Annotated in this window: 30 protein-coding genes and 1 pseudogene; 6 read left to right on the top strand and 25 right to left on the bottom strand. The window is 73.1% G+C overall.

What is annotated here, in order from left to right; genetic code table 11:
* Window positions 1-301: 301 nt before the first annotated feature.
* The 9 genes from ACZ47G_RS38465 to eccD all read right to left on the bottom strand — a co-directional run bounded on the left by ACZ47G_RS38465 (window position 302) and on the right by eccD (window position 11,357).
* Window positions 302-1,987 (bottom strand): ribonuclease J, encoded by a 1,686-nt coding sequence (locus ACZ47G_RS38465; protein WP_380460456.1) that lies wholly within the window; start codon window positions 1,985-1,987, stop codon window positions 302-304.
* Between the two features lie 171 nt (window positions 1,988-2,158).
* The gene (gene dapA / locus ACZ47G_RS38460) at window positions 2,159-3,058 is read right to left on the bottom strand and encodes a 4-hydroxy-tetrahydrodipicolinate synthase (protein ID WP_380460458.1); all 900 of its coding nucleotides are present in this window, start codon (window positions 3,056-3,058) and stop codon (window positions 2,159-2,161) included.
* A 214-nt stretch (window positions 3,059-3,272) separates the two neighbouring features.
* Window positions 3,273-4,004, bottom strand: coding sequence for an FAD-dependent thymidylate synthase (gene thyX / locus ACZ47G_RS38455; protein ID WP_465750972.1), 732 nt, complete (start codon window positions 4,002-4,004; stop codon window positions 3,273-3,275).
* Window positions 4,001-4,459: a tetratricopeptide repeat protein gene (locus tag ACZ47G_RS38450; protein ID WP_465750970.1), complete on the bottom strand. Its 459-nt coding sequence runs from the start codon at window positions 4,457-4,459 to the stop codon at window positions 4,001-4,003. Before ACZ47G_RS38450 ends, thyX begins: the two co-directional genes overlap by 4 nt.
* 25 nt (window positions 4,460-4,484) lie before the next feature.
* Complete coding sequence (gene dapB, locus ACZ47G_RS38445; protein ID WP_465750968.1) at window positions 4,485-5,252, bottom strand: 4-hydroxy-tetrahydrodipicolinate reductase; 768 nt, start codon at window positions 5,250-5,252, stop codon at window positions 4,485-4,487.
* Window positions 5,253-5,280: 28 nt separating this feature from the next.
* Window positions 5,281-6,633, bottom strand: a complete 1,353-nt coding sequence (locus tag ACZ47G_RS38440) for a M16 family metallopeptidase (RefSeq protein WP_465750966.1) — start codon at window positions 6,631-6,633, stop codon at window positions 5,281-5,283.
* Between the two features lie 118 nt (window positions 6,634-6,751).
* Window positions 6,752-8,959: a polyribonucleotide nucleotidyltransferase gene (locus ACZ47G_RS38435; protein WP_380460468.1), complete on the bottom strand. Its 2,208-nt coding sequence runs from the start codon at window positions 8,957-8,959 to the stop codon at window positions 6,752-6,754.
* 455 nt (window positions 8,960-9,414) lie between these two features.
* Complete coding sequence (gene rpsO / locus ACZ47G_RS38430; RefSeq protein WP_188302791.1) at window positions 9,415-9,705, bottom strand: 30S ribosomal protein S15; 291 nt, start codon at window positions 9,703-9,705, stop codon at window positions 9,415-9,417.
* A gap of 191 nt (window positions 9,706-9,896) precedes the next feature.
* Window positions 9,897-11,357, bottom strand: a complete 1,461-nt coding sequence (eccD, locus tag ACZ47G_RS38425; protein ID WP_465750963.1) for a type VII secretion integral membrane protein EccD — start codon at window positions 11,355-11,357, stop codon at window positions 9,897-9,899.
* A 432-nt stretch (window positions 11,358-11,789) separates the two neighbouring features.
* Here eccD and eccCa point away from each other — a divergent pair, with 432 nt between their 5' ends.
* The gene (gene eccCa / locus ACZ47G_RS38420) at window positions 11,790-15,734 is read left to right on the top strand and encodes a type VII secretion protein EccCa (RefSeq protein WP_465750961.1); all 3,945 of its coding nucleotides are present in this window, start codon (window positions 11,790-11,792) and stop codon (window positions 15,732-15,734) included.
* A gap of 515 nt (window positions 15,735-16,249) precedes the next feature.
* Window positions 16,250-17,653 (top strand): APC family permease, encoded by a 1,404-nt coding sequence (locus tag ACZ47G_RS38415; protein WP_465750959.1) that lies wholly within the window; start codon window positions 16,250-16,252, stop codon window positions 17,651-17,653.
* 87 nt (window positions 17,654-17,740) lie between these two features.
* Here the strand turns inward: ACZ47G_RS38415 and ACZ47G_RS38410 are convergent, their stop codons facing one another.
* From ACZ47G_RS38410 to ACZ47G_RS38385, 6 genes are all read right to left on the bottom strand, one after another.
* Window positions 17,741-19,075, bottom strand: a complete 1,335-nt coding sequence (locus ACZ47G_RS38410; RefSeq protein ID WP_465750957.1) for a hypothetical protein — start codon at window positions 19,073-19,075, stop codon at window positions 17,741-17,743.
* 65 nt (window positions 19,076-19,140) lie between these two features.
* Window positions 19,141-19,683 (bottom strand): SigE family RNA polymerase sigma factor, encoded by a 543-nt coding sequence (locus ACZ47G_RS38405; RefSeq protein ID WP_465750955.1) that lies wholly within the window; start codon window positions 19,681-19,683, stop codon window positions 19,141-19,143.
* Window positions 19,684-19,760: 77 nt separating this feature from the next.
* Window positions 19,761-20,993, bottom strand: coding sequence for a type VII secretion-associated serine protease mycosin (gene mycP / locus ACZ47G_RS38400; RefSeq protein ID WP_465750954.1), 1,233 nt, complete (start codon window positions 20,991-20,993; stop codon window positions 19,761-19,763).
* Between the two features lie 115 nt (window positions 20,994-21,108).
* Window positions 21,109-21,402, bottom strand: coding sequence for a WXG100 family type VII secretion target (locus ACZ47G_RS38395; RefSeq protein ID WP_465750952.1), 294 nt, complete (start codon window positions 21,400-21,402; stop codon window positions 21,109-21,111).
* A 102-nt stretch (window positions 21,403-21,504) separates the two neighbouring features.
* Complete coding sequence (locus ACZ47G_RS38390; protein WP_465750950.1) at window positions 21,505-21,807, bottom strand: WXG100 family type VII secretion target; 303 nt, start codon at window positions 21,805-21,807, stop codon at window positions 21,505-21,507.
* Between the two features lie 181 nt (window positions 21,808-21,988).
* Window positions 21,989-23,710, bottom strand: coding sequence for a type VII secretion protein EccB (locus tag ACZ47G_RS38385; RefSeq protein WP_465750947.1), 1,722 nt, complete (start codon window positions 23,708-23,710; stop codon window positions 21,989-21,991).
* Window positions 23,711-24,058: 348 nt separating this feature from the next.
* Between ACZ47G_RS38385 and eccE the strand changes: the two genes are divergently transcribed.
* The 3 genes and pseudogenes from eccE to ACZ47G_RS38370 all read left to right on the top strand — a co-directional run.
* Window positions 24,059-25,318, top strand: a complete 1,260-nt coding sequence (gene eccE / locus ACZ47G_RS38380; protein WP_465750945.1) for a type VII secretion protein EccE — start codon at window positions 24,059-24,061, stop codon at window positions 25,316-25,318.
* Window positions 25,318-26,085: a hypothetical protein gene (locus tag ACZ47G_RS38375; protein ID WP_465750943.1), complete on the top strand. Its 768-nt coding sequence runs from the start codon at window positions 25,318-25,320 to the stop codon at window positions 26,083-26,085. Before eccE ends, ACZ47G_RS38375 begins: the two co-directional genes overlap by 1 nt.
* A 583-nt stretch (window positions 26,086-26,668) precedes the next feature.
* Window positions 26,669-28,357 (top strand): annotated as a pseudogene (locus ACZ47G_RS38370) (MinD/ParA family ATP-binding protein); the annotation flags it as partial.
* A gap of 66 nt (window positions 28,358-28,423) precedes the next feature.
* On the opposite strand, the gene ACZ47G_RS38365 reads toward ACZ47G_RS38370, so the two are convergent.
* From ACZ47G_RS38365 to rimP, 10 genes are all read right to left on the bottom strand, one after another.
* The gene (locus ACZ47G_RS38365; protein ID WP_465750941.1) at window positions 28,424-29,365 is read right to left on the bottom strand and encodes a bifunctional riboflavin kinase/FAD synthetase; all 942 of its coding nucleotides are present in this window, start codon (window positions 29,363-29,365) and stop codon (window positions 28,424-28,426) included.
* A gap of 64 nt (window positions 29,366-29,429) precedes the next feature.
* Entirely contained in the window at window positions 29,430-33,050 is a 3,621-nt protein-coding gene (locus tag ACZ47G_RS38360; protein WP_465750939.1) for a serine protease, read from the bottom strand.
* 317 nt (window positions 33,051-33,367) lie between these two features.
* Window positions 33,368-34,297, bottom strand: a complete 930-nt coding sequence (truB, locus tag ACZ47G_RS38355; protein WP_465750937.1) for a tRNA pseudouridine(55) synthase TruB — start codon at window positions 34,295-34,297, stop codon at window positions 33,368-33,370.
* 98 nt (window positions 34,298-34,395) lie between these two features.
* Window positions 34,396-35,499: a DHH family phosphoesterase gene (locus ACZ47G_RS38350; RefSeq protein ID WP_465750935.1), complete on the bottom strand. Its 1,104-nt coding sequence runs from the start codon at window positions 35,497-35,499 to the stop codon at window positions 34,396-34,398.
* A gap of 2 nt (window positions 35,500-35,501) precedes the next feature.
* The gene (gene rbfA / locus ACZ47G_RS38345) at window positions 35,502-35,942 is read right to left on the bottom strand and encodes a 30S ribosome-binding factor RbfA (protein ID WP_380460502.1); all 441 of its coding nucleotides are present in this window, start codon (window positions 35,940-35,942) and stop codon (window positions 35,502-35,504) included.
* A gap of 153 nt (window positions 35,943-36,095) precedes the next feature.
* Window positions 36,096-36,392, bottom strand: a complete 297-nt coding sequence (locus ACZ47G_RS38340) for a DUF503 domain-containing protein (RefSeq protein ID WP_030311386.1) — start codon at window positions 36,390-36,392, stop codon at window positions 36,096-36,098.
* A 136-nt stretch (window positions 36,393-36,528) separates the two neighbouring features.
* Window positions 36,529-39,690 (bottom strand): translation initiation factor IF-2, encoded by a 3,162-nt coding sequence (infB, locus tag ACZ47G_RS38335; RefSeq protein WP_465750933.1) that lies wholly within the window; start codon window positions 39,688-39,690, stop codon window positions 36,529-36,531.
* A 230-nt stretch (window positions 39,691-39,920) separates the two neighbouring features.
* Window positions 39,921-40,214, bottom strand: a complete 294-nt coding sequence (locus tag ACZ47G_RS38330) for a YlxR family protein (protein WP_465750931.1) — start codon at window positions 40,212-40,214, stop codon at window positions 39,921-39,923.
* A gap of 103 nt (window positions 40,215-40,317) precedes the next feature.
* Window positions 40,318-41,310 carry a transcription termination factor NusA gene (gene nusA / locus ACZ47G_RS38325; protein ID WP_380460506.1) on the bottom strand — a complete coding sequence of 331 codons (993 nt, stop codon included), beginning with the start codon at window positions 41,308-41,310 and terminating at the stop codon, window positions 40,318-40,320.
* Between the two features lie 55 nt (window positions 41,311-41,365).
* The gene (gene rimP, locus ACZ47G_RS38320; protein ID WP_380460507.1) at window positions 41,366-41,905 is read right to left on the bottom strand and encodes a ribosome maturation factor RimP; all 540 of its coding nucleotides are present in this window, start codon (window positions 41,903-41,905) and stop codon (window positions 41,366-41,368) included.
* A gap of 302 nt (window positions 41,906-42,207) precedes the next feature.
* On the opposite strand from rimP, the gene ACZ47G_RS38315 reads away from it, so the two are divergent.
* A complete protein-coding gene (locus ACZ47G_RS38315; protein WP_465750928.1) occupies window positions 42,208-43,155 on the top strand; it encodes a ferritin-like domain-containing protein in 948 nt (315 codons plus the stop codon).
* Window positions 43,156-43,364: the final 209 nt, after the last annotated feature.

Genomic DNA, 43,364 nt, shown 5'->3' with positions numbered 1-43,364 from the left:
CCTTCCAGCGGGCCCTCCGGGCGCTTCGTTCTTTCGTGTTTCCAGCTTATCAGATGTTTTCCGCTCCGTTTTCCGGAGTTTCATTCATCCGATTTGGCTTTCGCCTTTCGGCGCTCCCGAACTCTACCAGAGTTTCTCGGTCCGTTTTCCCGGCCGTTCTCGAATTCGCATTCGTATTCGAGGACTACCTTGGGGCTCGTCCCGTGGGGCAACCCGGAGAACATTACGCACCGGGTCGCCCCACGTCAAACCAGCCTCAGCAGGTCAGGACGGGCCTCGGCGACGAGGCTCAGGGCCGAACTCAGACCTCGACGACGACCGGCAGGATCATCGGCCGGCGGCGGTAGTTGTCCGCGACCCACTTGCCGATGGTCCGACGGACGAGCTGCTGCACCTGGCGGGGCTCCAGCACGCCGTCGCTCGCCGAGCGGTCCAGGGCCTCCTGGAGCTTGGCGACGACCGGCACGAAGGCGTTGTCGTCGATGCCGGAGCCGCGGGCCTGGATGGTCGGGCGCCCGACGATCTTGCCGTTGGTCGAGTCGACCGCGACGAAGACCGAGATGAAGCCCTCCTCGCCGAGGATCTTGCGGTCCTTGAGCGAGGCCTCGGTGATGTCGCCGACCGAGGCGCCGTCCACGTAGACGTAACCGGCCTGCACCTTGCCGACGATCCGGGCGACGCCCTTCTCCAGGTCGACGCAGACGCCGTCCTCGGCGATGACCACGCGGTTGCGCGGAATGCCGGTCGCGATGCCGAGCTCGGCGGCTGCCCGCAGGTGGCGCCACTCGCCGTGGACCGGCATCAGGTTGCGCGGCTTGCAGATGTTGAAGAAGTACAGCAGCTCACCGGCCGAGGCGTGGCCGGAGACGTGCACCTTGGCGTTGCCCTTGTGCACGACCTTGGCGCCCCAGCGGGTCAGGCCGTTGATGACGCGGTAGACGGCGTTCTCGTTGCCCGGGATGAGCGAGGACGCCAGGACGACGGTGTCGCCCTCGACGATGCGGATCTGGTGGTCGCGGTTGGCCATCCGGGACAGTGCCGCCATCGGCTCGCCCTGGGAGCCGGTGCAGATCAGCACGACCTCCTTGTCCGGCAGGTCGTCGAGCTGCTTGACGTCGACGACCATGTTGCCGGGGACCTTCAGGTAGCCCAGGTCGCGGGCGATGCCCATGTTGCGGACCATCGAGCGGCCGACGAAGGCGACCTTGCGCTTGTACTCGTGCGCGGCGTCCAGCACCTGCTGGATGCGGTGCACGTGGCTGGCGAAGGAGGCGACGATGATGCGCTTGTCGGCGTTCGCGAAAACGTTTCGCAGCGCGGCTGAGATGTCCCGCTCGTGCGGGATGAAGCCGGGGACCTCGGCGTTGGTGGAGTCCACCAGCAGCAGGTCCATGCCCTCCTCGGCCAGCTTGGCGAAGGTGGGCAGGTCGGTGAGGCGGCCGTCCAGCGGCAGCTGGTCCATCTTGAAGTCACCGGTGGCCACGACCATGCCGGCGGGCGTGCGGACGGCCACGGCGAGGGCGTCCGGGATGGAGTGGTTGACCGCGATGAACTCGCAGTCGAAGGGGCCGATGCGCTCGCGCTCGCCCTCCTTCACCTCCAGCACGTACGGCCGGATGCGGTGCTCGGCGAGCTTCGCCTCGATCAGGGCGAGGGTCAGCTTCGAACCGATCAGCGGGATGTCCGGGTTCTCCCGCAGGAGGAAGGGGACGGCGCCGATGTGGTCCTCGTGCCCGTGGGTGAGGACGATGCCGTCGACCTTGTCGAGGCGGTCCCGGATGTAGCTGAAGTCCGGGAGGATCAGGTCGACGCCGGGCTGCTCGTCCTCGGGGAAGAGGACACCGCAGTCGATGATCAGGATGCGGCCGCCGTACTCGAGGACCGTCATGTTGCGGCCGATCTCACCGAGACCGCCGAGCGGAGTGATGCGGAGGGCGCCCTCCTTCAGGGCCGGGGGTGCGCCGAGTTCGGGATGCGGGTGGCTCAAAAGACTCTCCTCACGACGCACGCCATATGCCTGGGGTCCTCCCCCTGGAGACATATGGCGTGCGTACTCAGTGTCGTTTTCCTACTGGGTCTGTGCTCTCGCGCCTTCGGTCCGGTCCAGCGGCGGACCCGGGTGGGTCCGGCGAGCCGGGGCGCGCACGTCTGTGTCTGCCTACAGGTGTACCCCGCCGGCGGCGAGATCCTGCTTCAATCGGTCGATCTCCTCGGGCGTCGCGCCGACCAGCGGCAGTCGCAGCGGACCGGCCGGCAGGCCCCGGAGGTCCAGCGCGGCCTTGGTGAGGATCACGCCCTGGGTGCGGAACATACCGGTGAACACCGGCAGCAGGCCCTGGTGGATCGCGGTGGCCTTGGCCACATCGCCGCTCAGGTAGGCCTCGATCATCGACTTCAGCTCACCGGCCACCACGTGCCCGACGACGCTGACCACGCCGACGGCTCCGACGGACAGCAGCGGCAGGTTGAGGATGTCGTCGCCGGAGTACCAGGCGAGGTCGGAGCGGGCGATCGCCCAGGCCGCGGCGCCGAGGTCGCCCTTGGCGTCCTTGTTGGCCACGATCCGCGGGTGCTCGCCGAGCCGGACCAGGGTCTCGTGACTCAGCGCGACCCCGCTGCGGCCCGGGATGTCGTACGCCATGACCGGCAGGCCGGTGGCGTCGGCGACCTGCGTGAAGTGCCGGTACAGGCCCTCCTGCGGGGGCTTGTTGTAGTACGGCGTGACGACCAGCAGGCCGTGCGCCCCGGCGGCCTCCGCCTGCCGGGCCAGCTCGACGCTGTGGTGGGTGTCGTTGGTGCCGACCCCGGCCACCACGTGGGCCCGGTCCCCGACCGCCTCCACCACGGCGCGGACGAGCTGGGCCTTCTCGGCGTCGCTGGTGGTCGGGGACTCACCGGTGGTGCCGTTGACGACGAGGCCGTCGTTCCCGGAGTCGACGAGGTGCGTGGCGAGGCGCTGGGCGCCGTCGATGTCGAGTGCGCCGTCGGCGGTGAACGGGGTGACCATCGCGGTCAGCACCCGGCCGAACGGCGTCTGGGGGGTGGAGGTCGGAGCCATGCGTCCAAAGCTACTCGTAGGCGGTGGGGCGGTACCCATGCCGGTCCATGGTTCGGACAGGTGGAGCAGGTCGGGGCGGGGAGATGGGATTCCGGTGCTGCCCGCTCGGGGGTTCGGGCAGCACCGGAATCCGTGGTCACGAATGTAGGGAGCGGCTAGAAAAGCCGCAATCCAGACATGCCAGACACTCTGCCCATATGCCTGTCGTCCCAGGTCAGGGGGCGACTCGGCCGTGCTTCTCGAAAGCCGCATGGGTGAGTGGCATGAGCCGGGCCCACTGCTCCTCCATCTGCTCCGCGACCATCTCGATCTCGCGCTGCGGGAACGACGGCACCGCCGAGTTCTCCCGCCGGGTGCGCAGCGAGAGGAAGTGCATCAGCGAGCGCGCGTTGCAGGTCGCGTACATCGAGGAGAACAGGCCGACCGGCAGCACCGCGCGGGCGACCTCGCGGGCCACGCCGGCCGCCAGCATCTCCTGGTAGCGGGCGTAGGACTCGCGGTACGAGGCCTCCATGGCCGCGGTCGTGGTCCCGTGCTGCTCCGGGGTGCCCTGGTGGAACTCGTACTTGCCGGGGCGGCCCTGCTGGACCAGCTTGCGGTCCTCGGCCGGGACGTAGAAGACCGGCTCCAGCTCGCGGTAGCGGCCGGACTCCTCGTTGTACGACCAGCCGCTGCGGTGCCGGTGGAACTCGCGGAACACGAAGATCGGCGCGCTGATGAAGAAGGTCATCGAGTTGTGCTCGAAGGGCGTGCCGTGCCGGTCGCGCATCAGGAAGTTGATCAGGCCCTTGGACTTCTCCGGGTCCTGCTGGAGCGCCTCCAGGGACTGCTCGCCCGCAGTCGACACCCGGGCCGCCCAGATGACGTCCGAGTCCGCGGCGGCGCTGCGGACCAGCTCCACCGTCACGTCGCTGCGGAAGCTGGGGGCCGTCGGTTCGTCGCTCACGCGTTACTCCTTGCGGGTTCGGTGCTGTGCAGCTTGATGGCGTGCTGCATGGTCTTGCGGGCGCGCGGGGTGTCGCCGGCGTCGGCGTAGGCCACGGCGAGGCGGAACCACACCCGCCAGTCGCCCGGTTCGGCCTCCGCCTCGGCCTGGCGGCGGGCGAACACCGCGTCGGCCGAGGCCCGGTCGATCCGCCCGCCGACGGTGCGCTTCAGCTCGTCCACCGGCAGGCCGCCCTCGGCCTCCAGTTCGCGGGCAAGCTCCTCGCTGGCCCGGCCGAAGCGGACGGTCTGGCGCAGGAACCAGACGCCGATCACCGGGATCACGAAGGCGCACAGGCCGATGCCGATGCCGAGCGGCTTTCCGGTGGCGACCAGCTGGACGCCCTCCCCCACGCAGACGAGGGCGACCAGCAGCAGCACGCCGGACAGGACGAAGAAACCGGTACGGGAGGTCATTTCGCGCTCCTGGAATTCAACGGAGTCACAGGTCCAGGAAGTGTTCGAGGCCGAAGGTCAGCCCCGGCGTCTCGACGACCTTGCGCACGCCCAGCAGGATGCCCGGCATGAAGCTGCTGTGGTGCAGCGAGTCGTGCCGGATGGTGAGCGTCTCGCCGGTGTCGCCGAACATCACCTGCTGGTGGGCCAGCAGGCCGCGCAGCCGTACGGCGTGCACCGGCACCCCGTCCACGTCGGCGCCGCGCGCGCCGGGCAGGCTGTGGGTGGTCGGGTCCTGCTGCTTCGGGCGGCCGGCCTCGGCGCGGGCCGCGGCGATCAGCTGGGCGGTGCGGGTGGCGGTGCCGCTGGGGGCGTCGGCCTTGCGGTCGTGGTGCAGTTCGACCACCTCGACCGACTCGAAGTACTTCGCCGCCATCTGGGAGAACTTCATGCCGAGGATGGCGCCGATGGAGAAGTTGGGCGCGATCAGGACGCCGACGGGCAGCGGCGGACGGCCGGTGGCCTCGGCCGGGACGAGCCAGCCCTCCAGCTCGGCCAGCCGCTGGTCGTCCCAGCCGGTCGTACCGGTGACCACGTGGATGCCGTGGTGGACGCAGTAGTCGAGGTTGCCCATCACCGAGTCCGGGTGGGTGAGTTCGACGGCCACCTGGGCCCCGGCCTCGGTGAGCTCCGCCAGCTTCGAGCCGCGGCCGAGCGTGGCCACCAGCTCCAGGTCCGGCGCGGCCTCGACGGCCTTGACCGCCTCCGAGCCGATCCGTCCGTTGGCACCGATCACGGCGACACGCAGCGTCATAGCGACATTCCTCTCCGGGAAGGCAATCTCAGGCCAGCAGATCGGCGAGCCGGGCGGCCCGCTTGTCGTTGACCGGACCGATCAGCGCCAGCGACGGCCGGTACGCGCCCAGCACATCACGGGCCACCGCGTGCACGTCCTCCAGGGTCACCGCCGCGATCCGCTCCAGCATGTCGTCCACCGACAGGTGGTGCCCGTAGCTGAGTTCGGCCTTGCCGATCCGGTTCATCAGCGAGCCGGTGTCCTCCATGCCGAGCACGGTGGAGCCGGAGATCTGCCCGATCGCGCGCTGCAGCTCCTCCTCGGTGATGCCCTCGGCGACCACCTTGGCCAGCTCGTCGCGGCAGATCCGCAACACCTCCTCGACCCGCTTGGGCTGGCAGCCGGCGTAGATGCCGAACAGGCCGCTGTCCGCGTAGGAGGAGGAGTACGAGTAGACCGAGTACGCCAGGCCGCGCTTCTCCCGGACCTCCTGGAACAGCCGGGAGCTCATCCCGCCGCCCAGGGCCGCGTTGAGCACGCCCATCGCCCAACGGCGCTCGTCGTGCCGGGGCACCCCGGGCACGCCCAGCACCAGGTGGGCCTGCTCGGTGGAGCGGTTGAGCACCTCGACCTTGCCGGTGGTGCGCAGCGCCTTGACGCCGCGGCGGGCCTCGGCGGGCGCCGCGGTGGAGCGGGCCAGCACCGGGGCGAAGGCCTCCTGCACCTGCTTGACGACCTTGCGGTGGTCCAGGTTGCCGGCCGCGGCGACGACCAGGTTCTCCGGGCGGTAGCGGCGGTGGTAGAAGCCCGCGATCTGCTCCCGGGTGAGCGCCTTGATGGTCTCCTGGGTGCCGAGGATCGGACGGCCGAGCGGGCCGCTGCCGAAGATCACCTTGGCGAACAGGTCGTGGACGACGTCACCCGGGTCGTCCTCGGCCATCGCCATCTCCTCGAGGATGACGCCGCGTTCGGCGTCGACGTCCTCGGAGCGGATCAGCGAGCCGGTCAGCATGTCGCAGACCACGTCGATGGCCAGCGGCAGGTCGGTGTCCAGGACCCGGGCGTAGTAGCAGGTGTTCTCCTTCGCGGTGAAGGCGTTCATCTCGCCGCCGACCGCGTCCAGGGCCGCCGAGATGTCCAGCGCGCTGCGCCGCTCGGTGCCCTTGAAGAGCAGGTGCTCCAGGTAGTGGGTGGCGCCGTTGAGCTGCGGGGTCTCGTCCCGCGAGCCGACGCCGACCCAGATGCCGAAGGTCGCGGAGCGCACCGTCGGCAGGGTCTCGGTGACGACCCGCAGGCCGCCGGGCAGGACGGAGCGGCGCACCGTGCCGGCGCCGTCGACGCCCTTGAGCAGGGTCCGGGTGGTGCCGGGACGCTGCTTTACCGCCGGGGCCTGGGCCACGGTGGGTACCTCCAGAGGAAACGCACGTGGAATGGCACGTACGGACGAACGCGTGGACAACAGGGTGCGGCCCGCACGCCGGGAGGCGTACGGGCCGCAAGGGTCAGCTAGCGGCGCTTCACTCGGAAGCGGCCTCGCCGCCTTCCTCGCCCTCGATGACCGGGATCAGCGAGAGCTTGCCGCGCGGGTCGATCTCGGCGATCTCGACCTGCACCTTGGCGCCGACGCCGAGGACGTCCTCGACGTTCTCCACGCGCTTGCCGCCGGCCAGCTTGCGGATCTGCGAGATGTGCAGCAGGCCGTCCTTGCCCGGCATGAGCGAGACGAACGCGCCGAACGTCGTGGTCTTGACCACGGTGCCCAGGTAGCGCTCGCCGACCTCCGGCATGGTCGGGTTGGCGATCTGGTTGATCGTGGTGCGGGCGGCCTCGGCGGCCGGGCCGTCGGAGGCACCGATGTAGATGGTGCCGTCGTCCTCGATCGTGATCTCGGCGCCGGTGTCCTCCTGGATCTGGTTGATCATCTTGCCCTTGGGGCCGATGACCTCGCCGATCTTGTCCACCGGGATCTTGATGGTGATGATGCGCGGCGCGTTCGGGGACATCTCGTCGGGCGAGTCGATGGCCTCGTTCATCACGTCGAGGATGTGCAGGCGCGCGTCCTTGGCCTGCTTCAGCGCGGCGGCCAGCACGGAGGCCGGGATGCCGTTCAGCTTGGTGTCGAGCTGCAGCGCGGTGATGAAGTTGCGGGTACCGGCGACCTTGAAGTCCATGTCGCCGTACGCGTCCTCGGCGCCCAGGATGTCGGTCAGCGCGACGTAGTGGGTCTCACCGTCGATCTCCTGCGAGATCAGGCCCATGGCGATGCCGGCGACGGCGGCCTTCAGCGGCACACCGGCGTTCAGCAGCGACATGGTCGAGGCGCAGACCGAGCCCATCGAGGTGGAGCCGTTGGAGCCGAGCGCCTCGGAGACCTGGCGGATGGCGTACGGGAACTCCTCGCGGGTCGGCAGGACCGGGAGGATGGCGCGCTCGGCCAGGGCGCCGTGGCCGATCTCGCGGCGCTTGGGGGCGCCCACGCGGCCGGTCTCGCCGACCGAGTACGGCGGGAAGTTGTAGTTGTGCATGTAGCGGCGACGCGTCTCCGGGGAGAGCGTGTCGAGCTGCTGCTCCATCCGGAGCATGTTCAGCGTGGTGACGCCCAGGATCTGGGTCTCGCCGCGCTCGAACAGGGCCGAGCCGTGGACGCGCGGGATGGCCTCGACCTCGGCGGCCAGGGTGCGGATGTCGGTGACACCGCGGCCGTCCATGCGGACCTTGTCCTTGATGACGCGCTCGCGGACGATCTTCTTGGTCAGCGCGTTGTAGGCGGCGCTGATCTCCTTCTCGCGCCCCTCGAACTCGGGGAGCAGCTTCTCGGCCGCGACGGCCTTGACGCGGTCCAGCTCGGTGTTGCGCTCCTGCTTGCCCGGGATGGTGAGGGCCTGGGCCAGCTCGTCCTTGACCGCGCTGGTCAGCGCGGCGAGGACGTCGTCCTGGTAGTCCAGGAAGACCGGGAACTCGGCGGTCGGCTTGGCGGCCTGGGCGGCCAGCTGCGCCTGCGCGGCGCACAGCACCTTGATGAAGGGCTTGGAGGCGTCGAGACCGGCGGCCACGACCTCCTCGGTCGGCGCCTCGGCGCCGCCCTCGACCAGCTTGATGGTCTTGTCGGTGGCCTCGGCCTCGACCATCATGATCGCGACGTCGCCGTCCGGCAGGACGCGACCGGCGACGACCATGTCGAAGACGGCCGACTCCAGCTCGCTGTGGGTCGGGAAGGCGACCCACTGGCCGTTGATCAGCGCGACGCGGACGCCACCGATCGGGCCGGAGAACGGCAGGCCCGCCAGCTGGGTGGAGGCGGAGGCGGCGTTGATCGCGACCACGTCGTACAGGTGGTCGGGGTTGAGCGCCATGACGGTGCAGACGACCTGGACCTCGTTGCGCAGGCCCTTGACGAAGGACGGGCGCAGCGGGCGGTCGATCAGGCGGCAGGTGAGGATCGCGTCCTCGGAGGGCCGGCCCTCACGACGGAAGAACGAGCCGGGGATGCGGCCCGCGGCGTACATCCGCTCCTCGACGTCCACCGTCAGCGGGAAGAAGTCGAAGTGCTCCTTCGGCTGCTTGGAGGCGCTGGTGGCCGACAGCACCATGGTGTCGTCGTCCAGGTAGGCCACGGCGGAGCCGGCGGCCTGACGGGCCAGGCGGCCGGTCTCGAAGCGGATGGTACGGGTGCCGAAGGAACCGTTGTCGATCACGGCCTCGGCGTAGAACACGTTCTCTTCCACCTGGAAGATCTCCTCTTTCGTACGTCTCCGGGAAAGCGTCCCCGCGCAGTGCCTCGTGTTGGCTCCGGGGCCCTCTTGCCAGGGAGGGCGGCAGTCGGGCCGGTCTTCGATCGAAGCCTCCGGGGTGCCCCGCTCGGCTGCGGGGGTTCCGGGGGCCACTACCGAGGACCGGCGCCTCACGACTGCCGGGCCGGGACGGGCGGTCCGCGTCTGGACGCTCTCTCGGATGCGGGCGGCTTCCGTTTGAAGCCTTCGTCCCGCGGGGGGTTCGGGCTGTCTGCCCGGGTGGCGCGCTGCTGCGCCATCACCCGGCATGCCCACAACCCTACGGTGCAATCCTCGGCCACCTGGGGAGGTGCGCGCGAGTTGTTATGTCACGGTGCCGCGGTCGAACCGCCGCGGCATACGCGCGAGGGGCGGCTCCCCGGTGTGGGGAGCCGCCCCGAGCGGCGGTCTTAGCGGGCGCCACCGGCGGCACCGCGGCGGATGCCCAGACGGTCGACGAGCGTACGGAAGCGCTCGATGTCCTTCTTGGCCAGGTACTGCAGGAGGCGGCGGCGCTGGCCGACCAGGATCAGCAGGCCACGACGCGAGTGGTGGTCGTGCTTGTGGAACTTGAGGTGCTCGGTCAGGTCCGAGATGCGGCGGGAGAGCATGGCCACCTGGACCTCGGGGGAACCGGTGTCGCCCTCCTTCTGGCCGAACTCGGCGAAGATCTGCTTCTTGACGTCAGAGGCGAGAGCCACTGCAACTCCTTCAAGGTCTACCGAGCGGTCCTGGTCGACTGCACAGGACTCTGTGAGAACTCGGTGTCGTGAGCGCGTCCTGCGGTCTGCTACCCGTGAGGGGCGGACACACTGCCGCACTCGGAGGCCAAGCGTACCAGTGCCGCCCCACCCGTCCGGGCGACGGGTGGGGCGGCACTGGTCGGCGGCGGTCAGCCGGTGGCGCCGCGGACCAACCGGTAGACGTTCAGGACGGCGAGCGCCAGCGGGACCAGTGAGATCAGGGTGAGGCTGTCCACCAGGTCCAGGATGCGGCCCCAGAACGGGGAGACGCCGAGCCGGGGCACCACCAGCGCGATCGCGGTGAGCAGCGCGGCGCCGAAGGCGATGGAGGTGGCCAGCCAGATCGTGCGCAGGTCCAGCTCGGTGCCGGAGCCGGCCGCCCGCAGGATGAACGCCGGGGTGTGCAGGGACAGCCCGACGATCAGCAGGCACAGGCCGAGCAGCCCGGCGACGGTGAGGCTGAGGACCTGGGCGGTGTAGCGGAACAGCCGGGCGCGCAGCATGGTCGCGATGCCCAGGGTGAGCGCCAGCAGCTCCGGGAAGGTCCGGTCGGTGAAGGAGAGGACGGCGCAGGCGCCGACCACGACCGCGGCGCAGCCGCCGACCAGGCCGACCAGCACCTCGTGGCCGCGGCGGGCCTGGTGGGCGATCCGCTCGTACTCGACGGCCTCGGCGCGCTCGGCCTCCTCGTCGTAGTCGCGGCTGCGGGTGCGGGTCTGGCCGGGGGCGCTGAAGCCGACCGGCAGCCGGGCGAAGCGGGCGGAGAGGCCGGGCAGGAAGCCGACCGCGGCGACCGCGGCGACGCCGGTGACGGCGGCGATGTTCCCGGCCGGGGTGTCGGGCATCAGTACGGCGGTGAAGGTGGCGAGCGAGCCGGCGGTGGCGACGAAGGCGGCGGCGACGAACACCGCGTCCTTCTCCGGCAGCAGTCCGGCCAGCAGCACGGCGATCACCAGGACGGTGACGCAGCCGGTCAGGAACTGCAGCCGGCCGGGGCCGTCCCACGGATGGGCGACGGCGATGACGCCGCTGCCGGCGATCATGGCGTGCGGCAGGGCGCCGAGGCCGAGCGCGACCGCGGCGTGGGGGTCCTGGTAGACCCGGGCGCGCACCCCGGCGAGCGCGGTGAGCACGACGGCGGCGACGCCGGCCAGCACGCCGGGCAGGCTGTGCATGTCGTGGCGCAGGTCGGAGAACCAGAGCGCGAAGCCGAGCAGGGTGAGCAGCACCCCGGCGCCGATCAGGCCGAAGCCGCGCATCAGGTCGACGGTCCAGAACCGGCGGTCGGCCTCGACGGCGCTGGCGATGGCGTCGGCGACGTCGTCGTAGACGGCCGGCGGCAGCGACTCGGCGAAGGGGCGCAGCGCCAGCAGGTCGCCGTCGCGGACCTGCTGGGCGGCCAGCGACAGGCTGCTGTCGAGCACGGTGCCGTCGCGGCGGACCAGGTGGAAGCCGGTGGGGGTGCCGTCGGGCTGGCTCTGCTTGGCCAGGCGCAGCACCTCGGGGTAGACGTCGGCGAGGGCGACGTCCTCGGGCAGGGCGACATCGATCCGGCGGTCCGGGGCGACGACGGTCACCCGGCAGTAGCCCGTGGCGGCGGTCGCGCTCATGCGGCCACCTCGCCGCGCTCGGCAGGGGCACTCGCCCACACGCACCTTTCGGTGGTGAGCTCGCTCCGCTCACTCACGACGACACCTCGATCCTTCGACGCACTGGGCGCTCCCCCTGTATTGACGGTGCCGCGGCACGGCGGCGCGCGGTGTGGCTGTGGAACCGGCCCGGCCGGGCCGCGAGTTGGCGCGGCGTTACCCTACCCGCTCGGTTCGTGCCCTCCGTCGCCGCGGGCGGGGCCCGGTGCCGACGCGGGGCGGGGCCGGGCGGGCGGTGCGGGGGCCGACCGTTAGTATCGGGCGCCTGCGCACGGTGGTACGGGGGCTGCGCTGGGTGGGGCGTCCTCAGCCACGGGAATCCGTACCGGACCGGCGCAGTCGCGTGAGGGCTGATGCCGAAGTGATCGATCGACGCCGCGGGGTGGATGGCACATGGGTGTGATCATGGTCAAGCGACCGGCCAGGGCCTACCCGCCGACCGTGCCGGACGAGCCGGTGGAGCTGATCAGCCCGCCCGAGCTGCCCCGACACGGCGGCGAGGACTGGCTGATGAGCGTCCTGCCGATGCTCGGCATGGGCGGCTCGGCGGTGTTCTTCTTCTCGCCCGGTGCGGCCGCCCCGATGAAGATCATGGGCGGTCTGATGATCGCCTCGACGGTCGGCATGGTGCTGGCCCAGATCGTGCGGGCCCGCAAGGGCGGCTCGACCGCGATGGCGGACGAGCGCCGCGACTACCTCAAGTACCTGCAGCAGACCCGCCGCCAGGTGCGCCGCACGGCGGAGAGCCAGCGCGGCGCGCTGCTGTTCCTGAACCCGGCGCCGGACCAGCTGTGGTCGATCGTCGAGGACGGCCGGCGGCTGTGGGAACGGCGTACGGCCGACGGCGACTTCGCGCAGATCCGGGTGGGCCTCGGGCCGGTGCAGCTGTCCACCCCGCTGGTGGCACCGCAGACCGCGCCGATGGACGAGCTGGAGCCGCTGTCGGCGGCCGCGATGCACTCTTTCCTGAAGGCCCACGGCACCCTGCAGGACCTGCCGCTGGCGGTCTCGCTGCGGGCCTTCTACCACATCACGGTGTGCGGGGACCCCGACTCGGTGTACGGCAACGTGCGCGCGATGATCGCCCAACTGACCACCCTGCACTCGCCGGACGATCTGCTGGTCGCGGTCGCCGCGGCGCCCGGCGCGGCCGAGGAGTGGGACTGGACCAAGTGGCTCCCGCACAACCAGCACCGCAAGGAGAGCGACGGCGCGGGCTCGCGCCGGCTGAACGCCACCGACCTGGGCGACCTGGAGTTCCTGCTCCAGGACGAGCTGTCCGGCCGCCAGCGCTTCGTCCGGGACGCGGCGCCCGCCGCGGACCAGCCGCACCTGGTGGTGATCATGGACGGCGCCGGGGTGCCGCACGACTCGGTGCTGGCGAGCCCCGAGGGCGTGCAGGGGGTGACCGTGATCGAGGTCGTCCCGGGCGAGGTGGACGAGCCGAGCGGACACCTGATGGTGACGGTCAACCCGCAGGAGCTGGTGCTGCGTTCGGCCTCCGGGGCGACCTACAGCGGCAAGCCGGACCTGCTCTCGCAGTGGCAGTCCGAGGCGCTGGCGCGGCAGCTGGCGCCGTACCGGGCCTCGGCCGGCGGTGACGACGAGCCGCTGCTGTCCAACCTGGACTTCACCGACATGATGAACTCCGGCGACCCGGGCTCCTTCGACGTGGCCCGCAGCTGGCGCCCGCGCGCCCAGCACGAGCGGATGCGGGTGCCGATCGGCGTCGGCGCCAACGGCGAGCACGTCTACCTGGACATCAAGGAGGCCGCGCTGGAGGGCATGGGCCCGCACGGCCTGTGCGTGGGCGCGACCGGCTCCGGCAAGTCGGAGCTGCTGCGCACGCTGGTGCTCGCGCTGGCGATGACCCACTCCTCGGAGACGCTGAACTTCGTGCTCGCCGACTTCAAGGGCGGCGCGACCTTCCTGGGCATGGCGGACATGCCGCACACCTCCGCGGTGATCACCAACCTGGAGGGCGAGCTCACCCTGGTCGACCGCATGCGCGACGCGATCGAGGGCGAGCTGCACCGCCGCCAGGAGCTGCTGCACCGCTCCGGCAACTACGCCAACATCCACGAGTACGAGCGGGCCCGGGCGGCCGGCGCGGCGCTGGACCCGCTGCCCTCACTGGTGCTGATCATCGACGAGTTCTCCGAACTCCTCACCGCCAAGCCCGACTTCATCGAGATGTTCATCCAGATCGGCCGGATCGGCCGCTCCCTGGGCGTGCACCTGCTGCTGGCCTCGCAGCGCCTGGAGGAGGGCAAGCTGCGCGGCCTGGACACCTACCTCTCGTACCGGATCGGTCTGCGCACCTTCTCGGCCGCCGAGTCGCGGGCCGCGATCGGCGTGCCGGACGCGTACCACCTGCCGCCGGTGCCGGGCGTGGGCTACCTGAAGTTCGGCGAGGACGTGATGGACCGGTTCAAGGCCGCGTACGTCTCGGGGCCGTACCGGGCGCCGGGGCAGCAGCGCTCGACCGGCGGCCGGCGGGTGAACGCCCGGCCGGTGGAGTTCACCTCGGCCTTCGTGGACCTGCCGCCGGAGCCGGTGGAGGAGGAGGCGCCGCAGGCCCCGGAACAGGACGACGCGCTGGTGGACACCGTGCTGGACGTCTTCGTCCAGCGGATGACCGGCCAGGGCCCGGCCGCGCACCAGGTGTGGCTGCCGCCGCTGGACGAGGCGCCGAGCATCGACCACCTGCTGCCGCCGCTGCAGGTCGTCCCGGAGCGCGGGCTGACCGCACCGGGCTACCCGGGCGGCCGGCTGCGGGCGCCGATCGGCATCGTGGACAAGCCGCGCGAGCAGAAGACCGACATCCTGGAGGTCGACTTCTCCGGGGCGGCCGGCCACGGCCTGGTGGTGGGCGGCCCGCGCTCGGGCAAGTCCACCGTGCTGCGCACCATGACGGCCGCCTTCGGCCTCACCCACACCCCGCGCGAGGTGCAGTTCTACCTGCTGGACTTCGGCGCGGGCAGCTTCCAGTCACTGACCGGGCTGCCGCACGTCGGCGGGGTGGCCGGGCGCCTGGACGTGGACAAGGTGCGCCGGATGGTCTCCGAGGTGCACTCGGTGATGAACCGGCGCGAGGAGCTGTTCCGGACGGCCGGGATCGACACCATCACCACCTACCGGGCCCGCCGGGCGGCCGGGCAACTGCCCGACGAGGCCTTCGGCGACGTCTTCCTGATGATCGACGGCTGGAACACCTTCAAGCAGGAGTTCGAGGGCCTGGAGCCGGTGGTCGGCGACATCGCCCAGCGCGGCCTCGGCTACGGCGTCCACCTGGTGATCACCGCGGCCCGCTACGCGGAGGTGCGCCCCGCGCTGAAGGACCTGCTGCAGAACCGCATCGAGCTGAAGCTCGGTGACGCGATGGAGTCCGAGGTGGACCGCCGGGTGGCGCAGAACGTCCCGCCGCTGGCCGGGCGCGGCATCACCGCGGAGCGGCTGCACTTCCTGGGCGGACTGCCCCGACTGGACGGCTCCTCCTCGGTGGAGGACCTCCAGGACGGCGTCGCCGCGCTGGTCGGCGCGGTCGACGGGGCCTGGACCGGCCCGCGCGCCCCGCAGGTGCGGATGCTGCCGGCCGTCCTGGACGGCCACTCGCTGCCGAAGGGCTTCGAGCACCCGGAGCGCGGCGTGTCCTTCGGCGTGGACGAGGCCGAGCTGGCACCGGTGTTCGTCAACTTCGAGACCGACCCGCTGTTCATCGTCTTCGGTGACACCGAGTCCGGGAAGTCGGCGGTGCTGCGGATGCTGATCAAGCAGATCACCGAGCGCTACACCCCGGACCAGGCGGGCATCGTGGTCGGCGACTACCGGCGCGCCCTGCTGGGCACCGTCCCGCCGGAGTTCCTGGTGGAGTACGCGGCCGCACAGCCGGCCATGACGGCGATCGTCGACATGCTGCGCGGGGCCTGCGCCCGGCGCCTGCCCGGCCCGGACGTGACCGCCGAGCAGCTGCGCAACCGCAGCTGGTACAGCGGCAAGGACATGTTCGTGATCGTCGACGACTACGAGCTGGTCGCGACCAGCTCGGGCAACCCGCTGGCGCCGCTGGCCGAGTTCCTGCCGTTCGCCCGGGACATCGGCCTGCGGGTGATCGTGGCCCGCAGCGCGGGCGGCGCCGGGCGCTCGCTGTACGAGCCGGTGATGCAGCGGATGCGCGAGCTCGGCGGGCAGGGCGTCATCCTGTCCGGCAACCGGGACGAGGGCGCGCTGCTGGGGACGGTCAAGCCGCAGGCGCTGCCGCCGGGCCGCGGGGTCTACGTGTCCCGCCGCGCGACCAACGGGCAGATGGTCCAGACGGGCTGGCTGCCGGCGCAGTGACCGGGCGCAGATGGGCCGCTGGCCACGGGCGGGCCGCTCGCCAGGGACGGGCCACTCGCTACGGACGGTGATCGAAAGGGGTCGGACTCGGCGGAGTCCGACCCTTCGTCGTCCCAGGTGCTGAAACGTTACCTAGATCTTTCCGGCGTGGGGCTGCGGTTCCCGCACCCACCTCGGAAGTTGCCCTGCGACTCAGGGGCACCTGGGCGTATCGCCATCCCATCGAGGCATCGCCTTGGAAAGGTGGCGTGCAATGTGCAGTTCACCTTTGATTCATGCTTGATGTGGCCAAAGTAACAAGTCGGACAACCAGCGTGATGACCGTAAGTGATCATCGGATCGCATGTTTATGTCGTTCGCCGCAACGGATTCCGAAGCAGTTCCGGCGTTGACGCAATCAATACGCCCAAGGTTCCATTGCGGCCTTGGGAGCGACCGAACAGGACCCGAGCAACCAGCCAGCGGAGGCGATACCGCTCCCATCCCAGGACCGCACAGAGCCGATCGGAAGCCACATGACCGACACGCTTCGCCCGCCACAGAACGTCACCGCCACGGCGGACGGAACAGCAGCGCCCCAGCAGCTCAAGCGCTCGATCGGCGTCGTGGGCGGCACCCTGCTCACGCTGTCCTGCGTCACCCCCGCGTCGACGCTCTTCGTGATCGTGCCGGAGCTGTTCTCCAGCATCGGCAGCGCCACCGCCCTGGCCATCGCCATCGGCTCGGTGCTCTGCGTCGCGGTCGCGTTCTGCTACTCCGAGCTCGGCACCCTGATCCCCAGCGCCGGCGGCGAGTACGCGATGGTCGGCACCCTGGCCGGGCGCCTCGCGGGCTGGCTGGTCTTCATCCAGTCGCTGATCGTGGTGATGATCGTCCCCTCGGTCATCGCCCTCGGCACCGCCGACTACCTGGCGCCCGTCCTGCACGTCGACAAGCCGATCGCCGGCGCCGCCGTGATGCTCGCCGCCACCCTGGCCGGTCTGCTCGACCTGCGCGCCAACGCCTGGATCACCGGCATCTTCCTGGTCCTGGAGGTCATCGCGGCCGGCGTGGTCTCCGTGCTCGGCTTCACCCACGCCAACTCCGCGCACCCCAGTCTGCTGCACGGCCTGGTCTCCACGGACGGCGGCGCCGCCAGCCCGGTCGGCATCGGCGCCATCATCGGCGCCCTGGGCATCGCCCTGTTCGCCACCCAGGGCTTCTCCACCGCCGTCTACCTCTCCGAGGAGCTGGAGAACCCCCGCCGCACCGTCTCCCGCACCGTGCTGTGGACCCTCGGCCTGTCCAGCGCGATCATCCTGATCCCGGTCGCCGCCATCACCGTGGGCGCCCCCGACCTGCAGACCCTGACCTCCGGCGACATCTCCGGCATGGTCACCGCCTGGAGCAACTCCGCGGTCGGCACCTTCATCAGCCTCTGCATCGCGCTGGCCATCATCAACGCCGGCATCGTCATGGTCATCCAGAACTCCCGGGTGCTGTTCGCCTCCGCCCGCGACAAGGCCTGGCCCGAGCCCGTCAACAAGGCCTTCGGCACCCTCGGCCGCTTCGGCTCCCCGTGGATCGCCACCCTCGCGGTCGGCCTGCCCGGCGCCGCGCTCTGCTTCGTCAAGGGCGAGCTGCTCAGCAACATCACCGGCGTCGCGGTGACCGCGATGTACCTGCTGGTCGCCATCGCCTCGCTGCTCTCCCGCCGCGGCCACCACAAGCACGCCGCCGCCTGGCGGATGCCGCTGTGGCCGGCCGTCCCCGCGCTGCTGATCGTCGTCCTGGTCTACGTCATGACCCAGCTCGACGCCGAACCCCTGCTGTGGACCGGCGGCATCACCGCCGCCGCCACCCTCTACTGGCTGCTCTACCTGCGCCCCCGGCAGGACACCCGCTGGGTGATCAGCCTCCCCGAGGACCAGCGGGGCTGACCCCCGATCCCCCACCCCACCCCCACACGGCGGTGCCCCGGGCCTTCCCCCCAGCCCGGGGCACCGCCGCATCCGTACGTCCGCCCGCTACTTCTTCAGCTTCCAGACCGGGGCGGCCGCGATCGCCTGCATCTGGTCGTTGGTCAGCACCGGCGTCTTGCGGGTCGCCGGGGCCTGCTGGGTGCCGCTGTTGAACGAGCTGATCACCACCCGCAGGCCGTCCGGGTGCAGGGTGTCGACGGTCCACATGCCCACGCCCGGCTTGTCGCTCCCGTTGCGGATCACCATCTTGGTGCCGTCCGGCAGCGTCCGGGCGCCGGCGAACAGCTCCGCCTTGGTCTGGTCGTCGCGGCTCCAGTCCTGGACGTTGAGCTGCACCAGGGACTTGCCCCGGCCGTCGTCGAGCACGAAGTTGGCGTAGCCGAAGCCGTCGGCCTGGGAGGTCGACTCGGTCAGCCCGCCCGGCAGCAGCTTGGCGGTGAGGTCCAGGATCTCCTGGGCGCTGTACTCCTTCGAGGTGTCCGGCAGCTTGACCGGCTTCGGCTCCGGGATGGCCGCGACGACCGCGTCCCAGGACTTGTCGGTGACGATCGCCTTGAGCTGCTCCGGCGACAGCGGCGGGTTCGGGCGGCTGTCCGGCGAGTCCTTCTCGGCCGCGGAGTTCCACTCCGACAGCTCGATCTGGCGGCCGTCCTGGCCGATCAGCTTGGCGTTCCACCACTTGGTGGTGGCCCGCTTGTCCGGGTACTCGTAGCCCTGGAGAACGGTCAGCGAGCCGCCGCCCGGCAGGCTGGTGGCGGTGCAGGCGTCGTACGGGACGGTGTTCTTGCTCGGGCAGGCGTTCTGCGCCCGGTTGGGGTCGTTCAGGGCCAGGCGGCCGACCGAGACGCCCATCGCGGCCTTGCCCTGGCCGTCGTCGAAGACCAGCGAGGCGGTCGCGGCGATGCCGCCGCCCCACGGCTTGCCGGGCTGCTGGGCGGTGCCGGACCCCTTGCCGTCGGTGGTCCGGCCCTGGGGCAGCAGGGCCTGGAAGGTGGCCAGCATCTCGCCGTCCGTGATCGGCTTGGCGGACGGCGTGGCGTCGGCGGCCGGGGTCGTCGCGGCCCCGGAGCCCCCGGCCCCGAAGCCCCCGGCGGCGGAACCCGCGGGTGCGGCGGCCGGCCCGGCGGCGGTCACCGTGCCCGTGCCGTCACCGGAGGAGGAGGCCGAGCCGGTCAGGTAGACCGCCCCGGTGCCCACCAGCGCCAGCGCGGCGGCGCCGCCCACCACCGCGGCGGTGGACCGGCGGCGCCAGCGGCTGCGGCCGCGCTGGTAGCCGCCCGCGACCAGCCCGGCCTGGTCGGCCTGCTCGGGGCGGAAGCCCTCACCGGTGCGGGTGATGGCGAAGAGAAGATCGTCTTCGAACTTGTCCGGTTCGGACATGGCGGATCACCGTCTCCTTGCGTCGCGGAAGTGCCAGTAGTGGTCAGCGGTGGTGCGCGGGGCGTTCAGCGGGCGGCGAGCTCGGCCAGCGAATCGCCGAGCAGGGTGCGCAGCCGGGCCAGCGCCCGGCTCGTCCTGGTCCGGACCGCGCCGGAGGACAGCCGCAGCACGTCCGCGGTCTCCTCGACGCTGCGGTCCTCCCAGTAGCGCAGCACCAGCACCGCCCGGTCCTTGGCCGGCATCCGCCCGAGCGCGTCGAGCAGGGTCAGCCGCAGACTGTTGTCCGCGTCGTGCCCCTCCCGCTCCGGCAGGGCCTCGGTCGGGCGCTCGCCGCTGGAGCGGCGGCGCTGCTGGGCGAGGAAGGTGCGCACCATCACGGTGTGGGCGTAGGCCGCCGGGTTGTCGATCCTGTTCCGGCCGCCGGTGAAGGCGCTGCGCCGCCAGAGCACGTACATCCGGCTGAGGGCCTCCTGCACGAGGTCCTCGGCGTAGTGGGTGTCGCCGCTGGTGAGCAGGCAGGCCGAGCGGTAGAGGTGGCCGGTGCGACTGGAGACCAGTTCCAGGAACTCAGCGTCCTTGGCCTCGCGGCCCCCACCGATCCATCTCATCGCCCGTCGCTCCCCCGCGTCCGTGTGCCCCTGACACCTGATGGATGCGGTGAACCGGCCGTGGTGTTACAGGCGGCTCACGGGTTCTTCCCGCGGCGCCGGTCGCGGAGCACCACGCCGCCGCCGATCAGCAGGGCCACCACCAGGGCGCCGACACCGACCACGTAGGTGGCGGTGCGGCCGTCGCGGTCGGCCTGGGTCTCGCCGATGCCGACCGGCTGCGGCACGATCGGGGCGGCGGCCAGCTGCACCGGGGCGTCCGGGGCGGGGGCGGACGGCGGGTTCTCGGGCGCCTTGGTGACGGCCTTGACCGGATCCACCACGCCCCAGCCGATGAACTGGTTCGGGCCGGCCTCGGTGCGCTGGGCGGACTGCTCGATCCACGCCCGCACCTGGGCCGGCGTCCAGAGGGGGTGCGCGCCGATCAGCAGCGCGGCGAGCCCGGAGACGTACGGGGCGGCGAAGCTGGTGCCGTTGTCGACGCACTGGCCGCCGCCGGGCACGGTGGAGAGCATGTCGACGCCGGGCGCGGCGACCTTCACGAAGGAGCCGTACTGGGAGAACGGGGCGCGCTCGTTGTTGCGGTCGGAGGCGCCGACGGCGAGCACGGTCGGGAAGGCGCCCGGGTAGGTGTCGCCCTCCTTGCCGTCGTTGCCGCTGGAGGCGACCACCACGACCTTGCTCTGCTCGGCCCGGTCGATGGCGGCCTTGAGGTCCGCGTAGCCGCCGAACTGGGCGTCCCCCGCTCCGCGCACGTCCTGCGAGATGTTGATGACCTTGACGTGGTGGTCGATCGCGTCGTTGATGGCCTTGGTGAGGCTGGAGACGTCGCCGTTGCCCTCACTGTCGTTCTGCCGGATCGCGTAGATCCTGGCGTCGGGGGCCAGCCCGACGAAGCCGGTCCTGTCGCTGCGGCCCGCGGCGATGATGCCGGCCACCTTGGTGCCGTGGCCGACCGTGTCGTTCTTGGAGGTGCCGTCGACCGGCTTGTTGTTCTGCTTGTCGAACAGCAGGCTGTTGCCCGCGTCGACCTTGCCGGCCAGCTGGGGGTTGGTGTCGTCCACCCCGGTGTCGATGACGGCGACCGTCACCCCGCCGCCGGTGGTCTTCCCGCCCTGCCAGAGCTCGTCCAGCAGTATCCGCTGCAGCGACCACGGCACGGTCGGCACGTCGGGCGCGGGCTTGGGGCAGTCGCCGGCGGCGGCCAGTCCGGGCCCGCCGTCCGCGAACGCCGGGGCGCCGGCCGGGCCGCCCAGCACCACGAGCGCGGCCAGCGCCGCGGCCGTCCTACGGAACCCGCGTCCGGACACCCTGCCACCCCTCGTGTTCGCCACCCCGTGCCGCGGCGTACCGTGCCGCGCGCCGAAGGGCGGGTGCCCGGAATCCGGGTACCCGCCCCTGCCGTTCCCGTCCGGGAACCTGCGATCAGCCCTGCCAGAGACCGGCGTTCTTCTTCTCGGTCGCGTGGTAGCTCTGCGCGGCGGACTCCAGCGAGCTGGAGATCTTGCCGCAGGTCTCCTTCAGGTCCCGGGCGGCGCCGTCCCACTTGGTCTGCTGGGCGTTGTAGCCCTGCTGGGCCTGGCCCTGCCAGCCCTGGGAGATCTTGGTGACCTCCTTGCGCAGGTCGGACAGCATGGAGTCGATCTTGTTGGCCGAGGTCTGCACGTCCTGGGACGCCTGGTGCAGGGTCTGGAAGTTGACGAGGATGTGGTCGGTCACAATGTCTCCCTTGACGAGGATGCGGAGCGCCCCGCGTTCATCGGCGGTCGCCCCGGCGGGCGGAAGGTCGGAACGGAGCGGTGATCAGCGTGGAAGCGGTGATCAGCTCTGGGGGCCGAACAGCGCCTTCTGCTCCTCTTCGGCACTCGCGTAGTGCTTGGTGGTCAGCTCGATGGCGTGCTTGATCGCGGCCAGCGATTCCTTCAGCGCCTTGACGTCATCGTTGACCTTCGTCTGCAGGGCCTTGTAGGCGTCCGCCGCCTGGCCCTTCCAGCCGCTGGTGATGTTGTCGACCGTCGTCTGGAGCGCGTTGCGCTCCGCCTCGATCTGGCCGATCGCCGTCTCGATCTTGCCGGCGAAGTCCATCATCTCCTGCGCGGTCACCGTGAACTGGCCGTCACTCATGATCCACCGTCCCCCATGAGAAAAACATTGTGTGTACGGAGGGCCCCAAGGGCCCGCCGCCGCATCACCCGTGTGATGTCCAGCAGCACTGTAGTCGGCACACGCAACTCACCCAACATCGAGTGCCGAGTAGTTACCAGACCATGACACTGGGGCCAATTCCGTTGCCGGGCTTGGCTGATCAGGCGTTCTGCGGCTGCGCGGCGCTCTTCGCGGTCAGCGGCGGGCCGGCCGGCACCAGGTTCGACCACTCCTTCGGGACGGGCAGCGGCTGGACGTTCTGGTAGCCCAGTCGGGCCTGGTTGCCACCGGGTTGCTCGTCCGGGTTCTGGGTCGGCTGGTCCCCGGCGCCCGGGTTCGGGGTGCTCGGCGGCGCGGCCGTCGGCTTCGGGGAGCCGCTGGAGCCGGGCGACGGGGTGGGGCCGTGGCCGCCGTCGCCGTTGGCCGGGACGGAGTAGCGCAGGCCGGTCTCGGTGATCAGGAAGTCGGTGCCGGAGCCGCCCCCGGCCGCGGCGTTGGCGCCGTTGCCGCCGTTGGTGTTGTTGCCGCCGGCCGCGTTGTCCACCGCCCGGTAGAACAGGCCGTGACCGGGCGTCACATACGCCGCGCCCGCGCCGTTGTTGTACGCCGCCGGGTAGGACGTCCCGGCCCAGACGCTGCGCTTGGGCGTGCGGCCGTCCTCGGCCATGCCGTCGAAGGTGCTGCAGACGACCAGCCTGGCGTCCTGGCGGTCCTGCCAGTTGTTCACCGGCGCACCGGACTTCAGCGGCCAGTCGTCCGGGGTCTTCGGCAGCCGGACGTCGGTGTTGTTCTTGAACTGGTCGTCCGGGGTCATCTCGTCGTTGCGCGGCCGCTTGTCCTGGTCGTACTTGTAGAGCACCTGGTACGCCGGGTTCTGCCGGATCAGCTCCGCCTGGAACGGGGTGATCAGGAAGAGGCCGTCCTTGCCGACCACGTAGTTGCGGTCCTGGTAGTGCACCAGCCGGCCGATCCGGCGGTCCGCCGCGTTGCCCAGGTTCACGCTGGAGTTGGGGTTCGGGGTGTCGGTCATCCCCTGGACGTCGGGGAAGGTGATCGCGCTGGCGGTCACCAGGGTGTCCAGCCACTCCCGCTTCACCCGCTGCGGCACCGCGTTGGGCCCGAAGACCGCGGTGACCAGCGCCTTGCGCTCCTTGTCGTCCGACTGCGTCGAGCCGATCTCGTGCTTGCGGCCCTGGGCGTCGACCAGGTACACCTTCGCGGCGCCCGCGGCCGACTGGCCCGGCCCCGAGGCCGAGACCTGCTGGTCGTCCGCCTGCTGCACCAGCATCAGCTGGTCCTGGCCGAGCATCCGGTCCTTGGCGGCCAGCGCCGCCGCGTCCGCGCCGGCCGCGACGAACACCGCCTGGTTGACGGTCTCCTGCTTCTCGTCCGACCCCGGACGGTCGCAGACCGCCCACTTCATCGGCTGGCCGGCGCTGTCCTTGCCGGGCAACTTGTCCGGGGCGTACGGGATCCCGATGGTCGGGCCGTGGTTGGGGTAGCGGTCCAGCACCCCGTCGTCCACCACCACGACCTTGGCGTCGACCGGCAGCACCAGCCGCGCCGAGGACATGTTGAGCACCTGGTGCAGCCGCTTGGTCTTGCCGTCCGGATCGACCAGCACCACGTAGCGGGTGGTCGACTGCTTGCCCTGGATGATGTTCTTCCCGCTGTCCCACTGCAACGGCGCGGCGGGCTTGAACACCCCCCAGAGCCCGAACCCGGCCACCACCAGCGTCCCGACCAGCACGCTGGGCAGCACCGCCTTCACCGGGCGCGGCGCGTCCTCGTCACTGCCGCCGCCGGAGGGCAGCAGGAACGCCCCCACCGTGCGCTTGCGGGCGAAGGTGTACGCGTTCAGTTCGTCCCGACGCGATGCCATCCTCGTCGTCCCCCTCTGTCAGACCTGTGCCGGCCGCGGTCGGCCTCCCGTCGGCCCGACCTGCCCCGTGGTCCGCACCCGCCGGGCGGGATCCGGCCCGAACCCTCTACGATGCGGCAGCAGACGGTGAGTACGGTACGGGTACGGTCCGCGAACCAGCCAGCCGGGCCGCGCCAACGGATCAGAGAGGGCCACCGGGGGATGCCAAGCCAGACCGCTCCAGAACGCCGCGGCAACGCGGGCGCAGGGAGGTCGCGCCGGCCCGGACGGGCCCGACGCGGCGGCCCGCCCGCCGGGACCGCAGCCGTCCGACCGGCGGCGGTCGCCGGCCCCGGCGGCCCCGTCCAGGTGCGCGTCAACCCCCGACCCGGGCTGCTCGGCGGCCGGTTGAAGCTCCAGCAGCTCGTCCTGGTCGAGGTCGCCGCCGCCCTGGTCGCGGTGGGCTGGACGATCAGCCGCCCGGTCGCGGCCGGCTTCGGCGCGGTCTCGCTGGTCCTGCTGGTGCTGGCGCTCGTGCCGCTGCGCGGCCGCACCATCCCGGAGCTGCTCCGGGTCCGCACCGCCCTCAAGTCCCGCCGCCGGCAGGCGAAGTCGCTGATGCCGCCGCCCGGCACCGACCCGGCCCTGGCCCCCGCGCTGGAGCTCGAACCGGCGCTGCGCACCTGCACCCACGCCACCGAGGCCGACTTCGGCGGCCGCCCGGTGCGCCGCGAGACCGGCATGGTCGGTGACGGCACCTTCCTCACCTCCGTGCTGCTCGTCCAGGCCAAGGACCAGCCGCTGCGCCCGGTGCGCACCGCGCTACCGCTGCCGCTGGACGTGATCTGCTCGGCGCTCACGGTGGACGACGTCACCCTGGAGTCGGTGCAGCTGGTCCAGCACACCCAGCCCGCCCCGGCCCAGCACCTGCCCGAGCAGTCGCTGGCCGCCCGCGCCTACCGCGAGCTCCCGGACGGCACCTCCACCCCCGGGCTGCGGCTGACCTGGGTCGCCCTCAAGCTCGACCCGGAGCGCGCGGCCACCGCCGTACGGGCCCGCGGCGGCGGCGAGGAGGGCGCCCGCAAGGCGCTCCAGCGGGTGACCGACCAGCTCGCCGGACGCCTCAACAGCGCCGGGTTCAACGCGACCGTGCTGGACGAGCGCGAGCTGATCGCCGCCCTGGCCATCTCCACCTGCGCCAACCCGATCGCGGTCGCCGGGCGCCAGGGCACCGGCAGCGGCGGCGGCACCACCCGCCGCACCCAGGAGGGCAACCGCTTCTGGCGGATCGACGACCGGTGGCACAGCACCTACGCGATCTCCCGCTGGCCGCAGCTGACCCGCCCCGGCGGCGGCGCCGGCCGGATCGGCGCACCGGACCTGGTCAACCTGATCACCGGCTCCCCCGCGCTGGCCAGCACCTTCAGCCTCACCGCCGGACACGGCACCGGCGGCTCGGTGACCGTCAGCGGCCACCTGCGGGTGACCGGCCGCAGCGAGGGCGAGGTCGGCGACGTCGGCCGCCAGGTGGAGGCCCGGGCCCAGAGCGCCGGGCTCGGCCTCGTCCGGCTCGACCTCGAACAGGCCCCCGGCATGCTCGCCACCCTGCCGCTGGGAGGAACGTCCTGATGGCGTACCAGACCTATCCCGCCCCCGGCCCGACGCCCGGCGCCGAACAGCGCCGGCCGCGCCCGCGGATCCTGCCGGGCTTCGGGCTGCGCGGACCGCGCCGGGAGAAGCACGTGCTGGAGGCCGCCGACCTCGCCGCGCTGGCCTTCCCGGTCGGCGACGACGGCGTGGTGATCGGCGTCGACCCGCAGGGACTGCCCGCCGTGCTCGGCCTGTTCCGCCCCAGCGCCTACGACCTGGTGCTGGTCGGCGGCGTGTGGACGGCCCAGATCATCGCGCTGCGGGCGGCCGCGATCGGCGCCCGGGTCGCGGTGGAGACCGCCCGCGCCCAGCTCTGGGGCCCGATGGCGCAGGCCGCCGGCGGCGGCCAGCCCTGCGTGACGGTCCACCAGGTCGGACGGCTCGGCCCACAGGGCGCCTCGGTGGCCTCCCCGGTGCTGGTGGTGCGCGACCTCGGCGCCCGCCCGCCGCGCACCCGGCTCTCCGCCGCGCCCTGGCAGACCACCCTGACGCTGCTCCCGTACCTGGGCCCGAACGCCTCCCGGGTGCTCAACGCGGCCGACCTGGTCGGCGTGCAGCGGATCATGCCCCAGGAGGCGGAGCTGGTCGGCCGGGTGCTGTCGCTGCCACCGGAGGACGTGGCCGCGCTGCCCGCCCTCGGCGACGACCTCACCCTGTGGGCCACCCGGATGCGGCGTCAGTACGTCCGCGCGGTGGCCGGACAGGCCGAGCAGCAGGTGCTCGGCGGGCCGCGCCGGATGGACTGAGGGGCGCTCCCGGGCCGGTCGATCCCGGTCCGGAACCGAAGCCGCCTTCAACAGGGGCAGCCGAACGGCCTAGTCTTTGTTGCGGCAACGGCACCGCTGAACAAGCGGCGGCGAACACGAGGGAGCCCTAGTGAGCAGCGATCGGGACGGCGTCTACGTCGGCGACAACGCGGCGGAGGACGACGACGACTGGTCCGACGCGCCCGATTACACTCCCCCGTCCTGGTACGTGCAGTCGGGCCCGGCGACGCCGGCCGGACCGGCCCCGGCGGCCGCGGGCCCCGGCGCCCCGGCCGGACCGGGCGTTCCCGGTCCTCCGGTGCCGCCACCGGTTCCTGCACCGGCACCGGTTCCGACCCCGGCTCCGGCTCCGGCTCCGGCTCCGGCTCCGGCTCCGACGGTCGGCGAGGCGCCCGTGCCGACGCCCGCGCCCGCCCCGGCTCCGGTCACGCTCCCGACGCCGACCCCGCCTCCGGTGGCCGAGCCGGCGCCCGCGCCCGCCCCCGTGCCGCCGACGCCGCCCGTACAGGCCGAAGCCCAGCACGTCCCGTTCCCGATGACGGCCCCGCCCGTGACGCCGGAGCAGCCGCAGGCACCCGCCGCCGCGCAGCCCTGGCCGCCGGCGGCGGAGGCACCGGCCCAGCCGAGCGCGCCGCAGCCGTACCCGGCCCCGCAGCCCGCGCAGCCGGTACCGCCGCAGCAGTTCGCGCAGCAGCCGCCGGCCCAGCCGGTGCCGGGCCAGGCCCCGCTGGACCCGCAGGCCGGCTGGGATCCGCAGGCCGCCTGGGCCGCCCAGCAGGCGGCCGCCGCGCAGCCCGTCCAGCCGCAGCCCGAACAGCCCCAGCCCGCGCCGCCCGCCCCGGTCGACCCGCGCCAGGGCGGCTGGCCGCAGCCCGGCGCCTACCAGCAGCCTGCCGCCGCCCAGCCCCAGCCCGGGCAGCCCTACCCCGGCCAGCCCGGCCAGCCTGGGCAGCAGCAGCCGGCCCCCGCCCAGCCCTGGCCGCCGCAGGGCGCCGCCACGCCGCCGCCGGCCGCGTTCCAGCAGGCCGCCGCCCCGCAGCAGACCGCCCACGGCGCCCCGCTCGGCTACACCGCCGCCGTCGAGCTGTCCTCGGACCGGCTGCTGCGCAGCCAGCCCAAGCAGCAGCGCCAGCAGCCGCGGTTCCAGTTCGGCGGGAAGGCCGCGGCGGCCGAGAAGGCCCGCAAGCTGGAGATCATCCGCACCCCGGTGCTGAGCTGCTACCGGATCGCCGTGATCAGCCTCAAGGGCGGCGTCGGCAAGACCACGACCACCACCGCGCTCGGCGCGACCCTGGCCAGCGAGCGCCAGGACAAGGTGATCGCGATCGACGCCAACCCGGACGCCGGCACCCTGGGCCGCCGGGTCAAGCGCCAGACCGGCGCCACCATCCGCGACCTGGTGACGGCGATCCCGCACCTGCGCAGCTACATGGACATCCGTCAGTTCACCTCGCAGGACCTCAACTCGGGCCTGGAGATCCTGGCGAACGACGTCGACCCGGCCGTCTCGACCACCTTCAACGACTCGGACTACCGCCAGGTCATCGAGGTGCTGGGCCGCCAGTACCCGATCATCCTGACCGACTCCGGCACCGGCCTGCTGTACAGCGCGATGCGCGGGGTGCTGGACCTCGCCGACCAGCTGATCATCGTCTCCACCCCGAGCGTGGACGGCGCCTCCAGCGCCTCGACCACCCTGGACTGGCTCTCCGCGCACGGCTACGCCGATCTGGTGCAGCGCAGCATCACGGTGGTCTCCGGGGTGCGCGAGACCAGCAAGATGATCAAGGTCGAGGACATCGTCGCGCACTTCCAGACCCGCTGCCGCGGCGTCATCGTGGTGCCCTTCGACGAGAGCCTGGCCGCCGGTGCCGAGGTCAACCTCGACATGATGCGGCCCAAGGTCCGCGAGGCGTACTTCGAGCTGGCCACCCTGGTCGGCGAGGACATCGTCCGGGCTCAGCAGGCGGCCGCCCAGCAGGCCGGCTGGCAGCAGCAGGCGCAGGCCGGCTACCAGCAGCCGGGCCAGCCCCAGCCGTACGCCGACCCCCAGCAGCAGGGCTACCCCGGCCAGGCCGCCCAGCCCGCCCCCGGGGCGCCGTGGGCCCCGCAGCCCGGCCAGGCCCCGCCGCCCCCGCCCGGGTACGGCTACCCCCAGCAGCCCGCCCCCGGAGCCCCCTGGCCGCAGCAGCCGGGCGCCCCGCAGCCGGGCCCGGGCTACGGCTACCCGCCGCAGCCGCCCCAGCAGTGACGACGGAAGGGCCCGCCGACTCCGAGTCGGCGGGCCCTTCCCCGTACGGCCGGGATCAGACGTCGGTCAGACCTCGGTCAGCTCCCGGGCCCGCTTGACGTCGTCGGCCATCCGGTCCAGCAGCGCGTCGATGGAGTCGAACTTCTCCATCCCGCGCAGGTAGGCCAGGAAGTCCACGGCCACGTGCAGCCCGTACAGGTCCAGGCCGACCCGGTCGATGGCGTACGCCTCGACGGTGCGGGCGGTGCCGTCGAAGGTCGGGTTGGTGCCGACCGAGATCGCCGCCGGCATCCTCTCGCCCTCGGCGGTCAGCCAGCCCGCGTACACCCCGTCGGCGGGGACGGCGCTGTGCGGCACGGTCTCCACGTTGGCGGTCGGGTAGCCGAGTTCGCGGCCGCGCTGCGCGCCGCGCACCACCACGCCCTCGACCCGGTGCGGGCGGCCGAGCACCTCGTTGGCGCCGGCCATGTCCCCGGTCTCGACCAGGCGGCGGGTCAGGCTGGAGGAGAACGGCTCGCCGTCCCCGGCCGTGCCGGACACCTGGAGGTCCACCACCTCGACCTGGAAGTCGTCCGCCCGGCCCAGCTCGGTGAGCAGCGCGACGTCCCCGGCGGCCTTGTGCCCGAAGCGGAAGTTGGGGCCCTCGATGACGACCCGGGCGCGCAGCGCGTCCACCAGCACCTGCTGGACGAAGGTCTCCGGGGACTCCTGGGAGAACTCGGTGGTGAACGGCAGCACCAGCACCGCGTCCACGCCGAGTTCGGCAATCAGCTCGGCCCGGCGCGGGTGCGGCGCGAGCAGCGGCGGGTGGCTGCCCGGGCGGATCACCTCGCGCGGGTGCGGGTCGAAGGTCACCACGACCGAGGGGAGGCCGAGTTCGCGGGCCCGCTCGACGGCCCGCCCGATGATCAGCTGATGTCCGCGGTGCACCCCGTCGAACGAGCCGATGGTGACGACGCTGCGTCCCCAGTCACCGGGGATCTCCTCCAGGCCACGCCAGCGCTGCACCCGACTGCTCCTTGTTCCGTACGGTGCGTACCCTCGGCACGCTCAAACGCTCACAACCGAACCCCTATAGCGTGCCATGCGCCTGGCCGGGCTCAGGCACCGGAATGGGGGTTGGGCGCACCGGTGCGCGCAGCGCCGCCGCGGGTACCGCCCGCTCGGCCTCGGCGGCGGCGTACTGAGGGTCCCGTCCGGCCGTCACCAGGGCCCGCATCCGGGCCAGCCGGGGGCCGTCCGGGGCGGTCGGGGCGGCGTCTCGCGGCCACCGGGTGAGCAGCCGGGCGAAGGCCGCCGAGCGCCCGGCGCAGCGCACCAGCAGCTCGTCCGCGCCCGCCAGCCCCGGGGTCGCCCGGGCCAGCACGGCGCGGGCCCGGGCCGGGTTCTCGGCCGCGCAGTGCTCGGCGAGGCGTTCCACGGCGGCGGTCAGCACCACCCGGTCGGTCTCGGTGGCGAGCAGGGTGTCCAGCAGCTCGCAGCGCAGCGCGTCCGCCGCCGGGTCGGCCACCGGGACGGAGAGCACCTCGGCGAACGGCCGGCGCACGGCGGCCTCCCGGGCGGCCAGCGCCCCGCCGAGCAGCACCCGCAGCTCCAGCCGGGCGGCCGGGCCGTCGATCGCGGCGTGCCGCAGCCGGCGGCCGAGGTAGTCGACGGCGACCGGGCCGGCCAGCTCCGGGTGCCGGCGCAGCAGCCGGGCGGCCAGGTCGGCACTGCGCCGGGCGGCCACCGGCGACCCGGCGTCGGCGAGCACCCGCAGGGTCTCGGCGGGGGCCGCGCCGGGGAGCGCCAGGCCGTCGGCCAGCGCGGCCAGGACGGGCTCCGGGTCGCTCTCCAGGGCCGGGGCGAGGGCGCGCGCGGTGAGGAAGGGGTCGCCGCCCGCGCGGTGGCGGGCGAGCGCGGCCTCCAGGTGCCCGGCCCGGGTCGCCGGGTCGCCGACCAGCAGGGCCAGCGCGGCGCCGTGCAGGCCGGGTTCGTCCTGGCGGGCGAGCAGGGTCAGCGCGGTGTACCGCAGCAGCTCGGCCCCGGGGCCGCCGGCGTACGGGGCGGTCCGCAGCGCGTGCACGGCGGCCGCGACGTGCCGCTCGGGCCGCCGGTCGTGGCTCCAGCGGTCCACCGCGCGGCAGAGCGCGGACGGCTCCTCGGCGGCGAGTACGGCGAGCAGCGCGTCCGCCCTCGGGTGGGCGGCGTCGGCCAGCGCGTCGGCCAACTCGTCCAGGGCCAGCCGGCGGTGGGCGTACAGCAGGTCGTGGGCGAGGTCGGCGACCGTCCGGCCGGGCCGGCCCGGCAGCCCGCCCGGGTCCTCGAACCAGGCGCAGAGCAGCGGGAACACCGCGACCGGGTCGGCGCGCAGCCGCCCGGCCACCGCGCCGAGGAACTGCTGCCCGGGGTCGTCGGCGGCCACCAGGCGGCGCAGCAGCGCGAGTTCGGCCTCGACGGGCAGGCCGAGGCCGGTCCAGAACGCCGGTCCGAAGCGGTTCAGCCCGTCGAGCACCTCCCAACTCCCCGCGGTCGCCGCCCGTTCGGCGATCCGGCGGGCCAACTGGTCGAGCAGCGCCCGGTGTTCGGCGGGGTCGGGGCTGGCGGCGAGCCCGGCGGTGAGCAACCGGGCCGCCCACCAGGCGGGTTCGCTGCCCGGCGGGCGCAGGTCCAGTGCGCGCCAGATCCGGTGCAACCACGGGTCCAAGGCGGTCGCGCCCCAGGTCTCGGCGACCCGGCGCAGCGCGGCGGTGACCGGGCCGATCCGGTGCCGGGGGACGGCCGGGCCGGGCCCCTCCGGCCCGGGCGGGGTGTCCTCGGCCTCGCCGAGCAGCATCCGCAGCGCCGCGTCCAGGTCCAGGTGCCGGCCCTGCAGCCAGTCGGCGAACTCCCCGTGGGCGAAGCGGTAGCCGGGCCCGGCGGGGACGAACAGCCCCTCGGCGAGCACCGCGCCGGCCCAGCCGCCGTCGACCGGGAACAGCCCCTCGAAGGCCTCCCGGCCCAGCCCGCCCGGCTCCTCGCCGAGCATCCGCCGGGCCGCCTCGTGCACCCGCCCGGCCACCGCCGCCGCGAGCCGGCGCACCCGGCGCTGGCGCGGTCCGACGGGCCGGGCGGCGCCCCGACGGTGGGCGCCGGGGCGGCGCGGCCGGTCGTCCTCGGCCAGCCGCTGGGCCACCCGCAGGCAGCACAGGTCCAGGTGGGCCCCGAACAGCTCGCCGCGCCGCGCCGGCCCGTCGTGCAGGCCCTGCGCCCACAGCTCGCCGGCCAGCCGGACGGCCAGCGGGTGCCGGGCGTCCTCGGCGGCGGACGGCCGGCCCGGCGGCAGCCCGTAGCGGCGGCGCACGCGCTCGGCCGCCTCGACGGGCAGCGGGCCCAGCCGGTGCCCGGCCAGGGTCGGGGCGCCGGGGCCGGCGCCGTCCATCCGGACGGTGGGGGCGCTGACCAGGTCGCCGTCCGGCCCCGGTTCGGCCGGGCGGGCGGCGTCCGGGGCGCCGCTCCCCCAGGGCTCCGCCGCCAGCCGCTCCCAGACCTCCTCGCCGCAGGCGGTCAGCAGCCGCGCCCCGCAGCCGGTCAGCCACTGCCCGGCGCCGCGCAGCCAGCGCGGGTCCAGCTCGGCCGGGGCCTCCTCGGGGCCGTCCAGCACCACCAGCAGCGGGCGTCCGGCGGCCGCGCACAGCGCCGCCACCGGCTCCGGGGCGGGCGCCGGGACGCCGAGTTCGGCCGCGACGGCGGCCAGCGCCCGCTCCACCGGTTCGGCGAGTGAGCGGTCCCCGGCGCGCAGGTCGGCGCCGCGCAGCCAGAGCGTGGGCAGCGGCCGGTCGCCGTCGGAGCGGCGGACGGCCAGCGCGGCCAGTTCGGTGGAGCGGCCGCTGCCGGGGGCGCCGACCAGGGCGGTGACGGTCGCCTGCGGTTCGTCCCCGGCCGGGCCGTCCGGCCGGTCCACCCGGTCGGCGGCCAGCCCGGCCACCCGGCCCGGACCGGCCCCGGCGGCGGCCAGCTGGGCGGCGGCCAGCCGCAGCACCCCGGCCAGGTTCAGCGCCGGGCCGTACCCGGGCACCGCCGCCGCGTTGCGCGCCAGCAGCCCGGCCAGCGCCTCCGCCACCACCGCCCCGCCACCGGCCGGCACCGCCGACAGCGCCCCGCCGTACTGCTCGCCGTACGGCGAACGGCCGTACGGGGCCCCGCCGGGCTGCGAGCCGCGCAGGGCGGGCACGGCCAGCGCCACCACGGCGCCGCTGCGGGCGTCCAGCACCGGTGAGCCGGCCGGCACCAGGACCCCGCCGACCGCCGGCACGTCCAGCACCAGCACCCCGGCCAGCCGGTGCCCGCCGTAGGCCGCGCCGCCGACGCCCAGCAGCCCGCAGCGCAGCACGACCGCCCGGCCGTCCTCGCCGGTGAGCGCGGGCAGCAGCACCTCGTGCCCGGCCCCCACCGCGGCCACCGGCAGCGGCGGCACCGGCAGCCCGCCGACGGCGTCGGTGCGCAGCAGGGCGAGTCCGTGCTCGGGCAGCGGCAGCACGGCCTCCGGGCCCAGTACCCGGGTCTGTCCGCCGGGGGTGTGCAGCACCACCCGGTCCAGGCCCGCCACGGCCTCGTGCGCGGTGAGCACCCCGCCCTGCGGGTCGGCGGCGAACCCCAAGCCGTGCAGCCGTCCGTCGAGGTCGCGGATCCGCAGCAGGTACCGCCCCGGATCACCCTCCGCGAACCCCGGCATGAACGCCCCTTCGACCGTCGAGCGGGCCCGTCGCCCGCTCGCCGCCGGGAGCCTGCCCGCCGAGGGGGCGCCCCGACCGCGCCCGCGCCGTTCACCACGGCGGTTCACCTCGCGCGCCCCCCCGCACGGGTGACGCCCCCGGTTCGGGTGACGCCCCCGGTTCGAGTGAAAGGCCCGCACAGCTGAACCCCCCGAAGGCGGACCACGCAGGTGGCCCCGTAGGCGAACCCGCGGGTGAACCCCGCACCGGCGACTCCCCGCACAGCAGGAACCCCCGCCGGGAGCACATCCCGACGGGGGTTGCGACCACGCCCTGCTCAGCCGACGAACACCGCGACCGGCTTCGCCTGCCCGCCCTTCTCCTCGACCAGCGCGAGGAAGCGCCCGTCCGGCCCGAACACCGCGATCGGCCCGTCCGCGCCCAGCCCGGGCGCCTTCAGCCGGGCGCCGTGCGACAGCTTCTCCGCCGAGTCCTCGTCCAGGTCCCAGCGCGGGAAGGCGGCCGCCGCGGCCGCCGCGATCGGCAGCACCTCCAGCGGCGCGCCGTCCTCGCCCTTGACGGCGGTCTCCAGCTCCTCCAGGGTGTGCGCCGACTCCACCCCGTACGGCCCGACCTTGGTGCGCCGCAGCGCCGTCAGGTGCCCGCCGACGCCGAGTCCGGCGCCCAGGTCGCGGGCCAGCGCCCGGATGTAGGTGCCGGAGGAGCACTCGACGGTCACGTCCAGGTCGATCACCGGCGTGCCGTCCTCGGCGACGGCCTCGCGCTGCGCCTGGACGGTGAAGGAGTGGATCGTGGTCGGCCGGGCCGCGAGCTCGAAGTCCTCGCCCTCGCGCACCCGGGCGTACGACCGCTTGCCGTCGATCTTGATCGCGCTGACCTTGGACGGCACCTGCATGATCTCGCCGGTGAGCGCCGCGATCCCGGCGTCGATCGCCTCCCGGGTGACGCCGTCCGTCGGGGCCGAGGCGGTGATCTCGCCCTCGCGGTCGTCGGTGACGGTGGTCTGGCCGAGCCGGATGGTCGCCTCGTAGGTCTTGGCGGTCAGCATCAGGTGGCCGAGCAGCCGGGTGGCCCGCTCGACGCCGATCACCAGCACCCCGGTGGCCATCGGGTCCAGCGTGCCGGCGTGCCCGACCTTCCTGGTCCCGGCCAGCCACCGCATCTTGGCGACGACCCCGTGCGAGGTGATGCCCTCGGGCTTGTCGACGATCACCAGGCCGTCGGGGCCGGTGCCTTTGCGCTTCATCGGGTTCTTTCTCTGAGACGTGCGGTCGTACGGACGTGCGGTCGTACGAGCGGCAGGCGTACGGACGGGCGGGAGCCGCTCACCGCAGGACGGTCAGGTCAGGGACGGGGCCGCAGCGCGCCCCGGAACCGCTCGACCACGGCGGCGACGTCCTCCCGGGCGCTGAACCCGGCCGCGAAGACGTGCCCGCCGCCGCCCAGCTCGGCGCAGGCGGCGGCCACGTCCACCGCCCCCTTGGAACGGGAGGAGCCGCGCAGCGTGCCGTCCGGGTCCTGCTTGAGCACCAGCGCCACCTCGGCCTCGGCCGGCCGGCGCAGGATGTCGATCAGCCCCTCGATCTCCTCGACGGTGACGCTGAACAGCGCCAGGTCCTGGTAGGGCACCCAGGTCCACACCAGGCCCAGCCCGTCGGCCGCGTCCGGCTCGTAGACGGCCCGGTCCAGCGCGGCGGCCAGCACCTTGAGGTAGCCGAAGGAGGAGGTGTCCCACAGCTGCCGGGAGATCAGGTCGTGCCGGATCCCGGTGGCGAGCAGCCGTCCGGCCAGTTCGTGGGTGGCGGGCGTGGTGGCGCGGTACTTGAAGGAGCCGGTGTCGGTGGCGACCCCGGTGTAGAGGCAGGTGGCCAGGGACTGGTCGAGCTCGACGCCGAGCCGGCGCAGCAGCTCGTCCACCAGGACGGCGGTGGCCGGCGCGGCCGGGTCGATCAGCTGGTGGGTGCCGAAGCCCGGGTTGGAGGCGTGGTGGTCGAAGACCACCAGGACGGGCGCGGCGAAGGCCTTGTCGTGCAGGAGCCCCAGCCGGCTCTGCGCGGCGACGTCGAAGCAGAGCACCAGCTCGGGCACGTCCGGCACCTCGGCGGCCGGCACGATCAGCTCCTGGCCGGGCAGGAAGGCCAGCGACTCGGGCACGATCTGCGGGTCGTCGCCGAAGGAGACCCGCACCTCCTTGCCGAGCGCGCGCAGCGCGAGGGCCGCCGCCAGCGAGGAGCCGAGCGCGTCGCCGTCCGGGCAGATGTGACAGATCAGGTCGATCGAACGGGCCCGCCCGATCTCCGCCACCACCTGCTGCCAGAGCAGCTCGAAGCCGCTCTCCTCGGCGCGCGGGCCGGGGAGCGCCGCGAGGGCACCCTCCACCGTGCTGGTGGAGGACGCCCCCGTGGTCGTTCCGGCTCGCGAGGCGGCCTGCGCCGACTCACCCGCCATGACTACTCGTCCTCGTCGTCACGCTCGGCCGCGGGCACCCGGTACGGGTCCGCGTCACCGGCGTAGGTCGCGCCCGCGGCGGTGGTGCGCACCGCCGCGTCGATGGCCTTGGCCCGGTCGAGCAGGTCGTCGATGTTCCGGGCGTTCTCCGGCAGCGCGTCCGCGACGAAGGTCAGGGTGGGGGTGAAGCGCACCCCGATCTTGCCGACCTCGGAGCGGATCACGCCCTTGGCGCTCTCCAGCGCGGCCGCGGTGGCCTCGCGCTCGGTCTCGTCGCCGAAGACGGTGTAGAAGACGGTGGCCTCGCGCAGGTCTCCGGTCACCCGGGTGTCGGTGATGGTCACGAACCCCAGTCGCGGGTCCTTGATCCGCCGCTCCAGGGTCTGGGCGACGACCACCTGGATGCGGTCGGCGAGCTTGCGCGCCCTTGCGGTGTCGGTCACGTTGCCTCCTCGTGCAGTGGGCCCGGTACCCGGGCGAGCTGCGCACCCGTCGGGGCCCATGCCCCAAAGTACCGGCCCGCGCCCGGCCTTGCGGGCGCTCTCGGTCCTGATCTGTGTGAGAACGGCGACTTCCGCCGGCCGGCTCCACAGCCCTCATTCGTCGTCGTCGTTGTGGTACCTCCTCCTCGCGGAGAGGAGCTGCACCTCGGGGCGGCCGGCGACCAACCGCTCACAGCTGTCCAGGACCTCGGTGACGTACCCGGCTTCGCCGGCGACCACCGCGAGGCCGATCTCGGCCCGGCGGTGCAGGTCCTGGTTCCCGGTCTCGGCAGCGCACACGCTGTACTTGCGCTGCAGTTCGGCCACGATGGGCCGCACGATCGAACGCTTCTCCTTGAGCGAGTGGACGTCGCCCAGCAGCAGGTCGAAGGTGAGTGTTCCCACGAACATGTATGACAGGTCTCGCCGACCTGGAAGGCCTCGGGAAGCCGGTCCGGAACCGGGCCGGCTTCCCAGGACCCTACACAGCGAGACCGGGGCCGGTCGACGGAAATACCATCCGTCGACCGGCCCCGGTTGACACCGACTAGGCGCGCGGCTTCTCGCGCATCTCGTAGGTCTCGATGATGTCCTCGACCTTGATGTCGTTGAACGACCCCAGGGTGACACCGGCCTCGAAGCCCTCGCGGACCTCGGTCGCGTCGTCCTTGAAGCGGCGCAGACCCTCGATGGTGAGGCTCTCCGCCACGACCTTGCCGTCGCGCAGCAGGCGGGCCTTGGCGTTGCGGCGGATGATGCCGTCGCGGACCAGGACACCGGCGATGTTGCCGAACTTGGAGGAGCGGAAGACCTCGCGGATCTCCGCGGCGCCGAGGCGCACCTCCTCGTACTCCGGCTTGAGCATGCCCTTGAGGGCGTTCTCGATCTCCTCGATCGCCTGGTAGATGACCGAGTAGTACCGGACGTCCACGCCTTCCTTGTCGGCCGCGGCACGCGCACGGCCTTCGGCGCGCACGTTGAAGCCGATGATGATGGCGTCCGAGCCCATCGCCAGGTCCACGTCGGACTCGGTGATGGCACCCACACCGCGGTGCAGGACCCGGAGCTCGACCTCCTCGCCCACGTCCAGCTTGACGAGGGCGTCCTCGAGGGCCTCGACCGAACCGGAGACGTCACCCTTGATGATGAGGTTGAGCTGCTCGATGGAGCCGGCGGCGATGGCCTTGTCCAGGTCCTCCAGGGACACCCGGACCCGACGCTGCGCGAAGGCGGCGTTGCGGTCGCGGGCCGAGCGCTTCTCGGCGATCTGGCGGGCGGTGCGGTCCTCGTCGACGACGATGAAGCTGTCGCCGGCGCGGGGCACCGAGGTCAGACCGAGCAGCAGCACCGGGCGGGACGGACCGGCCTCGGCGAGGCTGTTGCCGTTCTCGTCCAGCATGGCGCGGACGCGGCCGTAGGCGTCGCCCACGACGATCGAGTCGCCGACGCGGAGGGTACCGCGCTGGACCAGGACGGTCGCCATGGCGCCGCGGCCCTTGTCCAGGTGGGCTTCGATCGCAATACCCTGCGCGTCCTGCTCCGGGTTGGCCCGCAGGTCGAGCGAGGCGTCCGCGGTCAGGACCACGGCCTCCAGCAGCTGGTCGATGTTCAGACCCTGGCGCGCGGAGATGTCGACGAACATGGTGTCGCCGCCGTACTCCTCGGCCACCAGGCCGAACTCGGTCAGCTGACCGCGGACCTTGGTCGGGTCGGCGCCCTCGACGTCGATCTTGTTGACGGCGACCACGATCGGCACACCGGCGGCCTTGGCGTGGTTCAGCGCCTCGACCGTCTGCGGCATGACACCGTCGTTGGCCGCGACCACCAGGATCGCGATGTCGGTGGACTTGGCACCACGGGCACGCATGGCGGAGAACGCCTCGTGACCCGGGGTGTCGAGGAAGGTGATCGGGCGCTCTTCGCCGTTCACGATCGTCGCCACCTGGTAGGCACCGATGTGCTGGGTGATGCCACCGGCCTCGCCGGCCACCACGTTGGACTTGCGGATCGCGTCCAGCAGTCGGGTCTTACCGTGGTCGACGTGACCCATGACGGTGACGACCGGCGGGCGCGGGGCCAACTGGTCCTCGTCGCCCTCGTTGGCACCGAAGTCGATGTCGAACGACTCCAGCAGCTCGCGGTCCTCGTCGTCCCGGCTGACGATCTCCAGGACGAAGCCCATCTCGTCCGCCAGCAGCTGCAGCGTGGCGTCGGAGACCGACTGGGTCGCGGTGACCATCTCACCGAGGTTGAACATGACGGAGACGAGCGCGGCCGGGTTGGCGTTGATCTTCTCCGCGAAGTCCATCAGCGAGGCGCCGCTCGACAGGCGAACGGTCTGGCCGTTGCCGCGAGGCAGCATCACACCGCCGACGGACGGGGCCTGCATGGCCTCGTACTCCTGGCGCTTCGCCCGCTTCGACTTGCGACCGCGCGCCGGGCGACCGCCCGGGCCACGACCGAAGGCACCCTGCGTGCCACCACGGGCACCCGGGCCGCCGGGACGACCGCCGAAGCCACCGGGACGCGGGCCGAAGCCACCGCCGCCACCGGGAGCGCCGCCACCCGGACGCGGGCCGCCGAAGCCGCCGCCACCGGCCGGACGCGAGCCCGGACCGGCCGGACGACCCTGGAAGCCCGGACGGGCGCCACCGGCGCCACCCGGACCACCCGGACGACCGCCGGGGCCACCCGGACCACGGCCGCCGGGGCCCGGACGCGGGCCCGGAGCCGGACGCTGCGGCATCATGCCCGGGTTCGGGCGCGGCATGCCGGACGGGGACGGCGCGCCGGGGCGCGGACCGGCCGGACGCGGCATGCCGTCGGGACGAGGGGCGCCACCCGGACGGGGAGCACCGGCACCCGGCCCACCGGCCGGACGCGGACGGTCGCCACCGGGACGCGGGGCGCCACGGTCGGCACCCGGCGCACCACCCGGACGCGGACGGTCGCCACCGGGACGCGGGGCGCCACGGTCGGCACCCGGCGCACCACCCGGACGCGGACGGTCACCAGCGGGACGCGGACGGTCGCCGCCCTGCGCACCCGGAGCACCCGGACGGGCACCCGGCGCGCCCGGACGGCGGTCGCCGGGGCGAGCCATGCCGGTCGCGCTGCCCGAGGTGAACGGGTTGTTGCCCGGACGCGGGCCGGCCGGACGCGGGCCCGGACGGGCGCCGCCACCGGCGGGGGCCTGGCCGCTCGGACGCGGGGCCTGGGTGGCCGGACGCGGGGCGTCGGCACCGGCCGGAGCCGGCGAGGAGAACTCGGCCGCGGGAGCAGCCGGAGCCGCCGGGGCGGCGGGACGCGCGGCCGGGCGCGGGCCCGGAGTCGGCGCACCCGGGCGCGAGGCGGCGGGAGCGGCCGGAGCCGCGGGGGCGGCCGGAGCGGCGGGAGCCGCGGCGGCCGGGGTCGGACGGGGACCAGGGGTCGCGCTGGGGCGCGGACCCGGGGTCGGGGCACCCGGCTTGGGTGCACCCGCGGCGCCTGCCGCGGGCTGGGGCGCCGCGGGCTTCCGCGGGCCAGGCTTGGCAGCGCCACCACCGGTGGGGGCCACGCCAAGCGCGTCAGTCAGCTTGCGCACGACCGGCGCCTCGATCGTCGAGGACGCCGAACGGACGAACTCACCGAGCTCGGTCAGCTTGGCCATGACGGCCTTGCTCTCCAAGCCAAGCTCCTTGGCGAGTTCATAAACCCGGACCTTAGCCACTTCACTCCTGTCTATGAGTCCGGGGGTCTCGTCCGCCGGACTGTCGCTACTTCATGGGCGTACCCATCGCGTACTCATCGCGTACTCATCGAGTGCTCATCGCAATCTCGACCTACTTCCACATCGCGAGGTACCTGACTGGTGGCACGGCGCGCGGCTGCCCGAGCGCTGTGCTTGGTGCGGTGGTTCTCCGCCGCGATGAGCGGCGGTTGTCGCGGGAGGCGGCCCGCCTAGGAGGCTCCGCCCGCCCGCTCCTCGATGAACCCGCGGAGCCGCTCCGTGTCGAGCGTCCCCTGGAGCCGGAAGGCCCGGGGGAACGCCCGACGGCGGACCGCGAGGTCGAGGCAGGCCGGATCGAGGTGCAGGTGAGCGCCACGGCCCGGCAGTGCGCCACGGGGATCGGGGACGCAGACGCCCTCGACCGCAGTGACACGCAACAGCTGGTGCTTGGCCGCGCGCTTGCGGCAGCCCACGCAGGTGCGTTCCGGGCGTGCTCGGACTTGCGTCCGGCCAGACGAAGGCAAGTCTACCCCTCCGAAGCGACATGGCGCCGCCCCGCAGATCCCGGAGGACCGGCGGGGGCGCCAGGAACAACACTCACTACCGGGCCGCGGCCCCCGCATTTTCCTACTGGGACTCGGCCTGGCCCTCGGTGTCCGGCCGGATGTCGATCCGCCAACCGGTCAGACGCGCGGCCAGACGGGCGTTCTGCCCCTCCTTGCCGATCGCCAGGGACAGCTGGTAGTCCGGCACGATCACCCGGGCGGAACGCTGGGCGAGGTCCACGATCTCCACGCTGGTCACCCGCGCGGGGGACAGCGCGGCGGCGACCATCTCGCGCGGGTCCTCGGACCAGTCGACGATGTCGATCTTCTCGCCGTGCAGCTCGCCCATCACGGCGCGCACCCGGGAGCCCATCGGGCCGATGCAGGCACCCTTGGCGTTCAGCCCGGCCCGGCGCGACCAGACCGCGATCTTGGTGCGATGACCGGCCTCACGGGCGATCGCGGCGATCTCCACGCTGCCGTCCGCGATCTCCGGGACCTCCAGCGCGAACAGCTTCTTCACCAGGCTCGGGTGGGTGCGCGACAGCGTCACCGACGGCCCGCGGACACCACGGCGCACCGCCACCACGTAGCACTTCAGCCGGGTGCCGTGCCGGTAGTCCTCGCCCGGGACCTGCTCCTGCGGCGGCAGGATGGCCTCCAGCTTGCCGATGTCGACCAGCACGCTCTTCGGGTCGTTGCCCTGCTGGACGACACCGGTGACGATGTCGCCCTCCTTGCCCGCGTACTCGCCGAAGGTCTGGTCGTCGGCGGCGTCGCGCAGGCGCTGCATCATCACCTGGATGCCGATGCTGGACGCGATCCGGCCGAAGCCGTTCGGGGTGTCGTCGAACTCCTTCGGCTCGACGCCCTCGTCCAGCTCCGCCGGGTCCTCCATGGCCCACACGGTGACGTGGCCGCTCTTGCGGTCCAGGTTCACCCGGGCGCGGCGGCGCGAGCCCTCGGTGCGGTGGTACGCGGTGAGGAGGGCGGACTCGATGGACTCGACCAGCAGGTCGAAGGGGATGTTCTTCTCGTTGACCAGCGTGCGCAGGGCACTCATGTCGATGTCCACGGCTACGCCTCCTCGTCTTTCGTCACGTTCATGATGGTCGTACGGCGGCCGGGGCTCACTCGGCGCCGTCGTCCCCCTCGTCGAAGTCGGCGGCCTCGTCCAGGAGCTGCTCGTCGTCCTTGCGGTTGAACTCGACCTGGACCCGCGCGCGATCGACCTCGACGTACTCCAGGCGGCGCTCCTTCGGACGGCCACGCCCCTTCACCGGCTGCACCTCGACCAGCGCGCCGGCCTCGTCCGCCTCCAGCACCCGGGCGACCAGCTCCCCGCCGTCGACCAGGTGGATCTTGGCGAGCCGGCCCTCGGCGCGCTGCCAGTGCCGCGGCAGGACCAGCGGACGCTCCGCACCCGGCGAGCCGACCTCCAGCAGGTACGGCTCGTCCCCCATCACGTCCGAGGCGTCCAGGGCCTCGCCGACCACCCGGCTGAACTCGGCGATGGCGTCCATGTCCACGCCGCCGTCGGTGTCGACGTCGATCTGCACCTGCCGGCGGTTGCCCGCCTTGGTGACCTTGACGTCCTCCAGGTCCAGTCCGGCCTGGACGGCCAGCGGCTCCAGCAACGCGCGCAGCCGGTCGGTGTGGGTGGTGCTCATCCGGGTGGACTCCTCGGCCGCGTCTGCTGTTGTCAGAGGTCGCACCGCGCCCTCCGCGCCCGTCGGGCGCACACCGGGTCACGGCAGCTCGGCCCAAAGCCTAGCCGGTGAAGCCGCGAACCACCGATTCCGGACCTCCCCCGACCAGCCGCACGCCACCCACTGCGAGCAAGCTCACACCGCCCCACCCACCGCACCGAACCCTCGAACACCACCCGCAAAGGTGGGGATTCTGCGAAGATTCACGCCAACGAGGGCAGGCGGGGAGGCCGCCCTCCCGTACCCGCTCCGGAGTGACCCCGATGCAGCCGCCCAGCCGAAGGACCTTCCTGGCCCTCGGACTGATCACCCTCACCACCGCCTGCACCAGCTCCGGCACCGGCCCCGACGGCGACGTGACACCCGGCGACAAGAGCCCCGACCCGGACACCCCCGTCCGCCTGCGCGCCGTCGCCGCCACCGACACCCTGCTGGCGGCCTACGACACCCTCCTGGCCACCCCCGGGGCCCAGACCACCCTGCTGAAGACCCTCCGCGCCGAGACCGCCCAGCACCGCACCGCCCTCGCCGACGGCATCCCGGCCCCCACCACACCGACCCCCACCACCACACCCCCCAGCGCCGCCCTGGCCACCCTGGAACGCCAGACCGCCCAGGCCCGGCTGGCCGACCTCGGCGCAGCCCGCCCACCCCTCGCCCGCCTGCTCGCCTCGGTGGCCGCCGCCAACACCCTGCACGCCGCCGCCCTCGGCGCCCCCGCCGACCAGCCCACCCCAACGGCCAGCGGCACCCCCACCCCCACCGCCACCCCCGGAGCAGCACTCCCCGCCCTCCAGAAGGCCCTGAGCGCCGAACACGCCGCCGTCTACGGCTACGGCGTCGTCGGCGCCCACCTCCCCGAGGACCAGCAGCGCACCGACGCCCGCACCACCTACGCCGCCCACCAGGCCCAACGCGACGCCTGGCAACGCCTCATCACCACCCTCGGCACCACCCCCACCCCCGCCGCCGGCGGCTACCAACTCCCCTTCCTGGTCACCGACCCCGCCACCGCCACCAAACTCGCCGCCCACCTGGAAACCAGCCTCACCACCGTCTACGCCGACCTGGTCGCCGACCTCCCCTCCCCCCACCGCCCCACCGCAGCCACCGCCCTCCGCGACTGCGCCCTCCGCGCCCACCACTGGGGCGCCCCCGACACCCCCTTCCCCGGCATCCCCGACCCCCTCCCCACCCCCACCCAGACCTGACCCCACCCCCACACCCCCATCACCCGCACCCACCCACCCCCCAACCCGCACCCACCCACCCCCCAACCCGCACCCACCCACCCCCTCCACCCCCTCCACCCCCCACCTCCCCCTCACCCGCCCCAGGCGAGAGGGACGCGCTGCGGGAGGGGGCGGTGGAGGGGGTGGGTGCGGAGAGGGGCGTGACGGGTGATTTTCAGACCGCCAAC

Source organism: Kitasatospora sp. NPDC030952 (assembly GCF_055571335.1).
This window is presented reverse-complemented; position numbering and strand designations above follow the sequence as displayed.

Excerpts from the sequence above, each read along its gene's own strand:
- ACZ47G_RS38415 (WP_465750959.1), top strand. The coding sequence starts at position 16,250 with ATGACCGACACGCTTCGCCCGCCACAGAACGTCACCGCCACGGCGGAC.
- eccD (WP_465750963.1), bottom strand. The coding sequence starts at position 11,357 with ATGAGCGCGACCGCCGCCACGGGCTACTGCCGGGTGACCGTCGTCGCC.
- ACZ47G_RS38450 (WP_465750970.1), bottom strand. The coding sequence starts at position 4,459 with ATGACCTCCCGTACCGGTTTCTTCGTCCTGTCCGGCGTGCTGCTGCTG.
- dapA (WP_380460458.1), bottom strand. The coding sequence starts at position 3,058 with ATGGCTCCGACCTCCACCCCCCAGACGCCGTTCGGCCGGGTGCTGACC.
- dapB (WP_465750968.1), bottom strand. The coding sequence starts at position 5,252 with ATGACGCTGCGTGTCGCCGTGATCGGTGCCAACGGACGGATCGGCTCG.
- eccCa (WP_465750961.1), top strand. The coding sequence starts at position 11,790 with ATGGGTGTGATCATGGTCAAGCGACCGGCCAGGGCCTACCCGCCGACC.
- ACZ47G_RS38315 (WP_465750928.1), top strand. The coding sequence starts at position 42,208 with ATGCAGCCGCCCAGCCGAAGGACCTTCCTGGCCCTCGGACTGATCACC.
- ACZ47G_RS38410 (WP_465750957.1), bottom strand. The coding sequence starts at position 19,075 with ATGTCCGAACCGGACAAGTTCGAAGACGATCTTCTCTTCGCCATCACC.
- ACZ47G_RS38340 (WP_030311386.1), bottom strand. The coding sequence starts at position 36,392 with ATGTTCGTGGGAACACTCACCTTCGACCTGCTGCTGGGCGACGTCCAC.
- ACZ47G_RS38360 (WP_465750939.1), bottom strand. The coding sequence starts at position 33,050 with ATGCCGGGGTTCGCGGAGGGTGATCCGGGGCGGTACCTGCTGCGGATC.
- ACZ47G_RS38350 (WP_465750935.1), bottom strand. The coding sequence starts at position 35,499 with ATGGCGGGTGAGTCGGCGCAGGCCGCCTCGCGAGCCGGAACGACCACG.
- truB (WP_465750937.1), bottom strand. The coding sequence starts at position 34,297 with ATGAAGCGCAAAGGCACCGGCCCCGACGGCCTGGTGATCGTCGACAAG.
- ACZ47G_RS38385 (WP_465750947.1), bottom strand. The coding sequence starts at position 23,710 with ATGGCATCGCGTCGGGACGAACTGAACGCGTACACCTTCGCCCGCAAG.
- ACZ47G_RS38375 (WP_465750943.1), top strand. The coding sequence starts at position 25,318 with ATGGCGTACCAGACCTATCCCGCCCCCGGCCCGACGCCCGGCGCCGAA.
- ACZ47G_RS38405 (WP_465750955.1), bottom strand. The coding sequence starts at position 19,683 with ATGAGATGGATCGGTGGGGGCCGCGAGGCCAAGGACGCTGAGTTCCTG.
- rimP (WP_380460507.1), bottom strand. The coding sequence starts at position 41,905 with ATGAGCACCACCCACACCGACCGGCTGCGCGCGTTGCTGGAGCCGCTG.
- ACZ47G_RS38390 (WP_465750950.1), bottom strand. The coding sequence starts at position 21,807 with ATGAGTGACGGCCAGTTCACGGTGACCGCGCAGGAGATGATGGACTTC.